The 56,462-nt window shown below is 68.0% G+C and carries 58 protein-coding genes, 1 other RNA gene and 2 pseudogenes (1 of these 61 running past the window's edge); 26 read left to right on the top strand and 35 right to left on the bottom strand.

Annotated features, from left to right (window positions below):
* The 8 genes from L1066_RS19130 to L1066_RS19095 form a co-directional block, all read right to left on the bottom strand.
* Positions 1-127, bottom strand: the beginning of a protein-coding gene (locus L1066_RS19130; RefSeq protein ID WP_235737791.1) for a carbohydrate binding domain-containing protein. Its footprint begins 935 nt before the window's first position; 127 of the gene's 1,062 nt are visible here — the first part of the coding sequence; the start codon lies at positions 125-127; its stop codon lies off the left edge, out of view.
* Positions 128-367: 240 nt separating this feature from the next.
* Entirely contained in the window at positions 368-655 is a 288-nt protein-coding gene (locus L1066_RS19125; RefSeq protein WP_235737790.1) for a hypothetical protein, read from the bottom strand.
* 128 nt (positions 656-783) lie between these two features.
* Entirely contained in the window at positions 784-1,263 is a 480-nt protein-coding gene (locus L1066_RS19120; RefSeq protein WP_235737789.1) for a glycosyltransferase family 2 protein, read from the bottom strand.
* Positions 1,256-1,783, bottom strand: a complete 528-nt coding sequence (locus L1066_RS19115; RefSeq protein WP_312008265.1) for a CDP-alcohol phosphatidyltransferase family protein — start codon at positions 1,781-1,783, stop codon at positions 1,256-1,258. Before L1066_RS19115 ends, L1066_RS19120 begins: the two co-directional genes overlap by 8 nt.
* Complete coding sequence (locus tag L1066_RS19110) at positions 1,684-2,007, bottom strand: hypothetical protein (protein WP_235737803.1); 324 nt, start codon at positions 2,005-2,007, stop codon at positions 1,684-1,686. The genes L1066_RS19115 and L1066_RS19110 overlap by 100 nt, the downstream gene beginning before the upstream one ends.
* Positions 2,004-2,246: a hypothetical protein gene (locus L1066_RS19105; RefSeq protein WP_235737802.1), complete on the bottom strand. Its 243-nt coding sequence runs from the start codon at positions 2,244-2,246 to the stop codon at positions 2,004-2,006. Before L1066_RS19105 ends, L1066_RS19110 begins: the two co-directional genes overlap by 4 nt.
* Positions 2,243-2,818 carry a hypothetical protein gene (locus tag L1066_RS19100; protein WP_235737788.1) on the bottom strand — a complete coding sequence of 192 codons (576 nt, stop codon included), beginning with the start codon at positions 2,816-2,818 and terminating at the stop codon, positions 2,243-2,245. Before L1066_RS19100 ends, L1066_RS19105 begins: the two co-directional genes overlap by 4 nt.
* Positions 2,787-4,238, bottom strand: a complete 1,452-nt coding sequence (locus L1066_RS19095; protein ID WP_235737787.1) for a hypothetical protein — start codon at positions 4,236-4,238, stop codon at positions 2,787-2,789. The genes L1066_RS19100 and L1066_RS19095 overlap by 32 nt, the downstream gene beginning before the upstream one ends.
* Here L1066_RS19095 and L1066_RS19090 point away from each other — a divergent pair.
* The 6 genes from L1066_RS19090 to L1066_RS19065 all read left to right on the top strand — a co-directional run bounded on the left by L1066_RS19090 (position 4,237) and on the right by L1066_RS19065 (position 11,346).
* Complete coding sequence (locus tag L1066_RS19090) at positions 4,237-4,689, top strand: hypothetical protein (RefSeq protein WP_235737786.1); 453 nt, start codon at positions 4,237-4,239, stop codon at positions 4,687-4,689. The genes L1066_RS19095 and L1066_RS19090 overlap by 2 nt on opposite strands.
* The gene (locus L1066_RS19085) at positions 4,638-5,462 is read left to right on the top strand and encodes a hypothetical protein (RefSeq protein ID WP_235737785.1); all 825 of its coding nucleotides are present in this window, start codon (positions 4,638-4,640) and stop codon (positions 5,460-5,462) included. The genes L1066_RS19090 and L1066_RS19085 overlap by 52 nt, the downstream gene beginning before the upstream one ends.
* Positions 5,390-6,766: a hypothetical protein gene (locus L1066_RS19080; RefSeq protein ID WP_235737784.1), complete on the top strand. Its 1,377-nt coding sequence runs from the start codon at positions 5,390-5,392 to the stop codon at positions 6,764-6,766. Before L1066_RS19085 ends, L1066_RS19080 begins: the two co-directional genes overlap by 73 nt.
* A 145-nt stretch (positions 6,767-6,911) precedes the next feature.
* Positions 6,912-9,737: a PKD domain-containing protein gene (locus L1066_RS19075; RefSeq protein ID WP_235737783.1), complete on the top strand. Its 2,826-nt coding sequence runs from the start codon at positions 6,912-6,914 to the stop codon at positions 9,735-9,737.
* Between the two features lie 13 nt (positions 9,738-9,750).
* Complete coding sequence (locus L1066_RS19070; RefSeq protein ID WP_235737782.1) at positions 9,751-10,593, top strand: hypothetical protein; 843 nt, start codon at positions 9,751-9,753, stop codon at positions 10,591-10,593.
* Positions 10,594-10,623: 30 nt separating this feature from the next.
* Entirely contained in the window at positions 10,624-11,346 is a 723-nt protein-coding gene (locus tag L1066_RS19065) for a helix-turn-helix transcriptional regulator (RefSeq protein ID WP_235737781.1), read from the top strand.
* Here L1066_RS19065 and L1066_RS19060 read toward each other — a convergent pair.
* Positions 11,254-12,036, bottom strand: coding sequence for a TetR family transcriptional regulator (locus L1066_RS19060; protein ID WP_235737780.1), 783 nt, complete (start codon positions 12,034-12,036; stop codon positions 11,254-11,256). The genes L1066_RS19065 and L1066_RS19060 overlap by 93 nt on opposite strands.
* A 154-nt stretch (positions 12,037-12,190) precedes the next feature.
* On the opposite strand from L1066_RS19060, the gene L1066_RS19055 reads away from it, so the two are divergent.
* The 5 genes from L1066_RS19055 to L1066_RS19035 all read left to right on the top strand — a co-directional run bounded on the left by L1066_RS19055 (position 12,191) and on the right by L1066_RS19035 (position 16,752).
* Positions 12,191-13,288: a flavin reductase family protein gene (locus L1066_RS19055; RefSeq protein ID WP_235737779.1), complete on the top strand. Its 1,098-nt coding sequence runs from the start codon at positions 12,191-12,193 to the stop codon at positions 13,286-13,288.
* Between the two features lie 94 nt (positions 13,289-13,382).
* Complete coding sequence (locus L1066_RS19050) at positions 13,383-14,546, top strand: fatty acid desaturase family protein (protein ID WP_235737778.1); 1,164 nt, start codon at positions 13,383-13,385, stop codon at positions 14,544-14,546.
* Positions 14,547-14,593: 47 nt separating this feature from the next.
* The gene (locus L1066_RS19045; protein WP_235737777.1) at positions 14,594-14,809 is read left to right on the top strand and encodes a hypothetical protein; all 216 of its coding nucleotides are present in this window, start codon (positions 14,594-14,596) and stop codon (positions 14,807-14,809) included.
* A 122-nt stretch (positions 14,810-14,931) separates the two neighbouring features.
* A complete protein-coding gene (locus L1066_RS19040; RefSeq protein ID WP_235737776.1) occupies positions 14,932-16,239 on the top strand; it encodes an RCC1 domain-containing protein in 1,308 nt (435 codons plus the stop codon).
* 54 nt (positions 16,240-16,293) lie between these two features.
* Positions 16,294-16,752, top strand: coding sequence for a hypothetical protein (locus L1066_RS19035; protein WP_235737775.1), 459 nt, complete (start codon positions 16,294-16,296; stop codon positions 16,750-16,752).
* 30 nt (positions 16,753-16,782) lie between these two features.
* On the opposite strand, the gene L1066_RS19030 is transcribed toward L1066_RS19035, so the two are convergent.
* From L1066_RS19030 to L1066_RS19020, 3 genes are all read right to left on the bottom strand, one after another.
* Positions 16,783-17,325 carry a TIGR00645 family protein gene (locus tag L1066_RS19030; RefSeq protein WP_235737774.1) on the bottom strand — a complete coding sequence of 181 codons (543 nt, stop codon included), beginning with the start codon at positions 17,323-17,325 and terminating at the stop codon, positions 16,783-16,785.
* 61 nt (positions 17,326-17,386) lie between these two features.
* The gene (locus tag L1066_RS19025) at positions 17,387-17,875 is read right to left on the bottom strand and encodes a hypothetical protein (RefSeq protein WP_235737773.1); all 489 of its coding nucleotides are present in this window, start codon (positions 17,873-17,875) and stop codon (positions 17,387-17,389) included.
* Complete coding sequence (locus L1066_RS19020) at positions 17,851-18,459, bottom strand: MFS transporter (protein ID WP_235737772.1); 609 nt, start codon at positions 18,457-18,459, stop codon at positions 17,851-17,853. The genes L1066_RS19025 and L1066_RS19020 overlap by 25 nt, the downstream gene beginning before the upstream one ends.
* Before the next feature lie 68 nt (positions 18,460-18,527).
* Between L1066_RS19020 and L1066_RS19015 the strand changes: the two genes are divergently transcribed.
* Positions 18,528-18,683 (top strand): hypothetical protein, encoded by a 156-nt coding sequence (locus tag L1066_RS19015; protein ID WP_235737771.1) that lies wholly within the window; start codon positions 18,528-18,530, stop codon positions 18,681-18,683.
* A gap of 43 nt (positions 18,684-18,726) precedes the next feature.
* On the opposite strand, the gene L1066_RS19010 is transcribed toward L1066_RS19015, so the two are convergent.
* Positions 18,727-19,683, bottom strand: a complete 957-nt coding sequence (locus L1066_RS19010; RefSeq protein WP_235737770.1) for a zinc-binding dehydrogenase — start codon at positions 19,681-19,683, stop codon at positions 18,727-18,729.
* Between the two features lie 103 nt (positions 19,684-19,786).
* Here L1066_RS19010 and soxR point away from each other — a divergent pair, with 103 nt between their 5' ends.
* Complete coding sequence (soxR, locus tag L1066_RS19005; RefSeq protein WP_235737769.1) at positions 19,787-20,269, top strand: redox-sensitive transcriptional activator SoxR; 483 nt, start codon at positions 19,787-19,789, stop codon at positions 20,267-20,269.
* Between the two features lie 35 nt (positions 20,270-20,304).
* On the opposite strand, the gene L1066_RS19000 is transcribed toward soxR, so the two are convergent.
* The 7 genes from L1066_RS19000 to L1066_RS18970 all read right to left on the bottom strand — a co-directional run bounded on the left by L1066_RS19000 (position 20,305) and on the right by L1066_RS18970 (position 24,343).
* Positions 20,305-21,825, bottom strand: coding sequence for a fatty acyl-CoA synthetase (locus L1066_RS19000; protein WP_235737768.1), 1,521 nt, complete (start codon positions 21,823-21,825; stop codon positions 20,305-20,307).
* Between the two features lie 56 nt (positions 21,826-21,881).
* On the bottom strand, positions 21,882-22,574 hold the full coding sequence (locus tag L1066_RS18995) for a hypothetical protein (protein ID WP_235737767.1): 693 nt from the start codon (positions 22,572-22,574) through the stop codon (positions 21,882-21,884).
* Entirely contained in the window at positions 22,574-22,909 is a 336-nt protein-coding gene (locus L1066_RS18990) for a hypothetical protein (protein ID WP_235737766.1), read from the bottom strand. The genes L1066_RS18995 and L1066_RS18990 overlap by 1 nt, the downstream gene beginning before the upstream one ends.
* 23 nt (positions 22,910-22,932) lie before the next feature.
* Entirely contained in the window at positions 22,933-23,358 is a 426-nt protein-coding gene (locus L1066_RS18985) for a pilus assembly protein TadG-related protein (RefSeq protein ID WP_235737765.1), read from the bottom strand.
* Positions 23,359-23,446: 88 nt separating this feature from the next.
* Positions 23,447-23,785, bottom strand: coding sequence for a hypothetical protein (locus L1066_RS18980; protein ID WP_235737764.1), 339 nt, complete (start codon positions 23,783-23,785; stop codon positions 23,447-23,449).
* Positions 23,782-24,114, bottom strand: a complete 333-nt coding sequence (locus tag L1066_RS18975) for a TadE/TadG family type IV pilus assembly protein (protein ID WP_235737763.1) — start codon at positions 24,112-24,114, stop codon at positions 23,782-23,784. Before L1066_RS18975 ends, L1066_RS18980 begins: the two co-directional genes overlap by 4 nt.
* Positions 24,115-24,154: 40 nt before the next feature.
* Positions 24,155-24,343 carry a hypothetical protein gene (locus L1066_RS18970; protein WP_235737762.1) on the bottom strand — a complete coding sequence of 63 codons (189 nt, stop codon included), beginning with the start codon at positions 24,341-24,343 and terminating at the stop codon, positions 24,155-24,157.
* Positions 24,344-24,620: 277 nt separating this feature from the next.
* Between L1066_RS18970 and L1066_RS18965 the strand changes: the two genes are divergently transcribed.
* The gene (locus tag L1066_RS18965; RefSeq protein WP_235734917.1) at positions 24,621-25,730 is read left to right on the top strand and encodes an IS110 family RNA-guided transposase; all 1,110 of its coding nucleotides are present in this window, start codon (positions 24,621-24,623) and stop codon (positions 25,728-25,730) included.
* Here L1066_RS18965 and L1066_RS18960 read toward each other — a convergent pair.
* From L1066_RS18960 to L1066_RS27025, 4 genes and pseudogenes are all read right to left on the bottom strand, one after another.
* Positions 25,615-26,652 carry a type II secretion system F family protein gene (locus L1066_RS18960; protein WP_235737761.1) on the bottom strand — a complete coding sequence of 346 codons (1,038 nt, stop codon included), beginning with the start codon at positions 26,650-26,652 and terminating at the stop codon, positions 25,615-25,617. The genes L1066_RS18965 and L1066_RS18960 overlap by 116 nt on opposite strands.
* A complete protein-coding gene (locus L1066_RS18955) occupies positions 26,649-27,332 on the bottom strand; it encodes a type II secretion system F family protein (protein ID WP_235737760.1) in 684 nt (227 codons plus the stop codon). Before L1066_RS18955 ends, L1066_RS18960 begins: the two co-directional genes overlap by 4 nt.
* Positions 27,333-27,498: 166 nt before the next feature.
* Entirely contained in the window at positions 27,499-28,749 is a 1,251-nt protein-coding gene (locus tag L1066_RS18950) for a TadA family conjugal transfer-associated ATPase (protein WP_235737759.1), read from the bottom strand.
* A 637-nt stretch (positions 28,750-29,386) separates the two neighbouring features.
* Positions 29,387-29,515, bottom strand: a pseudogene (locus tag L1066_RS27025) (helix-turn-helix domain-containing protein); the annotation flags it as partial.
* A gap of 90 nt (positions 29,516-29,605) precedes the next feature.
* Here L1066_RS27025 and L1066_RS18940 point away from each other — a divergent pair.
* Positions 29,606-30,490, top strand: coding sequence for an oxygenase MpaB family protein (locus tag L1066_RS18940; protein ID WP_235737758.1), 885 nt, complete (start codon positions 29,606-29,608; stop codon positions 30,488-30,490).
* 27 nt (positions 30,491-30,517) lie between these two features.
* Here the strand turns inward: L1066_RS18940 and L1066_RS18935 are convergent, their stop codons facing one another.
* Positions 30,518-31,294, bottom strand: a complete 777-nt coding sequence (locus L1066_RS18935) for a siderophore-interacting protein (protein WP_235737757.1) — start codon at positions 31,292-31,294, stop codon at positions 30,518-30,520.
* A 69-nt stretch (positions 31,295-31,363) separates the two neighbouring features.
* Here L1066_RS18935 and prfB point away from each other — a divergent pair, with 69 nt between their 5' ends.
* Positions 31,364-32,482, top strand: a complete 1,119-nt coding sequence (gene prfB, locus L1066_RS18930) for a peptide chain release factor 2 (RefSeq protein ID WP_235737756.1) — start codon at positions 31,364-31,366, stop codon at positions 32,480-32,482.
* Between the two features lie 17 nt (positions 32,483-32,499).
* Here the strand turns inward: prfB and L1066_RS18925 are convergent, their stop codons facing one another.
* Complete coding sequence (locus L1066_RS18925; RefSeq protein ID WP_235737755.1) at positions 32,500-33,081, bottom strand: hypothetical protein; 582 nt, start codon at positions 33,079-33,081, stop codon at positions 32,500-32,502.
* Positions 33,082-33,173: 92 nt separating this feature from the next.
* On the opposite strand from L1066_RS18925, the pseudogene ftsE reads away from it, so the two are divergent.
* The 5 genes and pseudogenes from ftsE (at position 33,174) to L1066_RS18900 (ending at position 37,510) form a co-directional block, all read left to right on the top strand.
* A pseudogene (gene ftsE / locus L1066_RS18920) lies at positions 33,174-33,862 on the top strand (cell division ATP-binding protein FtsE).
* A 5-nt stretch (positions 33,863-33,867) separates the two neighbouring features.
* Positions 33,868-34,764, top strand: coding sequence for a permease-like cell division protein FtsX (ftsX, locus tag L1066_RS18915; protein WP_235737754.1), 897 nt, complete (start codon positions 33,868-33,870; stop codon positions 34,762-34,764).
* A 54-nt stretch (positions 34,765-34,818) separates the two neighbouring features.
* Positions 34,819-36,090, top strand: a complete 1,272-nt coding sequence (locus L1066_RS27995) for a M23 family metallopeptidase (RefSeq protein WP_235737753.1) — start codon at positions 34,819-34,821, stop codon at positions 36,088-36,090.
* 56 nt (positions 36,091-36,146) lie between these two features.
* Complete coding sequence (gene smpB / locus L1066_RS18905) at positions 36,147-36,623, top strand: SsrA-binding protein SmpB (protein ID WP_235737752.1); 477 nt, start codon at positions 36,147-36,149, stop codon at positions 36,621-36,623.
* Positions 36,620-37,510, top strand: a complete 891-nt coding sequence (locus L1066_RS18900; RefSeq protein ID WP_235737751.1) for an amidohydrolase family protein — start codon at positions 36,620-36,622, stop codon at positions 37,508-37,510. The genes smpB and L1066_RS18900 overlap by 4 nt, the downstream gene beginning before the upstream one ends.
* Positions 37,511-37,533: 23 nt before the next feature.
* Here L1066_RS18900 and L1066_RS18895 read toward each other — a convergent pair whose 3' ends face one another.
* Genes L1066_RS18895 through L1066_RS18885 form a run of 3 tightly spaced genes read right to left on the bottom strand, consistent with a single transcriptional unit; the run spans position 37,534 to position 40,785 of the window.
* Entirely contained in the window at positions 37,534-38,304 is a 771-nt protein-coding gene (locus L1066_RS18895) for a crotonase/enoyl-CoA hydratase family protein (RefSeq protein WP_235737750.1), read from the bottom strand.
* A gap of 59 nt (positions 38,305-38,363) precedes the next feature.
* Positions 38,364-39,167: an enoyl-CoA hydratase gene (locus L1066_RS18890; protein ID WP_235737749.1), complete on the bottom strand. Its 804-nt coding sequence runs from the start codon at positions 39,165-39,167 to the stop codon at positions 38,364-38,366.
* A 16-nt stretch (positions 39,168-39,183) separates the two neighbouring features.
* Positions 39,184-40,785, bottom strand: a complete 1,602-nt coding sequence (locus L1066_RS18885; protein ID WP_235737748.1) for an acyl-CoA synthetase — start codon at positions 40,783-40,785, stop codon at positions 39,184-39,186.
* A gap of 204 nt (positions 40,786-40,989) precedes the next feature.
* Between L1066_RS18885 and L1066_RS18880 the strand changes: the two genes are divergently transcribed.
* Complete coding sequence (locus L1066_RS18880; protein WP_235737747.1) at positions 40,990-41,397, top strand: hypothetical protein; 408 nt, start codon at positions 40,990-40,992, stop codon at positions 41,395-41,397.
* A 98-nt stretch (positions 41,398-41,495) separates the two neighbouring features.
* Positions 41,496-41,867: a transfer-messenger RNA gene (gene ssrA / locus L1066_RS18875) on the top strand.
* 140 nt (positions 41,868-42,007) lie between these two features.
* Here ssrA and L1066_RS18870 read toward each other — a convergent pair.
* Together L1066_RS18870 and L1066_RS18865 are read right to left on the bottom strand one after the other, a co-directional pair.
* Complete coding sequence (locus tag L1066_RS18870) at positions 42,008-43,939, bottom strand: transposase (protein WP_235737746.1); 1,932 nt, start codon at positions 43,937-43,939, stop codon at positions 42,008-42,010.
* Positions 43,940-44,030: 91 nt separating this feature from the next.
* Positions 44,031-46,091: a hypothetical protein gene (locus L1066_RS18865; RefSeq protein ID WP_235737745.1), complete on the bottom strand. Its 2,061-nt coding sequence runs from the start codon at positions 46,089-46,091 to the stop codon at positions 44,031-44,033.
* A gap of 198 nt (positions 46,092-46,289) precedes the next feature.
* Here L1066_RS18865 and L1066_RS18860 point away from each other — a divergent pair, with 198 nt between their 5' ends.
* Entirely contained in the window at positions 46,290-46,697 is a 408-nt protein-coding gene (locus L1066_RS18860) for a hypothetical protein (protein ID WP_235737744.1), read from the top strand.
* A gap of 408 nt (positions 46,698-47,105) precedes the next feature.
* Here L1066_RS18860 and L1066_RS18855 read toward each other — a convergent pair whose 3' ends face one another.
* The 3 genes from L1066_RS18855 to L1066_RS18845 all read right to left on the bottom strand — a co-directional run bounded on the left by L1066_RS18855 (position 47,106) and on the right by L1066_RS18845 (position 53,506).
* Positions 47,106-47,681: a hypothetical protein gene (locus tag L1066_RS18855; RefSeq protein ID WP_235737743.1), complete on the bottom strand. Its 576-nt coding sequence runs from the start codon at positions 47,679-47,681 to the stop codon at positions 47,106-47,108.
* Positions 47,682-47,903: 222 nt separating this feature from the next.
* Positions 47,904-48,686, bottom strand: a complete 783-nt coding sequence (locus L1066_RS18850; RefSeq protein ID WP_235737742.1) for a GIY-YIG nuclease family protein — start codon at positions 48,684-48,686, stop codon at positions 47,904-47,906.
* Positions 48,686-53,506 carry a DEAD/DEAH box helicase gene (locus tag L1066_RS18845; RefSeq protein ID WP_235737741.1) on the bottom strand — a complete coding sequence of 1,607 codons (4,821 nt, stop codon included), beginning with the start codon at positions 53,504-53,506 and terminating at the stop codon, positions 48,686-48,688. The genes L1066_RS18850 and L1066_RS18845 overlap by 1 nt, the downstream gene beginning before the upstream one ends.
* Before the next feature lie 62 nt (positions 53,507-53,568).
* Between L1066_RS18845 and L1066_RS18840 the strand changes: the two genes are divergently transcribed.
* Together L1066_RS18840 and L1066_RS18835 are read left to right on the top strand one after the other, a co-directional pair.
* On the top strand, positions 53,569-54,333 hold the full coding sequence (locus L1066_RS18840) for a hypothetical protein (protein WP_235737740.1): 765 nt from the start codon (positions 53,569-53,571) through the stop codon (positions 54,331-54,333).
* Positions 54,334-54,708: 375 nt separating this feature from the next.
* Positions 54,709-55,149: a hypothetical protein gene (locus L1066_RS18835; protein WP_235737739.1), complete on the top strand. Its 441-nt coding sequence runs from the start codon at positions 54,709-54,711 to the stop codon at positions 55,147-55,149.
* 19 nt (positions 55,150-55,168) lie between these two features.
* On the opposite strand, the gene L1066_RS18830 is transcribed toward L1066_RS18835, so the two are convergent.
* A protein-coding gene (locus tag L1066_RS18830) for an IS3 family transposase (RefSeq protein ID WP_235734405.1) occupies positions 55,169-56,424 on the bottom strand; the annotation gives its coding sequence in 2 pieces (ribosomal slippage) (positions 55,169-56,139 and positions 56,139-56,424; 1,257 coding nt in all).
* Positions 56,425-56,462 lie beyond the last annotated feature (38 nt).

Below are 56,462 nucleotides of genomic sequence, written 5' to 3'. Positions count from 1 at the left end.
CGTTGGCGACGTTCGTCACGGGTGCTGCCGCCGCCAGCGGGGTGGCCGACGTGAAGGAGAACAGGAGGGCCGGTGCGAGGACCGCTCCGACCAGGGCAGGGGACAGAAGAGCATGTCGCGGTGCCACGAAAGAATCACAACCTCGGTTGGGGCGTGACCGAATCGATGGGCCACGCCGTTTGCTCCCCAGCGGAAGCGAGGCTACGGATCTTCCGGCGAGACATCACCGCATGGTACTCAAAATGGGGGATGCTGTGAGAGTGCTCACAGCATCCTCACCCTGAAATATTGGGTATTTGTGGGTCCCGGCCAAGACACCGGGCCGGAACTGTGCTTGCCCCCAAGGTCCGCCGGCCGGAGAGCGGCGTCAGATGCCGTGGCCCCGGCGGTGGGCCAGGTGCATCAACCGCTCGGCGGAGACGAGGCGCAGTGCCACCGCTGCCGCGAGATAGCTCCGGGGCTCCGCCGGGCGAGTGCGCATCGCGTGGCCGGCGGAGCGGAGGGCCCCGCGGCGGTGAAGTGCCGCGAGGGCGAAGGCCCGCCGTCCCAGCAACCGGGCGTGTGCGGCGGGGTCCTCCCGGAAGACCTGGTGCTTGTCCAACCCGTAGTCGATGGCGCGCACGATGAGGTCCCAGTCCTGGGAGAACTGGGACATGCCCCAACGCACCCTCACCAGGGGCGCGGCGACGACCCCCAGGGGGCCGTGCTGTGCGGCGCGGATGATCCAGTCGAAGTCCTCCCCGTAGCTGCCGGGGATCTCCTCGTCGACCAGGCCGATGTCGCTCAGTGCGCTGCGTCGTACGACGACGGTGGAGGGTGCGCCTCCATCACCCGGCGACGTACGAGCGTGGCGAGCTCGAGGTCCTCGGATCGGGGAATCCGCACCACCTCGTGGTCCGCGTAGACCACGGTGATGCCACTGACCACGGTGTCGTGGCCGCGGACCAGTTCCGGGACCTGCCGGCTGAGCTTGTCGGGGCGCCAGAGGTCGTCGTCGTCGCAGAAGGCGACGTAGGGCGCGGAGCCGGCTTCGATGCCTGTGTTGCGCCCGCCCGCGAGCCCCGGCGTGCGCAGGTTGGTCAGGACCCGCACCGGGCGCATCGGATCGCTGTCGGCCACCGAGTGGTCTGCGGCGCAGCCGTCGAAGACCACGTGGGTGGTGACCACTCCGGCATGGTCCTGGGCACGGATCGCGGCCAGGGCCTCGCGGAGCAGCTCGGGACGGTTGCGGGTCGTGACGACGACGTCGACGGGTTCAGGCATGGTTCCTCCTCGAGGTGTCGATCTCGGTAGCGATGCCACGGATCCGGATCAGCGAGACCACAGCCACCACCGCCCAGCCGAGGCAGCCGAACCACACGGTCCAGTGCAGGAGGTCGCGAGGCAGCAGCGTTGGGCCTAGGCCCAGCACGACGATCTCGACCTCGAGCGCCCACGGGAAGGCGACCATGTTCATCCGCTCCGTGAACCGCAGCCAGGTCCGCAGCCCGCGCGGTCGGTGGCGCCAGCGGTGGTCGAAGCCTCCGCCGCCGAGGCCGGCCCGACCCGCCAGACCCTTGCGGTGGGCCAGTGACCAGTTGTGGATGCCGAGGACGGCGAGCAGCAGCACGGCGGCGGCCACGGGGAGGTCGCCGTCGGCGGCCAGCCGTCCGACGAGCGCGGCGGCGGCGAGGTGGGTGCCGATCACGTCGACGGAGATGTCGAATGCCGCCCCGCGTGCGGAGGAGGTGCCCCGGGATCGGGCGACCATGCCGTCCAGACAGTCGCAGAAGAAGCGGGCCAGGAAGAGCGCCCCGCCCCAGCGCAGCTGGCCCGTGGCGAAGCAGGCGGCTGCCCCAGTGCCAACACGAAGGCCAGGCCGGTGATCCGGTTGGCGGTGACCCAGTCGAGCTTCACGAGCTGCCGGCTCAGCGGCACCGCGAGCGGGTCCACCGTCAACCGGCCCCAGATGGTCCTGGGCTCCGGCGGCTTCTCCGCCGTGGGAGACGGCACGTGCTTCGTGGTCATCGTGAACTCCTCCGGGTGCCGCCGGCAGGTGCCCGGCGGTGTCGGTGCTTGTCTTCGGGCAGGCGACGCCTGGCCGCGCTGAGGCCGAGGCCCGCGAGCATGCCGAGGGCGCCGCCACTGGCGGCGTTGATCGCCAGGCGACTCGGCACCGGCCGCGGTTCCTCGACCTCGACCACGCGACCCACCTCGTCGGGGGCGGCACGGAGACGGGCGTCGGCGGTGGTGAGTCGGCTGATCAAGACCTGACTGGCCTGGTCGCGGGGAGTACCTCGCGCAGGTCCTCACGCAACCGGGTGAGCAGGTCGGTACGGCGTTCGGCGACGTAGGCCTGACGCGCCTCGAGGTAGGCGTGCACCACGGAGAGTGCCTGTTCTCGCGACTCCTCGGCACCCGGAGCCTGCACGGTGACCAGCAGGATCTGCGTGTGGGGCGGCGCGGTCAGGCTGATCCCCGTGGGGTGGGTCCCGGCATGCTGCAGCGTCTGGTCGGAGAGCAGGAGAGCGGCCTCGGTGTCGAGGGTGACTCGCAGCTCCCGGCGGGTCAACTGGCTCTCGTTCACCAACGTGGTGACCGCCGGCACGGAGTAGGGGTCCGGCGGGAGTGTGAGGGCCACGTGTACCTCGGTGGTGTGCTCTGCCGGCGCGAACTGGTGGGAGAGCAGAGCCGCGGAGGCGCCGCCGACCAGCAGCAGCGCCAAGGTGATCGGCGCGGCCACGACCACCCGTTCGCCGAGCTGCCCACCCGTGCGCACCGCTCCCAGCGGCTTCTCCTCGCGCTGCTCACGGGCAACCAGGCCGACTGCGATCGCCACCAGCATCAGGGGAGCCCGAGGGTGTCATAGACGAAGAGCTGCACGATGAACGCGGCCAGCACGAAGGTGGCCAAGGTCTCGTTGGGGGTGCGGCAGCGCCAGCTGCGGGCGAGGGCGCAGGCCAAGGTGCTGAGGAAGAGTGCCAGGCCGAGCCAGCCCTGGGAGAAGAGCACCAGCCACAGGTGTCCCTGGGTGCCCAGCGGGGTACCCCGCACGCCGGGCAGTCGGGGGTGGAGCCGCCAGCGATCGAGGAGAAGCTGCCCTGCACGTCGCGGGTGCTGCCGAAGCCGAGCACCGGGGAACCGGTGGTCACCGAGTCGACGGTCGCCGAGGCGAGGCTGCCGCGCCGGTCGTTGCTGTGCTGGTTCTCGAAGCGTTGCCCGACCACGGAGAGCAAAGGCCCCAGCAGCACGGCACCGACCAGTCCGGCGGCGAGTCCGCCCACCAGTACGGCGCGTCCGTGGCCCCGGAGCACCGCCAGCAGGGTGCCACCGACGGCCGTCAACAGGAGGCAGGCCCACAGCCCACGGTTGAGGGAGTGCACGGCAGGCACCAAGGCGGCCAGGACCAGCATCGTGACCGCCACCCGTGCCCACAGCCGTCGTGCTCCGATCAGGGCCCAGGCGACGGCGTACACCAGGGAGAGGGCGAGCACGCTGCCCCAGGTGTTGGTGAAGGCGAACGGGGCCTTGGGACGTGCCTCCGCGGTGCCCAGCACCGACTGCACGTCGGCCACCTCCGGGTGCACGAGGGTGGTGACGAAACCATTGGACCGTAGAGCGCCGGGCAGCACCCACTCGATCGGCGCGGTGAACTCCAACGCCGGCCACATCATGCCGACCAGGCCACCGCAGACGGTGATCAGGCAGAGTGCGGCGATCCAGCCGTGCACGCGGCGGTCCGGCAGTCGTTCCCGGGAGCTGTTGACCAGCCACACCGCCACGACGGTGCACGTCAGGTACCAACCCAGCCGGTAGCCGAAGACCATGAGCCTGCCCGAGCCGAAGCCGCCCGCGACAGCGCCCGGAGCGTCGCTGGCGAGCAGGAACACTCCGGCGACGACGCAGCACAGGAAGAGCAACCACGGCACGGCCCCGGCCGGGAGGTGGAGTGGCCCGCGTCGGCGCACCAGGTCGCGCACCAGCACGGCGGCGACCAGCAGCGGTAGCAGTGCCGCCACACCGAGGGCCCACCACAGCGGATAGCCGAGCAGCAGCACGGCCAGCGACCGGCCCGTTGCCGGCGCAGGCTGGGCTGGGGCGACACGTCCGGGCTGCACGGCTCCAGCCAACGCGTTCCGCAGGAACGCGACGTCACCAAAATGGGTGATCTGTCTGCGTCGGCCGAGCCCCGCGACGAATCGGGCACCTAGGTTGGGCGCCTGCTGGAGGGGGACCGCCAGCATGGAGGTGTGTGTCATGGGGATCCGCGTTGTCGTGCTCGCAGTCACGATGGTGCTGGCCACGCTCAGTCCGGCGACGGCTGAACCGGAGCCGGCCATCGACGAGCTCTACGGGGAGGTGGCCGTCAAGGACACCCCGGACGTGCTCGACGGGCGGGTGAACTCGGTGACCGTGGTCGACGGCACCGTCGTGCTCGGCGGTGAGTTCACCAAGGTGCGTGACAACACGACGGGCACGGTGCTCACCCGCCGCAACCTGGTGGCCTTCGATGCGGTCACGGGTCGGGTGGTGCGGGGCTTCGCGACGTCCGCCGACGGCCCGGTGAACTCCGTGCTCGATGCCGGCGACGGCACCACGGTCTTCGTCGCCGGCCACTTCGACAAGGTTGCGGGGGAACACGGCGCAACGTCGCTCGCGTGCGGGTCGCCGACGGGTCGCTGGTGGCGGGCTTCAACGCCGGCAAGGTGACCGGCGAGGTCCGCGACCTGGCCCTGGTCCGCAACAGGCTCTGGATCGCCGGTGCCTTCACCCACGTGGGCTCCCGCGCCCAGAAGGCGCTGGCGACGATCGACCCCGCGACGGGCGCACCCACGCGACACATGGCGCTCCCGCTCGCCGGTCAGCACCACGGCGGCACGACCCAGGTGCTCGCGATCGATGCCACGGCCGCCGGTGATCGGCTCGCGCTGGTCGGCAACTTCCGCACGGTGGGCGGCGCGGCGCGCCGTCAACTGGCGGTGCTCGACATCGGTGCGAGCACCGCAAAGGTCGCGACCTTCCGCACGAACTTCTATGCCGACACCTGCTCGGGCAAGAACACCACCTATCTGCGCGACGTCGCGTTCGAACCCGGTGGATCCTGGTTCGTGGCGGTCACGACCGGTGGGGTCGGGGGCCCGGGCCGGCCGTGTGACACCGCAGCTCGGTTCGAGACCCAGGCCGGCGCCACCGTGCCCACGTGGCTCGCTCGGACCGGCGGCGACACGATGACCGCGGTCACCGTCGCCCGGGGCGCGGTCTACGTGGGAGGCCACTTCCGGTGGCTGAACAACCCGTACGGTGCCAATCGTCCGGCTCCCGGGGCGGTGCCCCGGTCGGGGATTGCCGCGCTCGACCCCTTCAACGGCCTGCCCCTGCCATGGGACCCGGGCCGCACCCGAGGGTGGGGGTGTTCGACCTGCTGGCCACCGACGAGGGCCTGTGGGTCGGCTCCGACACCGATCGGATCAACTGGCAGCTGAAGGGCAGGATCGCGCGGATGCGACCTGTCGGACGGGTCCTCGCCACGTCGTCGGGAGCACCGTTGCCCGGCACCCTCATCGGGACTGGCCTGCGCCGGGAAGCCGCGACCGGGGCACTCGGTGAGACCGGACCAGGACCAGCGCTGGACGGGATCAGGGCTGCCTTCTCCCTCGATGGGGAGCTCTTCCACGTCGCGGCCGACCCGGTCCTGCTGCGCAGCAGCTTCGACGGTGACACGCTCGGCCCGGCCCAGGCGGCCAATGCGTCGGACGCCCTGGTGCCCCTGGCGCAGTGGCGTGACGAACTCCGACGGATCACCGGACTGGTCTACGACCGCGGCCGGGTCTACTACACGCTCACAGGCGACAACCGCCTGTGGTCACGGGGGTTCTCGCCGGCGGGCGGGGTGGTGGGTGCCGAACGGGTGGCCGTCGACACGGGCGGCGCCGGGGCGCCGTACGCCTCGATGCGGGGCATGTATCTGGCCGGCGACCGCCTCCACTGGCTGACTGCCGACGGCACGACCCGCAGTGCTCCCTGGGTGCGCCACCCGCGGTGGAGCAGCCCCAACCTGGCGCAGTCCGTCGCCGTCGCGGGGAGCAAGGTGCCGACCGGCCGGGGCGCGGTGCAGTTCGTCCTCCAGGAGGGTGACGGTGCCGGCCCCTGGCCGGACGCCAGTGGGGTCTCCGCCTACACCGTGCAGCAGGTGGGGAGCACCGTCAGCAAGCGGCGCAGCGGGCGCAAGGTGGCGGTTCAGGCTCCAGCCAGCGTGCGCTCCGGTGACCTGCTGCTCGTGCACGCGGCGGGGGAGCGCAAGCCCAAGCTGGCAAAGGGTTCCGGGTGGCGCCAGGTGCAACGGGTCAACAAGTCGGGGTTGCGCGTGGCGGTCTGGAGCCGGACCCTGCGCGCCGGGGAGAAACCGCCCAAGGTGCGGGTCAGGACCCCGGGCAAGGGCCAGGTCCGAGTGACCCTGATCGCCTACCGCTCGCCCGACACGACCCTGGCGGCGCTGACGGCCAAGGCCTCCAGCTCCGGAAGGGCTCGCGGCACCAAGCCACCGCGCCCGGTCGCACGCTACGGCAGTTGGGTGGTGCGGTTCGTTGCCTCGGTCGGCAAGGCGAAGGTGCGCTGGAAGAGCACGCCGCGCTCGACCGTCCGGCGCCTCGCGGCCAGTCCCGGGCCTGCGGTGCAGGTGGTCGACAGCAACGGTCCCGTGCCGGTCGGCGCGATGAAGACGAGCAAGGCAGAGGTGCGAGGTGCGTCCCGCACGGTCGACTCGGCCGTCGTCATCGGACGCCGATAGGGGTCGTCGAGCCGGCCGCGAGGCGCCGGTCGCTCATCGAAATGAGGGATGTTCGGCTGCACCCGCTGCGGTCACCGCACCGGCCTCCTACGTTGTCGAACGTAGGGACTCGGGCCAATGCGACGGTGAAAGGAAAACCCCTGTCATGCGCAAGATCCCCGTGTTGGTAGGAGCGCTGTGTGCCCTCCTGGTGCCAGCGCTCGCAGCCGTGCCGGCTGGCGCGGATTCATCTCCGGCGGGACAGCTGGTGAGCCAAGTGGCCGCCAGCGGCACGCCACATGTCCTCGACGGCCGGGTGTTCTCGGTGACGAAGGTCGGCAACACGATGCTCCTCGGGGGCACGTTCTCGAAGGCACGCAACGACGGCTCGACGACGGAGCTCACCCGCTCCAACCTGCTTGCCTTCGACGCCGACACGGGACAGATCCGCACGGGCTTCACCCCGAACCCCAACGGGGTCGTGCAGAAGGTCGTGGACGCGGGGGACGGCGAGACGGTCTATGTCGCCGGCAACTTCACCAGCATCTCCGGAGTGGCCCGCAACCGCATCGCCCGGATCCGGATCTCCGACGGTTCGGTCGTCTCGACCTTCGACGCCGGAGCCGTCACGGGACAGATCCGCGACGCTGGCCTGGCCGACGGGCGGCTGTGGATCGGGGGTGCCTTCACCCACGTGGGAGGGAAGGCGCAGCGTGCCCTAGCGACCCTCGACCCCACCACGGGCGCCCGGACCACGTTCATGGGGATGACGCTCGCGGGCAACCACAACGACGGCAACACCCAGGTGCTCAAGTTCGACATCTCACCGGACGGTGACCGCCTGGTGGCGGTGGGCAACTTCCACACCGTCGACGGCGTCGTCAACCACCAGCTGACCGTGCTCGACACCAGTGGTGGTGCCGCTGCTCCGGCAAGCCTCGTCACCAACTTCTACACGCAGGCGTGTTCCCAGTCCTTCGACTCCTACATGCGTGACGTCGACTTCGCGCCCAGTGGCGAGTTCTTCGTCGTCTCCACCACCGGGGCCTACGGAGGCAGCAACGGACCGTGTGACACGACCGCTCGCTTCGAGACCGACGCGAGCGGCTCCGCCGTCCAGCCCTCATGGGTCAACTACACCGGCGGCGACACGACGTACGGCGTCGAGGTCACCGATGCGGTCGTCTACGTGGGCGGTCACTTCCGGTGGCAGAACAACGCGTTCGCCGGTGACCGGGCCGGCCAGGGCGCCGTTGCTCGTGAGGGGATCGCGGCGCTCGACCCGATCAACGGCCTCCCGTACTCGTGGAACCCCGGCCGTACCAAGGGGGTGGGGGTCTTCGACTTCCTCGACACCCCACAGGGCCTGTGGGTCGCATCCGACACCGACCGGATCGGCGCTTGGCAGCTGAAGAGCCGGATCGCGCGGATGCGTCCCGACGGCGTCAGCTTCCCGGCCGTGCGGACCCCGCAGCTGCCCAACGACCTCTACGCCGTCACGAGCGGTGCGCTGTCGCGGGTGCCGATCACCACCTCGACCGTGGGGGCGGCGCAGAGCGTGCCCACCAGCGGCATCAACTGGGGCAACGTGCGCGGTGCCTTCATGCTCAACGGGTGGCTCTACCTGGCCCAGTCCGACAGCACGTTCGTCCGCCGGAGCTTCGACGGCACCACGCTCGGGGCTGCCGAAGCTGTCAATGCGAGTGAACAGGTCGTGACCTTCACGGACTGGCGTTCCGACCTCTCCCGGATGACAGGCCTCTTCTACGACTCCGGTCGGGTCTACTTCACGCTCAACAACAGCAATCAGCTCTTCTACCGCTACTTCACCGCGGAGAGCGGCGTCGTGGGAGCCAAGCGTCTGGTGGCATCCAACAACGTCTCCGGCATCGACTTCGCCCAGGTGCGGAGCATGTTCGGGACCGGCAGCGAGCTCTACTGGACCACTCCCGACGGCAACCTGCGTCGGATGACCTGGGCCCAGGGCGACCAGTCCGGCCGGCCGGTGGCGGGCACCGCGACGATCCGCTCGGGACCCGGGGTGGACGGCATCACCTGGGCGGGCAACGCACGTTTCCTCTTCCAGAACGCCAGTGGCCAGGGATCTGGGCCCAACCAGGCACCGCAGGCGTCCTTCACTGCTGACTGCACCTACCTGTCGTGCACGTTCGACTCCTCGGCGAGCACCGACCCCGACGGGCAGATCGTCAACCGCCAGTGGAACTTCGGTGACGGCACGACCGCGAACGGAGCGGTGGTCAGCCACACCTACGCCGGGGCCGGACAACGCACGGTGACCCTGACCGTGACCGACGACGACTCGGCAACCGGTGCGAGCAGCCAGACGGTCACGCTCACCGAGGCGCCCGAGCCGGCGCTCTCGTTCGTCGGAGCCAACTCCGACAACCGCAACGCCACCGCGCAGCGGGTCACCATCCCCGGTAGCGTCCAGGCGGGCGACACCCTGCTGCTCGAACTGGTGGCGAACACGACCGGTCCCAGCATCTCCGACCCCGCTGGTTGGACCCAGCTGGAGTCGTACTCGGCCAACAACGTGCAGGGCCGGCTGTGGACTCGTCAGGCGACCGCCGCCGACGCGGGTGCCCAGGTGAACGTGAATCTGTCCGCCATCGCGAAGGCGGACCTCAGCGTCACGGCCTACCGGGGTGACGGGGGCACGAGCGCCGTCGTCGACAGCGCCATTGGGGTGACCCTGGCCAACGCCACCAGCCACACCGCACCCACCGTCTCGGCGCCCGCCGGCACGTGGCTGCACACCTACTGGGCGGCGAAGTCGTCGAGCGACAGCAGCTGGACGGCACCCGCAGGCAGCGCCGTCCGGACGAGTTCGAGCGGCAGTGGTGGCGGCGGCATCTATGCACTTGCCGTCGACAGCAACGGTCAGGCGGCCAGCCAGGGCGGCGCGGTCGCGGTGATCGATCCGGCGACGAGTCGTGTCGTGATGTTCAGCGTCGTGCTGGGCCTGGGCTGAAGGTGCACGCGGGATGGAGAAGACGATGATGCCGCCGCCGATCCTCCTTCCCGTGCTCCTGGTGCTGTCGGGATGCGGGTTCCTCCAGGGGCCCGCATCCTCCACACCCGCACCGGACCCGGCCACGAGCGCAACGGTGACCTCGACGCCGGGTGCCACGACCCAACTCCTGATCGACTTCGATCGGGTGACGGCGGAGTTCGGCACCCTCCTTCCCGAGGCAGTCAATGCCGGTTCCACTCCCGTGCGCACGGAGATCTCCACCGTGCACGCCGGACGCATCCGCCTGGCACCGGGACCCAGCGGTGACGGCGCGGCCCGCTTCCCGGCGTACGACGGCACCGCCAGCGCTCCGGCCGCCGCGCTCCTGGTCTGGGACGAGACGGAGGGAGACCTGTCGCCCGGGAAACGTGACTTCACCTTCGGGGTCACCTTCATGCTCGATGCCGTGTCTGACGGCGAGGACTCCGACAATGGCGACAACCTGGTGCAACGAGGGCTCTTCGCCGACGAGCAGCAGCTCAAGATCCAGGTCGACCACGGGGTGCCCTCGTGCCGGATCGCCGGCACCGACGGCGAGGTGGTCGCGAAGTGGACCGGGCCGGTCCGTCGGGACACCTGGGTGTCGGTGCGGTGCAGCCGGGTCGGCAAGGAGGTGACCCTGGAGATGCTGGACGCGACGACGGGTGAGTCACGGGGCACCGTCACCGAGACCGGGAGCACCGGGGCTCTCGACTTCCCGCTGACCACGCCGTTCGGCATCGGCGCCAAGGTGCTCGCCGACGGCACGGTGCCGACGTCTTCCAGCGACCAGTTCAACGGGGTGCTCGACGAGGTGCACTTCGATGTCCGGTGATGCGCAACCACCGGTGCGGGGGTGGTGGTGATGGGGCGTCTCAGTCGTGGCTGGGTCCCGGTGCCGCGGGGGTTGCCGACCCGGGTGGCGATCATCGGTGACCAGCTGCTCACGGCGCAGGCGGTGAGTGCGGCCCTGGCCACCCGGGGCTACCTCACCGGGGCGTTCGAGTTGCCCCGCCAGCTCGAGGACCCGCGAAAGATGATCCGCGGCTGGGGGCCCGGGGTGAGTGTCGCCCTGCTCATCCACGAGCGGATCGACCGGACCCACACCGGGCGGGCGCTGCGTCTGCTTGCCGCGCTGCCGGGGCTGCCGTGGCTGGTGCTCACCGGGGTGCGTGAGGGCCCGCACTGGGGCGCGGTGCTGCAGGCGGGAGCTCGCGGGGTGAAGCCGGTGACGGTGAGCCTCGACGAGTTGGAGACCGCCATCGAGTGGATCACCTCCGGCAAGTCGTTGCACAGCGCGGGGGAACGGGAGCGACTCGTGTCGGGGTGGCAGGAGTGGTCGACCGAGCATGAACTGGTGTTGGCCAGGCTGGAGCTCCTCAGCCCACGTGAGAGTCAGGTGCTCGAGGAACTGCGCCAAGGTGCGTCCGTCACGGAGGTCGCCGAGCGGAGTGGGGTCTCGGTCGACACGGTGCGCAGTCAGGTGCGGGCGGTGTTACGCAAGCTCGAGGTGCCTTCGCAGCTGGCCGCGGTGGCGATCCTGCAGCAGTCGCTCGACCTGACCCCGAGCAACCACCACCAGGACTGACCGGGAGAGGAATTCTGTGTCCGCCCCGCGAGGTCGCTCGTCCCTGAGCCGCTGATCACTCGCTGAGGGGGTCCACCCTGCGGCGCCGACGACCGCCATGCGGGCCTGGTGTCGCAGGGTCTCGCTGATCCGGGCGCGGGCGCGAGGGTCGTCGCTGCTCACGAACTCGCCGGCGGCCGACACCATGAGGTTGACGAAGAGCCCGGCCAGCAGTGCCAGGTCCCGGGCACCCCACGGAGCCAGGTCCGGCATCCGGGCAAGGTCGCGGGCGAGCTCTCGCTCGAAGAGCTGCAGTTCGTGGCGGATCGCCTCGCTCACGGCGGCCACTCCGCCGTAGCGCTCGCGGCACAGGAAGCGGAAGTGCCGCACGTCGGCCGCCAGATGGTCGGTGAGCACACCGACCGAGACGTCGATGAGCGTGTCGGGGGAGAGCTCCTCACGTCGTACGTCGGACAGCACCGTCCGCAGGCTGACGAACGACTCATCGACCAGGGCGAGGCCGAGCTCGTCGAGCGTGGTGAAGTGACGGTAGAAGGCGGTCGGCACGATGCCGACGGCCTTGGTCAGTTGCCGCAGCGAGAGTGCGCCGAACGAGCTGTCGGCGAGCAGGTCGAGCGCGGTGTCGAGGATGGAACGCCGGGTGCGGTCCTTCTTCTCCTGTCGGCTCTCGGCGGCGGGGGTCGGGGTCACGGTCAGCAGTCTAGGCGGCGCCGTCGTTCTGTTTTCAGTGCACGACTGTGCACCGTGTTGGAGGTCACGCACCGATCCGGTTGACGGGACGCGGTGACCCTTGGGAGATTTTCGGTGTACAGATGTTCACTGAATTCCGAGAGGGTGTGTCGCCATGAGCATCGCCCAGACCCTGATCCGTTCTCGCGTGGTCGAAGCGCTCGCCTCCCCGCACGGAGTGGATCGCTACCTGGAGCTGGTCAACCCGATGTGGGCGGCGCGTGAGGTACGGGCCCGCGTCGTCGAGGTACGTCGCGAGGTCGAGGTGCCGGGGCATCCGCCGGTCGCGACGCTCACGCTGCAACCCACCTCCACCTGGCGGGGGCACCGCGCCGGCCAGCATGTGCAGGTCGGCGTCGACCTGCCGGGCGCCCGGCGCGCCACTCGGGTCTTCTCGCTCTCCAGTGCCGAGTCCGGGGCTGGCGACCGTTTCACGATCACGGTCCGGGCGAACCCCGACGGTCAGGTCTCGAAGCACCTGGTCAGTGCCGAGCCCGGCCTGGTGGTGCACCTGTCGCAGGCGCAGGGCGGGTTCGTGCTGCCCGATCGGCTTCCCGACCACCTGCTCCTGATCTCCGGTGGCTCCGGCATCACGCCGGTGATGTCGATGCTGCGCACCCTGCAGCGACGCACCCACCGGGGCCGGGTCACCTTCCTCCACTACGCGCAGTCGCCGGCGCACCAGATCTTCGCCGACGAGCTGGCCGAGATCGCGCGGGCCGGCTACGGCATCGACCTGCACCTGCTGCACCCCGAGCTCGGCGACCCCGCGCTCAGCCCCGCGTGGCTCGGCCGGGTGGTCCCCGGCTACCGCGACGTGCCGACGTGGGTGTGCGGGCCGCAGCCCTTGGTGGATGCGGTGCGCGCCGCCTATGTCGATCCTGCCGACCCCGATGGCGCGCCATCCCCACAACTCAACGTCGAGTGGTTCAAGCCGCCGCGGGCCTCCGCCGGAGACGTTGGCGGAGAAGTGAGCTTCACCCGCAGCGGCAAGGCCGCCGTCAACACCGGGGCGAACCTGCTCGAGCAGGCCGAGGCCCTCGGCCTCCGTCCCGAGTTCGGCTGCCGGATGGGCATCTGCTTCTCCTGCACCGCCATCAAGACCGAAGGGACGGTGCGCAACGTCCTCACCGGAGAGACCTCCTCCCTTCCCGACGAGCAGATCCGCATCTGCGTCTCCGCCCCCGACGGCGACTGCTCCGTCGTCCTTTGACCTCCCACACGAGTGGATCGTCCCTAACATTTTTGTAGATTCTCGGTCGAAAACTACAAATCTGTTAGGGACGATCCGGAAATGGATCATTGAAATGAGCAAATTAATCGGAAAGTCTGAAACGACGAAGACGTCCGAGAAGACGGATGGATCGGGAAAGTTCCTGCTGAGTGCTGAGCAGTTGGAGGCGTTCGGCGCTGAGATGGACGCGATCCGGCAACGGGTCATCGCCGATCTCGGTGAGGAGGACGCCAGCTACATCCGCAACGTCGTCAAGACCCAGCGCGGTCTCGAGATCGCCGGCCGGGCGCTCTTCTACCTGCCGCCGGCCTGGCCGCTCGCGGTCGCGACCCTCAGCGTGGCGAAGATCCTCGACAACATGGAGATCGGCCACAACGTGATGCACGGGCAGTACGACTGGATGGGCGACCCCGGTCTGAGCTCGCGCATGTTCGAGTGGGACAACGTCTGCCCGAGCGACCAGTGGAAGTACTCCCACAACTACATCCACCACACCTACACCAACATCCTCGACATGGACCGCGACATTGGTTACGGCATCTTGCGGATGGATCCCGAGCAGGAGTGGAAGCCCTACTACCTCGGCAACCCCGTCTATGCACTTGCACTCATGGTGCTCTTCGAGTGGGGCGTTGCCTTGCACGACCTCGAGGTCGACCGGATCTTCGCCGGTGAGAAGAGCTGGGCGGAGACCAAGCACCTGCACGCTGGCCTGATCCGCAAGATCCGCAATCAGGCGCTCAAGGACTACGTCGTCTTCCCAGCCCTCACCGGGCCGTTCTTCCTGTCCACGCTGGCGGGCAACGCGACGGCCAACCTGATCCGCAACCTGTGGGCCTTCAACATCATCTTCTGTGGCCACTTCCCGGCGGGTGTCTCCACCTTCACCATCGAGGAGACCCAGGAGGAGACCCGCGGCGGGTGGTACTACCGGCAGCTGCTCGGATCGGCCAACATCACCGGAAGCAGGCTGTTCCACGTGATGAGCGGCAACCTCAGTCACCAGATCGAGCACCATCTCTTCCCGGACATCCCAGCGCGCCGCTACCCGGAGATCGCGGCCGAGGTGCAGGAGATCTGCGAGCGCTACGGGCTGCCCTACAACACCGGGCCGCTGCACAAGCAGCTCGGTAGCGTGGCCCGCAAGATCGTTCGGCTCGCCCTGCCGGACCGGCTTCCGTGGCGCAAGCAGCCCCGTACGTCGCCTGCTCCGGCCCAGATGCCGGCTGCTGCCTGAGGACGGGCTTGTCGCAGCGCCCTGCCGTGGCCGACACTGGAGGCACCATGAGCAATGAACGTGACCGCATCAGCAGCGCCGAGATCCGCAAGGACGCCGTGCAGGACTCCGTCGAGGCCACGATCAACGCGGTCTCCCAGGTCGGTGGCGTCGTCGTGGGCGCAGCACGTGACGTCGCCCGCACCGTCGGTGGTCTGGCGACCGAGCTCTTCGAGATCCAGGATGCCGCGCGCAGGGCGCGCCACGAGCACCGCGAGGACTGAACCCGACCCGCCGAAGCGGGCGGTCCCGGTTTTCCCCACAATGCGCGAAGCGGTGCCTGTCGTTGCGCTCTACGCTCGACTGGCCCCCTCGGGATGACTGGATTCGAGCGCGGAGGTGCTCCATGCAGGTGTTCGCCAAGGCGCTCGGCGCCGCACTCCTGTCGGTGGGGTTCCTGGCGGTCGTCGCGCCGACCGCGGGCGGCGCGGCCGCGCCGCCGGGCGCAGCGTGGACGTGGGGAGCGAATTCCTACGGGGAGCTCGGCACCGGCGGGACCGCCTCTCGGCCGGCGCCCGCTGAGGTCGATCTCGACGACGTCGTCGACCTGCACGGTGGGCGTGAGCACGTGGTCGCGCTGCGGGCCGACGGCACGGTCTGGACCTGGGGAAGCAACCAGCACGGACAGCTGGGCATCGGCGGAAGTGCCAACCGCAGTACCCCCGTTCAGGTTGCCGGGCTGAGCGGGATCGTCGCCGTGGAGACCGGTCACAACCATTCGATGGCGCTGGGTGCCGACGGCTCGGTCTGGAGCTGGGGCTTCAACTCGGACGGGCAGCTCGGCGACGGTACGACGACGCTGCGGCGGACCCCGGTCAAGGTGTCCGGCCTCACGAATGCCGTCGACATCGCGGGTGGCCGGGACATGGCCTATGCGATCCGGGCCGACGGCACCGTGGTCGGTTGGGGCCGCAACGACGAGGGTCAACTGGGGGACGGCACCACCGTCCGCCGGCTGACGCCGGTGCGGGTCGGCGCGCTGACCGAGGTGGTCGACGTGGCGGGTGGCCGCGACCATGGACTTGCGGTGCGCAGTGACGGGAGCGTGTGGTCGTGGGGCTCCAATGACTACGCCCAGCTGGGGCTCGGCGATGCCGGTGCCGCCACGGACCGGCTCGCCCCGCAACAGGTGGTCGCGACCGGCATGGTCGAGGTGATCGCCGGGGCCCACCACTCCTACGCTCGGGACGCCGACGGCCAGGTGTGGTCATGGGGGCGCAACTACCGTGCCAACCTGGGCGACGGCACGACCACACAGCGCACCCGTCCGGTGCGGGTCACGGGGGTCTCCGATGCTGTCTCGATCGCCTCCGGCCGCGACCACGGAATCGCGGTGCTGGCTGATGGGAGGGTCAGGGCTTGGGGCGAGAACGGTGCCGGACAGCTCGGGGACGGCACGACGACGGATCGGACGCAAGCAGTCGTCGTACCCGGAGTGAGCGGAGCCAGCAAGGCAGGAGGCGGGGAGCCGCCTACTCGGTGGTGCTCGTGGGTGGCGCGGATCCCGATCCAGACCCCGACCCCGACCCGGATCCGGATCCGGATGCGAGCGCGGAGGTGGCGTACGTCGGCGCCGCGAGTCAGAACGCCAACACCCAACGGCCGACGGTCACGGTGCCAGCGGCTGTGCAGCCGGGGGACCGGTTGGTGCTGACCGTCACCACCAACAGGGCTGCCTCTCCTCACCGCGCCGGCCGGTTGGGCCAGCGTGGGTGAGGTATCCGCAGGCACCCAGATGCGGTCGTGGGTGCTCACGCGCGAGGCGACCGCGAGCTCCGCGGGAAGCACGGTGCAGGTGGTACTGGACGACTACTCCAAGACCGCCACGCACCTCGTGGCCCACCGGGGCGCCGGCGTCCCGATGGCCGTGGGGCGGGCGGAGACGGCGACGACGGCCCAGCACGTGGCGCCTGCTTCGACCGTGGCGACGGCCGGGAGCGCCCTGCTCTGGGTGTGGGTCGACAAGGTCTCCGCACCGCACGGCTGGAGCCTGCCCTCCGGAGTGACCGAGCGCGCCGCCACGCAGGGCAGTGGCGGCGGCCTGGTGACCTCGGTGGCAGGTGGGCGACTCACGATGCCATCGGGACCGGTCGCTGCCGTCTCGGCGACGGCGGGAGCCCCGAGCAGCAAGGCGATCAGCTGGACGGTCGTGCTGCCGCCCAGCTGATTCGACCCGGGGCACGTGCCGAAGCGTCGGTCAGTGCTCGGGGTTGTTGGGGCTGAGCTTGTCGATCCACGCGAGTCCGATCGCGGAGGCGATGAAGGCCATGTGGATGATCGTCTGCCACTTCATGACCTCGGGGTCGATGTGGCTGGCCTCGATGAAGGTCTTCAGGAGATGGATCGAGGAGATCCCGATGATCGACATCGCCAGCTTCACCTTGAGCACGTTGGGGTTCACGTGCGAGAGCCACTCGGGCTCGTCGGGGTGGCCGCGCATGTTGATCCGGGAGACGAAGGTCTCGTAGCCGCCGATGATCACCATGATCAGCAGGTTGGCGATCATCACCACGTCGACCAGGCCGAGGACGATCAGCATGATGTCCTCCTCGCCGAGATGGTTGAAGTCCTGGATGAGGTGGACCAGGTCCTTCCAGAAGAGTGCGACGTAGACGCCCTGGGCGACGATCAGGCCGAGGTAGAGCGGAGCCTGCAGCCAACGACTCACGAAGATCGTGGAGCCGATGACTTTGGCAAGGGGGTTGGACTGCGGGTCGACAGCCTTGGTTTCGCTGGTCATGAAGGTGCCTTCGGACGTTACGGGCGATTGGGGCTCGCACATTCTGCCGGGTGCCTCCTCGTCACTCGCCGCCCAGTCGGCTCGCCGGCACCAGTGCCAGTGCGCCGACCGTGGCAGCAGTCAGCACCAGACCGGTGGCAGCAGCCGCGGGGGCGGAGTCGGCGAAGGCCGCGAAGACGACGCCGCTGAGGGCGATGGCAGCCCCCATGGCGAGTTGGTCGTTGAGCTGGAGGGCCGACGACGTGCGCCCCTCCGCCCCCGGCTCAGCCGTGGCGAGGGCCAGGACCGACAGGGTGGAGAAGGCCATGCCGATGCCCAGGCCGGCGACACCCCATGCAGCCACGGGGAGGACGAGCGGTACGTCGGCGATCGCCACGGTCGAGAACCCGCCGACCCCGGTGGCCACGAGCACGGCGCCGATCCTGACCCGACCTGCCTCGTCGGCGAGCAGGGGCCATCGGGCTGCGAGGACGGCTCCCGCGCACCAGGTCACGGCACCGACGGTCAACACCCAGCCGGCTTGGGTCAGGGTGAGCCCGCGTTCGAGCACCAGCAGCAGCGGAACGTAGACCTCGGCTGCGGCGATGGCCGTGCCGATGGCTGCCCGGGACCCGAGGACGGCGGGAAGGCCGGGGCCCAGGCGCCACGAACCGACGGGCAGGAGTCGCTGGCCGGCCACCAGGATGGCGACCACGCCGACAGGCACGAGGGCCGGCCACCACGGGACCACCTGCTGGCCGGCCAGGCTGATGCAGAGTGCGCCTCCGGCGGCGACGAGCGCCACTGCAGGCGCCCGCGCTGCGCCTCGGCCTTCCCCGGCCGTGACGGTGCGTCGGCGACGAGGAGCCACGAGGCCACCGCCAGCACCGGCACCCCGAGGAAGACCCAGCGCCAACCGAAGGCGTCGGCCACCTGTGCGGCGAAGAGTGGCCCGACGAGTGCGGGCAGCACCCAGGCCATGGTGAGGATGGCGAAGAGACGCGGTCGCATCGCCTCGGGGTAGGCCTGCGCGATCACCACGTAGAGCGCGACCCCGAGCACGCCTCCGCCGTAGCCGTGGACCAGGCGGCCTGCGACGAAGAGCGGCATCGAGGGGGCGAGTCCGGCGAGTACGACGCCCGCGCAGAAGATCACCAGGCCGCGCCGCGAGCACCGGCCCTGGCCCGAGTCGGTCCGCGGCAGGGCCAGCCGTGGTCAAGGCGATGACCGACGCGGCGAGCGGGCCGGCGAAGGCGACGGCGTACCAGCGGAGGCCATCGAGTTCGCGGGCGATCTCCGGCATCACGGTGGAGACGGCCAGGGCCTCGAATGCGAAGAGGAAGGAGAGGGAGAAGACGCCGACGGTGGTGCGCCCATGACGGCCACGCCACGGTGAGGGCACCGCGGCATCGAGCAGGGCGGTCACCGCTCGACCACCAGCACGACCTTGCCGACCGACGCGCTCGTCTCCAGGGCGCGGTGGGCGGCGGCTGCGTCCGCGAGCGGGACGGTGGTGCCGACGTACGGCACCCGCGACCCGTCGGCGGCGGCGGCGAGTGCCGCACGTTCGAACTCGGCGAGGCGCGCCATGATGGGCGGCCCGAGGACATCGACCACCGGCCGGTCGGGATCGTCGTAGTCGTTCGGTTCGCCGGACGACCAGCCGAAGCGGATCAGGCGCCCGCCGGGCGCGAGACTCCGGTAGAGGGCCAGTCCGATGGGGCCGGCGACGCCGTCCAGGACGACGGTGGGGTCACCCAGCTCGTGGAGACGCTGTCGCCACTCCTGCGAACGGTGGTCGAGGGCGAGGGTGGCGCCGAAGCGGTGCGCGAGCTGCACCTTGTCGGGGCCGCCGGCCAGCGCCACGGTCCGAGCGCCGACGGCGGCAGCGCCCTGCAGGAAGAGCAGGCCCATGCCGCCGGCTGCGGAGGTGACCAGGACGACGTCGTCGGACGTGAGCTTGGCGAACTCCAGGATGGCCGTGGCGGTGCGCCCGGTGCCGATCGCGGCCACGGCGGTCGGTGCGTCCAGGCCGTCCGGTACGACGTGGGCCCGACTCGCGTCGACGACCGCCTGGTCGGCGTACCCGCCACTGGCGAATCCGAGGTGGGCGACCACGCGGCGTCCGAGCCACGACGCATCGACGTCGTTGCCGATCTCGTCGACGACGCCGGCGACTTCGCGGCCGGGGATCATCGGGAGTTCGGGCGCCGTGCCGGCGCCGAAGGACTCTCCTGCGCGGATCGAGGTGTCGAGCAGGTGCACTCCGGCCGCCTCGACGGCGATGCGGAGCTGGCCGGGAGCAGGGGAGAGGTCAGGCAGGGTCTCGAGGTGGAGGACGTCGGCGGGGCCGAATTCACTGTGTCTGATTGCGTGCATGACCCCATCCGACAACCTCAACTTAAGTTGAGGTCAATGCCTCGTCCCATTTTCTTCCGGCACTGGCCTCGTGATGGCAGAAACCTCACCTAATGTTGTGGTCATGGTCGACGCGAATCGAGAGCTGCGCTCGCACGACATGACCCCGGGTGAGGTCGCCGAGCGTTCCGGTGTCGCGGTGTCGGCCCTGCACTTCTACGAGCGCGAAGGTCTGATCACGAGCACGAGGACGGCAGGCAACCAGCGTCGCTACCACCGTGACGTGCTGCGCCGGATCTCCTTCGTCCGGGTCTCACAAGGTGTCGGCATCCCGCTCGCCGAGATCCGTGCTGCGTTGGCCACCTTGCCCGAAGGACGCAGCCCCAACAAGGCCGACTGGTCGAGGCTGTCGCGGGCGTGGCGAGCCCAGCTCAACGCCCGGATCACCCAGCTGGAGAAGTTGCGCGACACGCTCGATGACTGCATCGGATGCGGTTGCCTCTCGATGCGGTCCTGTGCCCTCGCCAATCCGGGCGACCGGCTGGCCGAGGTCGGCGACGGTCCCGTCCGCCTGCTCGGCAGGACCACTGACCGCTTCACGAAGTAGCACTCGTTGCGCGGCGAGCTCGCGGTTGTTGGGCGTCAGTTGAACTGGTCGCGCAGCTCTCGCTTGAGCAGCTTGCCGCTCTGGTTGCGCGGCAACTCGTCGACGACGTGGACCTTCTTGGGCAGCTTGTACGCAGCCAGTGTGCTGCGAAGGTGCGCGATGAGCGCGGCCTCCTCCACGACGTACCCCTCCTTGACCACGACGACCGCGGTGACGGCCTCGATCCATTTCTCGTCGGGAGTGGCGATCACCGCGACCTCGGCGACACCGTCGTAGGTGTAGATCGCGTCCTCGACCTCACGGGAGGCAACGAGGACACCGCCGGTGTTGATGACGTCCTTGATGCGGTCGACCACGGTGATGTAGCCCTCCTCATCGCGAGTGACCATGTCTCCGGAGTGGAACCAGCCGCCCTTGAACGCCTTCTCTGTCTCCTCGGGCTTGTTCCAGTAGCCGACACACAGTTGCGGCGACCGATAGAGCACTTCGCCGGGCTCGCCGGCTGCGACGTCGGTGCCGGCCTCGTCGACGACGCGGGTCTCCACGAAGGTGATTGCGCGGCCGCAGGACTCGGGGCGTTGCTCGTGCTCCTCGGGTCGCAGCACCGTGGCGAGCGGGCCGATCTCCGACTGCCCGAAGCAGTTGTAGAAGCCGAGCTCGGGCAGCCGCTCCGAGAGTCGCTGGCGCACCGGCACCGGCATGATCGAGGCGCCGTAGTAGGCCTTGCGGAGCGAGCTCAGGTCGGTCGTCTCGAAGTCGGGATGGTTGGCCAGCGGTACCCAGACGGTGGGAGCGAGGAAGAGCGAGCGGTGCCGGTTCTCCGCGGTACGACGGAGCAGTTCGGCGACGTCGGGACGTGGCAGGAGATGGCTCGTGGCGCCGACCATGAGGTGTGGGAGGAGGAAGACATGCATCTGTGCCGAGTGATAGAGCGGCATGCAGTGCAGCGGATCGTCATCTGCGGAGAGGTCAAGGGCAATGACCGACGAGACGTATTCGTGCATGAGGGCGCGGTGGGTCATCATCGCGCCCTTGGGCGCGGAGGTGGTGCCTGAGGTGTAGAGCAACTGCACCAGGTCGGTGTCCTCGTGGTCGGTCTCGACCACGGGCACATCACCGGAGCGCCACGCATCCAGGGCGCTGCCGTCCTCACCGTGCAAGGTGATGATCTGCTCGAGCGCGGTCTCATCGCGGATGCTCTCGACGCCGGCGCGGAGGTCGGGATCGACGAGTGCGATGCGGGCGCCGGAGTCGCCGATCAGGTAGCTGAGCTCGCGCCCGGTCAACGCATAGTTCACCGGCACGTGCACCAGTCCGGCGCGGGCGCACCCGAGGAAGGCCAGCACGTAGGCATCGGAGTTGGCACCGACCGTCGCGACCCGGTCGCCCTTGGTGAGCCCGAGCGAGCGCAGGTACGCCGCAGCTCGGGTGATCCCCGCGTCCAGCTCCGCATAGCTCCAGCGCCGCTCGCCGAAGATCAGCGCTGCGCGATCCGGGTGTCGACCTGCGCTGCGGCGGACGATGGTGTCAACAGTGTTGTCACGGGGGTTCGTCATGCCCGGAGGGTAACCGGAGTCACACCACAGGTCACGCTTCCTGCTTCGTTCCGGGGCTACGTGCTGCGGATCCGCTCGGCTTCGGTGTTGAGCGCAGCCGTCATGAGTTCGCCGATCGCCCAGAGCGCAGCCTCGTGCTGCTCGGCGATCGGCACGGTCGACGGGTCCGTGCCGGGCACCGTTCGTGGCTCCAGCTCTGCGAGGTCACCGACGACGGCAACGTCCAGGGCCTCAAGCCTCGAGCGAGTCGTTGCGGCGCGGTCGTGCAGCCACGGGGGCGGGACGAAACCGAGCGGAGTCTCGCGGTCACGGTGTCGGGCGAGCACCTGCTTGGCGAGCTTGCGCTTGATGGTCCCGCGCAGCTCCCAGTCCGCACCTGAGGCTCGGACTCGTTCGTTGGCTTCGCGGAGCACCAGGCACGATGCCGCGCCGAGGGACTGGTTGGCAGCCGGCAAGGGCTCCACGTCCGGCAGGTCGAGCGCGGTGGCGGTGCGGAAGCGGTCCCACAGCACCGACGCCGGCGTTCCTGCCGCGGGCACCGTCACCACGGTGACATGACCGGGGCCGAAGACACGCGCCCAGTTGCGGGCGATGCGTGCGGCCGCCTGTTGCCGCCAGAAGAGGCGGCCGGGTTTTCCCTTGTTCTGCTCGACGGACGTCAGGTAGTCGGCCCAGTGGCTGCTGCCCCCGCTCTTCAGGTTCTCCTGCCACATCGCCGGCACGCCACGACCGAGGTCACGCACGGTCATCACCACGTCGACGCGTGGGTCGCCGGTGGCGGCGAGGTCGTCCGCAAGGCGCTGGATGTCCCGGGTGCTGCTGCGGCGAGGAACTCCATGCTCAGCAGCACGGAGCCCTGGTGCTTGGTGATGTCGGCGGCCAGTTTCTCCCATCCGGCAGCCGGCGCGAGCCCGATCCGGTCGCGTCCGATCAGTTGCTTGACGGCCGAGACCTGGCGTTGCCACGGGGTGGGATAGAAGATGCCGCGCCCGGCCAGCTGCTCATGGTTGGCGAGCAGGCGGGCCTGCAGATAGGACGTGCCGGACTTCATCAGTCCGATGTGCAGGACGACGCGACTGGCCACGGGGCGATGCTGTCACATGCGGATCACCGTCCGACCTGCACCACGGCGGCTCCCCGGGATCCGACGCGCCCTGAGGTCAGGTCGCCGACCTTGATCGGCAGGTCGAGGGGAGCCGTGAGGGAGACGACGATCGTGCGGTTCCGGACCGTCACTGCCACCTGCAGGCCGCGATGCGTGTGCAAGGCCCCGGTGTCTCGAAGGTAGTCGTGGACCGCGGACCTGGCGAGATCGGTGGCCAACGGCGCCAGGTCCCCGTCGAGACCTTGGCTGAAGACTGCCGACCCACGGACCTCGTTGGCGCCGCTGAGCGCTGCGCCGTCGGCGAGGTTGTCCAAGGACTGCCGTTGCAGATAGGCGGCCGAGGCGTCGATGACGACGCCGACCAGCAGCACCAGAACAGTTGCGAATCCGATCACGAGAGGTGTGATCGAGCCGCGCTCACTGGTCATCGGTGAGCCTCGACGTACGTGCCCCGTGGGACGCGGTGCACGGACTCGACCTTGAAGCTGGGCTTGCCGTCGCCCAGGGCGGTGGGCATCAGCGGCAGCGTGACCTGCGTGCTGATCCGCACCGTGGTGACCGAACCGGGGAGAGGCACGGCTCCGGCGCGCACTCGATGTGCAGCGAGAAGGGCTCGTCGAGTCCCTGATCGGCCAGGGCCACGCGCGCTGCTTCGCGTGCACGCCGTTCGGCCTCGCCCACGCTGTCGGCGAGGGTGTAGGCACGCCCGGCAGCTCGGGCGGCGGCACTCACCCCGAACGCGCCGCGCTGCACGTCGAACACGGCGATGAGGATGTAGACCAACGGGACCATCAGCAAGATGCCGAGCCAGATGAACTCGACGACGGCATTGCCGGCCTCGTCGTGCGGCTTCACGGCTGCTCCCGGATCGCGTGCCCGGAGACGGTGAGCTCCACGCCGGGCCCCCACAACCCCAGTGGCGGCACCTCCGCTCTGATGGTGATCTCGACTGCCGGTGCGCCGCGCAGGCTCGTGGTCCGCTGCGTGATGTCGTGGGCGAACCGGCCCGACAGGGCACCCGTCACGTGGTCGCGCGCATATCGTTGGCCCGCGCCGGGCTCCGCGTCGGCCACGGCGGCGTGGCGTGCCGCTTCGGACGCGGCGGCGACAAGCGTGTTGCGGACGTGCAGCACCAGCGCCAGGTGGACGATGCCGAGCACCAGCGGCACGAGGATCACGGTCACGAGGACGAAGTCGACGACTGCCGCTCCGTCTTCGCGTCGGCTAGCCGCCGACCTTCGACAGCGCATTGCCGAGCATCGAACTGAGCCGCCCGTCGGCGAACTCCCACAAGCCGCCCACCAGGCCCGCCGTCATGACCGTCACGAGGACCCAACCGGGTACGTCGCCACGCTCGTCATCGTCCGGTGGAGCGACGAATCGCATCCCCAGCAACCAATATCTGTTCTTCACCCGAGATTCCTTTCTGGTGCTCCTGACTCAGTTCGTCACGAACGACTGCGAGTATGAATGTGTCGCCACCGGCCGGGTCTGACCCATCTAACGACCGGCCCCCGGGTGCCTTTGGGTTGATCTGTCGACCCGGCTGGTGGGGACGACCAAACCACCGGTCTGGCGGGCAGTGACCTCATAGGAGCATGGCTTTACTGAGCCTCGTCGCAGTCGTGTCCGCCCGCCCGACCGGCGGTGACCCATACCCGCCTGCCAGCGAGAGAAGGCCATCACCAGCATGCCTGCTACCACCACTGACGTCACCACCACGCCCGCCAACACCGTCACGATCGGGGTCGACACCCACAAGGACTCGCACGTCGCCGTAGCGCTGAATGCGCTGGGCCGCTGGGTGGCCGAACTGGCCACCCCGGCCACCGCTGCCGGCTATGAGCAACTACGCCGATGGGCCTACGACCTGGGACAGGTCGAAGCGTTCGGAATCGAAGGCACCGGCTCCTACGGAGCGGGGCTCGCCCGCTACCTGCGTCGCTGCGGCGAGCGTGTCGTCGAGGTCAATCGGCCTGACCGCAGCACCCGTCACCGCAAGGGCAAGTCCGACCCCATCGACGCCGAGTCCGCCGCGAGGGCCGTGCTGGCCGGTACCGCGACCGGCACCCCCAAGAACGGTGATGACCAAGTCGAGGTCATCCGCATGCTCAAGATGACCCGCGACTCCGCGGTCAAAGCGCAGACACAGGCGGTCAACCAGCTCAAGGCCGTCCTGGTCACCGCCCCAGACGAACTGCGCGAATCACTTACCGATCTGGGTCTGGCCAGATTGTTGGAGCGGTGCGCCGCACTGCGACCAGGCGACCTCACCACACCCCTGTCGGCCGCCAAACACGCTCTACGGCTGCTGGCTCGTCGCGCCCTCACACTGCGAGCCGAGGCCAAGGAGCTCCGCGAGCATCTGGATCGCCTCACAGCCGCTGTCGCGCCCACGCTCGTCGAGCTCACCGGCGTCGGCCCAGACACGGCCGCAGCACTGCTGCTCGCCGCGGGGGACAACCCCGACCGGCTGCGCAGCGAGGCCGCGTTCGCGGCCCTGTGCGGTACGAACCCCGTGCCCGCCTCGTCGGGAAAGACGACGCGTTACCGGCTCAACCGCGGCGGTGACCGCCGAGCCAACGCAGCCCTGCACCGGGCCGTCGTCACGCGGATGCATTGGCACGAGCCGACCAAGATCTACGTTGCGCGACGCACCGCCGAGGGCAAGACCAAGCCCGAGATCATGCGCTGCCTGAAGCGATACCTCGCCCGACAGGTCTACCGCTGCCTACTGCCCACAATCGCTGAGACCAGCAGCAGAAAACCACCTCAAGAAGACCTCTGCGACGCGGCTTGACAAGACATAGGAGCATCAACCCCACGACCCCCGGCCAGAAGGCGACGAGGACGGTCGCCGGAAGGACCAGGAACACGACCGGCACCATCATCGCGACCTCCTTGCGTGCACCCGTCTCGATCAGTTCGCGCCGTCTGGCCTCGCGCACGTCTCCCGCCTGCGCGTGGAGTACGTCGGCAAGCGGTGTGCCGCGCTCCACGGCGGTCGCGATCGACTCGGCGAACCTGCGGACTTCGGGCACGCCGGTGGCGCTGGCGAGGTCGTCGAATGCCTGCGCCACCGGCATGCCGGTGCGCACCTCGGCCAACACGCCTGCCAGGTCGGCTGACAGCGCGCCGGTGCTGCGGCGTACGACCCGGTCCAGCGCGGCCGCCGGCCCTTCTCCGGCCGCCAGGCTCAGCGCCAGCAGTTCGGAGATGGCCGGCAGCTCCTCGAGCACCCGGCGCTCTCGCTTGCGCACCCGGGCGGTCAGCCGGTTGTCGCGCAGCAGGACTCCGAAGGCAAAGGCGGTCAGGCAGAGCAGGGCAGAACCGAGGACGGTCCCGTCTCCGGACGACGCCCGCACGATCGACAGCAATGCCATGGTCGTGAAGGACGTCAGCCCCCACGCGACCTGCTCGATGCGGAAGTCATGGACCGTTTGGTCGCTGCCCGATCGAGCCAGGCGTCGACGTACGGATGGAGCGCCCCCGACCACCGCGTCGACCCGGTCCGCCGCCCAACGCATGACCCGCGCCATGGGAGGCGACGGTGAGTGGGGATCGACCGCCAACCGCTGCGCCACGCCCGGGAGGTCCCGCAGGTAGGGCCAGATCCGGGTGCCGGGATCGATCCGTCTGGTCAGGGTCAGCACCCGCAGCACCACGAGGGCTCCCACGGAGGCCATGCCGCCGGCCAGCCCGCCCAACGCTGCCGAGCTCATGCGAGCACCCGTCGCTCCGCCGGGAGGCGTCCGATCCGCATCATCACCGCATAGGCCACGACGCAACAGGCGGCCGCGACCAGGAGCACGACCACGCCCCCTGGGGTGCCGAACGCGTCCACCGCGTCGGTCTGCGTGCTCATCATCAGCAACACCGCCCAAGGCGCCGCCACTGCCAGCCGGGCTGCATTCACGGCCCACGACTGCCGCGACTCGAGTTCGGATCGCACCCGTTCGTCGTCACGCAGGTGGCTGGAGAGGTTGCGAAGCAGCCGACCGAGATCGCCGCCGCCGACTGCCCGGGCCACCCGCAGGCCCTCCACCACCCGATCTCCGACCGGGTCGGCCAGGTCGTCCTTGAGTACGTCCAGGGCCACCTCGAACCGACCCAGCACCTGGTAGTTCCGGGCGAAGTGCGAGAACGTCGGCCGCAGCGTCTCGGGCCCACGGCTGGCCAGCGCCGACACGGCTTCCGGCAGCGACAGGCCAGCGCGTACGCCGGAAGCCAGGTTGTCGACGACCTCCGGCCAGATCCGTGCGAGCTCACGTTGGCGGCGGCGAGCCCGGCCGGAGACCCAGGCGAGGGGAGCCAGCCGGCGATTGCGGCGAAGACCACCGCGATCGGCGGGGTTCCGGTGAGGGCCTGCATGGCGACGAACACGATGATCGCGGCGATGCAACAGGCCGCGACCAGGTCCCGTGGCCGGCTGCCGGTGAGCCCGGCACGAGCGAGCAGCTCGGAGAGGCGGGACCGCCGTGCGGTCCCGGCGCCCGCACGCGGCACGCTGCAGGCAAGCCAGATCAGCAGGATCCCGACGCCTGCCACGAGTCCGACCGCCGCGCCCATCAGAGCGTTCCGTTGAGCAGGGTGTGGACGTCGATCCCGATGCGGTCGAAGCGTTCCGGCCGTGGCGGCATCCCACTTCGGCGTACGAGTGTGTCGTGCGCCCGCTCGAAGACCACCTCGGTCTCGATCACCCCCTGCTCGGACCTCCCCGGGACCGCGACGATCTCGGCCACCTTGCGGGAACCGTCGCGATCGAGCGTGAGGTGGACGACCAGGTCGACGGTCGAGGCGACCGTGGGCTGCACGAAGGTGGAGCTGATGTTCTCTCCGGCCAGGAGCGGGAGGGCGCACATCTTGACCAGCGCCTCCCGTGCGGAGTTGGCATGCAGCGTGCACATGCCGGGCAGGCCGGCGTTCAGGGCAAGCAGCAGGTCCAGGCACTCCTCTGCCCGCACCTCGCCGACGATGATGCGGTTGGGGCGCATCCTCAGGCTCTCCTTGACGAGGTCGCGCAGCCGGACCTCGCCAGTGCCTTCGAGCCCGGCCTGCCTGGTCTGCAGGGCGACCCAGTCGGGGTGGGCGAACCGCAGCTCGAAGACTTCTTCAGCGGAGATCACCCGCTCGCCGCCGGGGATGGCTTCGGCCAGGCAGTTCAGCATGGTTGTCTTCCCGCTCTGGGTTGAGCCGGTGACGAGCAGGTTGAGCCCAGCGCGCACCGATGCCCTGAGGAAGGCCGCGGCGCCGTCAGTGAGCGTGCCCAGCTCCACCAACGTGTCCAGGTTGGCGGCCCGCATCGTGTGCTTGCGGATGTTGACGGCGGTGAAGCCGCGCGCGATCCCGGCCAGGGCGACGTGGAGGCGATGGCCGTCGGGCAGCAGCGCGTCGACGAAGGGCTGCGAGACGTCGACGCGCCGGCCGCTGCTCTTCAACATGCGCTCGACGAGCTCGTCCACCTCCTCCGGTGTCAGGACGGTGTTGGTGAGCTCGTGCTTGCCGTCGCGGGCGACGAAGACCCTGCTGGGCTCGTTCACCCACACCTCTTCGATCGTTGGATCCTCGAGGTAGGCCTGCAGCGGTCCGAATCCCGCGACGCGGGCCACCAGCTCGGTGACCACGGCAGCCGGATCAGCGAGCGTGGTGACCTGCCCGGTGAGGCTCAGCCGATCGTGCTCGCCGACGACCTGCTCCGCGATGGCGCGCACCGATTCGGCTTGCGCCTGGGGGTCGAGACCCGCGCGTCGTACCCGGTCGCGCAGGCGCGCGTCCAGCACCGCCACCACGCCCTTGGGCGCGTCGCCAACAACCGACATTGCACCGATCCTCCCGAGAAATCGGATCTTGCCGAGACAGTGTGGTTCGACCGATGTGTGTTTGTCCATGGTCTGCAGCAGGCCTGTGGACAGCGCCTGCGGTCGTTCGCGACGTACGACGGCACTTGCCGGGTCGCGCAACGAGAGCGACTTCGTGGCGCAACGAGAGCGACTTCGTGGCGCAATGAGAGCGACGTCGCGGGTCAGTGAGCGGCGATGGCGAGGACGGCTCGGGCGACGGCCGAGGCGAGCTCACCGTCATCGAGCGGGGTGGGGAGACCCGGTCGTCGTCGAGCAGGGCACGAGCCGCGCCGAGGGAGAAGAGCACCCGCCAGGTGGCCTCGGCCGCGGTCTCGCTCGCTCCGAGGTGCTCGCGCAACCAGGCAGTGACCCGGACCGCGAGGGCGTGCAGGAAGACGTCGTTGGGCTCCTCGAAGACCGATTGTCCGATGGCGTCGACGAGGAAGGCGCGCAGGGACCCGTGGTGGGTGCGGAAGATCGACAGGGCGGCGGCAGCGAGGGCGCCGGCGACCTCCTCGCGGGTGACCCCGCCGGCCAGCGCCCGGTCGGCGAGGGCGAACGCCTCGGCGGTCTCGGCGGTGATCTCGTCGAACCCGCGCTGCTGCGCCGCCAGCAGCAGGCCGGTCCGGTCACCGAAGCGGTGATAGAGCGACCCGTTCGACGTACCCGCACGTGAGGCGACCGCGTTGATGGTCACCGCCGCCATCCCGCCCTCCTCGAGGAGCGCGCGAGTGGCCTCGAGCATGCGGTCGGCCGAGGCGGCGCTGCGGCTCTGCGAAGGGGTGCGCACGGGGACACTTTACAAACTGGAGTGTCCACTCTAATCTCGGTGGGCATGAAGCGAGATCACTGGCGCAAGGTCAATGAGCGTCTCGACGCGGACCGCGACTTCGTCGAGATCTATCGCAACCTGTCGGTCATGGAGTTCCAGTGGGACATGCTCCAGGCGCTCAGCTTTGCGCTCTTCCGCACCTATGCGGTGCCGGGGATCGGTGCGCTCCTCGACGAGACGCGTGCCTTCGGTGACGAGACCCAGAAGCGCTATGACGACACGGTTCTGCTGCTGGAACCGCCCAGCCTGCTCGGCTTCGACCACCCCGAGGCCCGCGCCGCGATCCGTCGGATCAACCAGATGCACCGCAGCTACGACATCCCCGACCACGAGATGCGCTACGTTCTCTCGACCTTCGTGGTGGTGCCGAAGAGATGGATGGACGACTACGCCAAGCGCCCCCTGAGCAGTCAGGAGCTCCGCGCCAGCGTCAACTACTACCGCGAGCTCGGCACCCACATGGGCATCCGCAACATCCCGGAGACCTACGAGGGCTTCGCCGACCTCATGGACTCCTACGAGGCCGAGCACTTCGGGTACGACGCGGGCGGTCGTCGCGTCGCCGACGCGACCCTCGCCCTGATGCTGACCTTCTATCCGCGGCCGCTGCGTCGGCTGGTCGAGCTCTTCAGCCGAGCGCTCATGGACGAGCCGCTGCTCGAGGCGTTCGGCTACGCACGCCCGCCGTCGTGGTTCGTGCGACTGAGCCGGGCCGGTCTCGCCCTGCGTGGCCGGTTCGCCGGCCTGCTCCCCGCCCGTCGCCGGCAGCGGACCGCACTCGACCACCCACGCATCCGCAGCTATCCCGACGGCTACCGGATCGAGGAGCTGGGCACCTTTCCGGGTGGCGGATGTCCGATGCCGCACGCGCAGCGGCAGACCGGTTGACGTGGGTCGGTCGACCGAACCCGTTGCTCAGTCGGGGATCTGGCCGATCGGCTCCTTCTTCTCCGCCTGGAAACGGTCCTCGGTACGTCCGTGGGCCCAGTAGCCCGACAGTGAGAGGTCCTCGCGGGCGACGTCGCGTTCCTTGAGTACGGCGCGGATCGCCTTCATCGACTCCCGCTCGCCGTGGGCGAACACCTGGACCCGCCCCTGGGGCCACGGTGCGGCGGCGATCGCCTCGGCGAGCACGTCGGGGTTGCTCCCGGCCGGGGAGTGGAAGTGCCAACGTAGCTCCACGCCAACGGGCGCGGCCAGCTCCAGGACCTCGGACTCGTCCTCGACCACCAGGTGGGCGACTCCGCGCGCGTCGGCGGGCAGTGCCTCCAGTGCAGCTCCGATCGCGGGGAGTGCGGAGGCGTCGCCCGCAAACAGGTGTACGTCGGCAGTCGGGTCCGGCACGAAGGCGCCGCCGGGGCCGACGAAGGTGATCGGGTCGCCGGGCTTCGCGTTGGCTGCCCACGGCCCGGCGATGCCCTCGTCGCCGTGCACGACGAAGTCGAGGGTGATCGTGCGAGCCACGCCGTCGACGTGCCGCACGGTGTAGGTGCGCGTCACGTCGTGCTCGGGGAAACGGATCTTCACGTACTTGTCGGTCTTGCCGTTGTCGACGAAGGCAGAGAAGCCGGGGCCGCCTGCGACCAGGCGCACCAGGTGCGGGGAGAGCTGCTCGGTGCTCTGGACGGTCAGTTCGATGACGGGACGGGGCGGGCGCTGGGGGCGCCCGGCGCCACTGGAAGGAGTGCTCACAAGGGCGAGTCAACCAGCGCGGGCAAACCTGTGGCGTGCTCCCAGCCACCAGCCGGTAGCCTTGCGTCTGTGGCTGGCCCAGACTTCGACCAAGAGATCAAGCAACTCCGCGCAACGATGAAGACGATCGAGCAGGTGCTCGACGTCGACGCCATGCGCGTCGAGATCGATGACCTCGAGGACCAGGTTGGTGCCCCAGACCTCTGGGACAACCAGGAGAACGCACAACGCGTCACCGGCCGTCTCTCCACCCTCAACGGGGAGCTCGAGCGCTTCACCTCGCTGGAGGAGCGCATCGAAGACCTCGGCATCCTCGTCGAGCTCGGCCAGGAGGAGGGCGACGCCGACTCCTTGGAGGAGGCCGAGGCGGAGCTGGCACGTATCCGCAAGTCCGTCGAGGCGCTGGAGGTCCGCACCCTCCTGTCGGGTGAGTACGACGCCCGCGAGGCGCTCGTGACCATTCGTTCCGGTGCGGGTGGCGTCGATGCTGCCGACTTCGCCGAGATGCTCATGCGCATGTATGTGCGCTGGGCAGAGCAGCACGACTACCCCGTCGAGGTCTACGACACCTCCTACGCAGAGGAGGCCGGCATCAAGTCGGCGACCTTCGCTGTGAAGGCCCCCTACGCCTACGGCACCCTCTCGGTGGAGGCCGGCACCCACCGCCTCGTGCGGATCAGCCCCTTCGACAACCAGGGCCGTCGCCAGACCAGCTTCGCGGCCGTGGAGGTCGTGCCCGTGCTCGAGCAGACCGATGAGATCGACGTGCCCGACGAGGAGATCCGCGTCGATGTCTACCGCTCGGGTGGCCCGGGCGGCCAGTCGGTCAACACCACCGACTCGGCGGTCCGCCTGACCCACATCCCGACCGGGACGGTGGTCAGCTGCCAGAACGAGAAGAGCCAGCTGCAGAACAAGGCCAGCGCCATGGTCGTCCTCAAGGCCAAGCTGCTCGCGCTCAAGAAGGCCGAGGAGAAGGCCCACCTCGACGAGATGCGCGGGGACGTGCAGGCCAGCTGGGGTGACCAGATGCGCAACTACGTGCTCAACCCCTACCAGGTCGTCAAGGACCTGCGCACCGGCTTCGAGTCCGGCAACCCGCAGTCGGTCTTCGACGGTGACCTCGGTGACTTCCTCGAGGCCGGCATCCGGTGGCGTCGTGGCGCCGACAAGGCCGAGGCCAACTGATCCCTCGCGGGTGACGCTCAGTCGGCTGTCGCTGCTGCCTGTACGGCGGCCGCGCACCACCGCTCCAGCCGTTCCGTCGTGGTGGTGGTCGGCTCCTGCTCGGTGAGCGAGCAGCCGAACCAGGTGTCGGTGTAGAGGCCCGCAAGCGTCGTCGTGGTGCCGTGCTTCGTCGTACACGTCGCGGCGAATCCGGGCTCGCCGAGTCCGACACCTGCGTCGGTGCACTTCCTGCCGGGCGCGATCTTCGCGGCCTGTGCTGCCGTCACCGGGGGGACAGCCACCCAGGCGCGGGCCTGGCTGCCCGTGGTCGAGGTGAAGACGCAGCCGAACTCGTGGGCGACGTCGGTGACGCCGGGGGCGATCTCGGCCTTCTCGCCGTTGCCGTAGTGGGCGCTCTCCGGCTCCTCCCCGACGACGGCCTCGACGGCACGCTCGTCGATCCGTTCGCAGAAGTCACCCGGGCGCACCGGGAGTTCGGCATTGCGGGCCGACTCGATCGTGGGCAGCGGTGTCTCGGAGTCGGGCTCGTCGGATCCGGAGCACGCGCCGAGGGTGAGGGCGAGCGCGGCGGCGATGAGCAGGGGGAGTGGCCGGGACACGAACAGCAGCCTACGGGGACCGGTCGGCGGCAGGCACCACGCGCACGGCCTGCCTCCCCGCGCCCTTGGCCGCGACCACTAAACTCCGTCCAGTGATCCGCTTCGAAAAGGTTGTCAAGACCTACCCGGGACAGACCCGAGCCGCCCTTGAGGAGGTGTCGGTCGACATCGAGAAGGGGAGTTCGTCTTCCTCGTCGGCCAGTCGGGCTCCGGCAAGTCGACCTTCCTGCGGCTCATCCTCCGCGAGTACCGCCCGACCTCGGGCAAGGTGCACGTCGCCGGCAAGGAGATCAATCGCCTCGCCTCGTGGAAGGTGCCGCGGCTGCGCCGCCAGATCGGCACCGTCTTCCAGGACTTCCGGCTGCTGCAGAACAAGACCGTTGCCGAGAACGTCGGCTTCGCCCTGCAGGTGATCGGCAAGTCGCGTTCGCAGATCGACAAGCTCGTTCCCGAGACGCTGGAGCTGGTCGGCCTCGAGGGCAAGGCCGACCGCCTGCCCGACGAGCTCTCCGGCGGAGAACAGCAACGAGTCGCCCTTGCTCGGGCCTTCGTCAATCGTCCCAAGATCCTCATCGCCGACGAGCCCACCGGAAACCTCGACCCGACCTCCTCGATCGGGATCATGAAGCTGCTGGACCGGATCAACCGGACCGGCACCACCGTGCTCATGGCCACCCACGACGCGAGCATCGTCGACCAGATGCGCAAGCGGGTCATCGAGCTCGAGGACGGCCACGTCGTGCGCGACGAGTCCAGTGGCATCTACGGCAACCAGAACTGAGAGACATGCAGCTTCGACACGTCTTTTCCGAGCTCCGCCAGGGGTTGCGCCGCAACCTCACGATGCACATCGCGGTGGTGCTGACCCTCTTCGTCTCCCTGACCCTCGTCGGGCTCGGCATCCTGCTCAACTCGCAGGCGCAGAAGACCGAGGACTACTTCGGTTCCAAGCTCCAGGCGACGATCTATCTCTGCAACGGTGCCCGCGGCGAGGTCGGTTGTGTCGGTGCAGTCTCCGACGCCGAGAAGGCCGCGATCGTGGACGCGATCGAGGACAACGGTCACGTCAAGAGCTGGTACGAGGAGTCGCAGCAGGTTGCCTTCGACCGCTCCAAGGAGCTCATGGGCGACAACTTCCGGATCTCTTCGCCCGACGCGATGCACTCCTCGATCTGGGTGACCCTCAAGGACCCGCGCGACTACGACAGCGTGGTCAGCTCCGTCCAGACGCTTCCCGGTGTGCATTCGGTCTTCACCGCCAAGAAGATCCTCGACCCGATCTATTCGACGATCAACGCGTTCAAGTACGGCTCCCTCGCGATCGGCGGGTTCCTGATCCTGGCGGCGCTGCTGTTGGTGGCCAACACGATCCGCCTGGCGGCCTTCGCCCGCCGGCGGGAGATCGGCATCATGCGGCTGGTCGGTGCCTCGAGCCTCTACATCTCGCTGCCCTTCCTGCTGGAGGCACTGGTGACTGCGGTGATCGGAGTCGCGCTCGCCGCCGGTGCCCTGGGAGCGTTCATGAGGTTCGGTGTGCATGATCGGCTCTCCGACAGCCTGCGCTTCATGCCATGGGTCGATTCGGCCGACTACCTGGGCGCAGTCGGCTGGCTCGCGATCATCGGTCCGCTGCTCACGGTGCTTCCGACACTCGTACTGACGAGGAAATACCTCAAAGTCTGACCGTCGTGGTCTAACGTCAAGGCGTTCACTTCCCCGGACACAAAGGTCTCACCCGTGGCTCGCCTCTTCCCCAGCGAGCGTCGGCACCGGACGGTGGCCCTTTTCGCGGCCATCCTGACGGTCCTCGGCGTCGCCCTCGCCCCGCTCGCGTTCGCCGACGACCTCAAGGACAAGCAGCGCGAGGTCAAGAAGGAGCTCGAGCACGCTCACGACGACCTCGAGCACTCCAGCGCCGCGCTGCGTCGCGCCACCAAGCACCTGGAGCGTTCGCAGGCGCAGCTCGCCGCGGCGCGGAGCAAGCTGGCCAGTACCCGCGGCAAGCTCGACACCGCCCGGGTGCTCGACCAGAAGATGCAGGCGGAGCTGGTCCAGGCCGAGGCCGACCTCACGCAGGCCGTTGCCGACCTGAAGTCCGGTCGTCAGGACGTGCGTGACCAGCAGGGCAACGTCGATCGCATGTTCGCCGACGCCTACGAAGCTGGCGATCCCACGATGGAGGGCTTCGCGGCGCTCCTCAACGCCGAGGACCTCGGCGACGTGGCCAGGGTCCAGGCAGCAACCCGGGACTCGCTCCAGGAGCAGGACACCCAGCTGGCCGAACTGGAGGCTGCCGAGGTGCTGCTCGGCGTACGACGCGACGAGGTCAAGGAGCAGCGTGACGACGTGAAGGTGCGTCGCCAGGAAGCTGCAGCCAATCTCGAGCTCATGAAGAAGCTCGAGGCGCAGGCTGCGGCAGAGAAGGCCTCCGTCGCCGAGCTCGTGTCCGACAGTCGCGATGCGACGCGCAGGGCTGAGAAGGTCAGGGCCCGCGACGCCAAGACGTTGCGAGCACTCGAGGCGGACCAGAAGCGGATCGAGCGGATGCTGCGTGAGCGTGCCAGGAAGCAGAACGGCAACACGTCCCGCACCACCGCGAACAACTCGGGCGGATTCCTCAGCTACCCGGTCAAGGGCGGCTACGTCACCTCGTCGTACGGCATGCGGACGCACCCGATCTATGGCTATCGCAGCCTCCACGACGGCACCGACTTCGGCACCGGCGGCTGCGGAGCGCCGCTCCTCGCCACCGCCGACGGCACCGTGATCTCCGAGTACTTCCAGACCGCCTGGGGCAACCGCCTGATCCTCGACCACGGCAACGTCAAGGGCGTCGGTCTGGCCTCGATCTACAACCACGCGTCGAACTACACCGTCAGCGTCGGCCAGAAGGTCAAGCGTGGTCAGGTCATCGGCTACGTCGGCACCACCGGCTGGTCGACCGGCTGCCACCTCCACTTCACGGTGATGGTCAACGGCTCCCCGGTCAACCCGATGAACTGGCTCTGAACTTCGCGCCCGAGCCTCCGGTGAATTCCGGTTGCCACACCTGAGAGACTTGGCCCATGGTCAGGGAGCAGGGCACGAAGGTGATCGCCCAGAACAAGAAGGCGCGCCACGACTACCACATCGACGACACCTGGGAGGCCGGGCTCGTCCTGGTCGGCACCGAGGTGAAGTCGTTGCGGGCTGGTCGCGCCAACCTGGTCGACGGGTTCGGTGAGATCGATGGCGGCGAGGCCTGGCTGCACAACGTGCACATCCCCGAATACAGCCAGGGCACGTGGACCAACCACATGTCGCGACGCAAGAGGAAGCTGCTCCTCAACCGAGTCGAGATCAACAAGATCGAGAAGAAGCTGGTGGAGAAGGGCTACACGCTCATCCCGCTCTCGCTCTACTTCAAGGACGGCCGGGCCAAGGTCGAGATCGCGCTGGCCCGAGGCAAGAAGCAGTGGGACAAGCGGCACACGATCGCCGAGCGGCAGGCCAACCGCGAGAAGGAGCAGGAGATCGGTCGCCGCCTCAAGGGCATGCGATGACGGAGCCCGCTCCGGTGCGTGAGCTCGTCGAGACCCTCGGCATCCCCGGTGTCTTCGACGTGCACACGCACTTCTACCCGGAGCCGATGGGCACCAAGGTGCGTGCGGTCTTCGAGACCGCCGGGCCGTTGATCGGGCGCCCCTGGCCGATCAAGTACCGCGGCACCGACGACGAGCTCGTCGCCACCCTGGAGGGATTCGGCGTCAAGCGCTTCTCGCAGCTCACCTATGCCCACAAGCCCGGCATGGCGGACTTCCTCAACGAGTGGTCCGTCGGATTCGCGCAGCGGTTTCCCGCTGCCCTGCGGTGCGGCACCTTCTATCCCGAGCCCGAGGCGGCGGAGTACGTCGCCACGCGGCTCGCAGAGGGCGTGCAGCTCTGGAAGGTGCATGTCCAGGTCGGTGCCTTCCATGTCACCGACCCACTGCTCGACAAGGCATGGGGACTGATCGCCGACGCCGGCACCCCGGTGATCCTCCACGCCGGGTCCGGACCGGTGGGCACGGAGTTCACCGGACCGCAACCGGTGGCGGAGCTGCTGCACCGGCACCCGACGCTGCCGCTGGTGATCGCGCATCTCGGGGCGCCGGAGTACGAAGACTTCCTGACGATGGCCGAACGCCACGAGCATGTACGGCTCGACACCACGATGGCGTTCACGAGCTTCTTCAACGAGATGGGCGGTGAGTTCCCGGGCGACCTGTTGCCGCGGCTGGCGGCCCTGCGCGACAAGGTGCTGCTGGGTTCCGACTTCCCCAACATCCCCTACGCCTGGTCCGAGCAGATCGACGTGCTGACTGCGCTGACCGACCGGCACCAGGGCATCGACGACGCCTGGCTGCGAGCAGTGCTGTGGGGCAACGCCGCAGCACTCTTCGGCGATTGAGCAGGCAGGTGGGCTGACTCGAGTCAGCGTCCGGTCAGCCGAGCCATGAACTCCGGGGAGCGCAGCAGCGCCTCCTGCTCGACCGATTCGGCCACCAGCAGTGGTTCCACCGCCACCGCCTCGTCGATCGCCAGGCCCAGTAGGCGCTTGGCGGCACGCACCCCGGCAACACTCCGCTCGGCGATGTCATGGGCGAGCTCGAGCGCGGCAGCATGAGGGTCGGCCGCCGTACGCGTGGCCAGGCCCAGCGCGACGGCGTCCGTGCCGCTGACCTCCCGTCCGGTGTAGACCAGCTCGCGCAGCACGTCGGGGCGCACCACGCCGCGCAGCAGCGGGAAGCCGGCCATGTCGGGCACCAAACCCCATCGTGCCTCCATGACCGCGAGTCGGGCGTCCGGCGCCGCGATCCGGATGTCTGCGCCCGCCGCGACCTGCATACCGCCGCCGAAACAGACACCGTCGATCGCCGCGATCACCGGCACCGGCAGCTCGCGCCAGCCCCAGCACACGTGTTGGAAGTAGTTGGCGATGCCGTGGGTACGAGGCGCCAGGTCGAGTGCCTCCGTGTTGCTTCCGAGGAAGGCGAGGTCGATGCCGGCGCAGAACGTGCCTCCGGCGCCGCGGAGCACCACCACGCGCACGTCGTCGCGTTGCCTGAGTTCGGCGATGGTCGACTCGATCCCGTCGAACATCACTCGGTCGAGGGCGTTCTTCTTGGCGGGCCGGTCCAGCGTCACCGACGCGATTCCGTCCTCGGCAACCTCCAGCCGGATCCCGTGCTCCGTCGTGCTCACAGTCAGCTCCTCGTCAGCATGTCGCCCCGAGCGGGCGACCCTGTGCCCAGCCTGCCGGGTCAGCGGTCGTCGCGGAAGACCGGCTTGCGTCCCTCGTTGCGGGCCAAGGTGGCCTCCTCGAAGTTGTCGGTGAGCAGCCGCAGGTAGAGCTGCCCCAAACCTTCGCTGGGCATGTAGTTCTCCAACGAGGTGGCGGCGACACCGGCCTGCAGGGAGCGCTTGGTGAGCTCGATGCCCGGCAGCGACAGTTCCGCCATCCGCTCACCCATCGCGACCGCCTCGTCGACCACCGGATCGACAAGGCGGGAGACGAGCCCGATCCGCAGGGCCTCCTCGGCCGGCACGTCCCGCCCGGTCAGCATGATGTCGGCGGCGTGGCTCAGGCCCACGGTGCGGGGGAGCAGGTAGCTCAGGCCCAGCTCACTCGCGGTCAGTCCGTTGTTGATGCCGGCTGCCCGGAAGTAGGCGGCGTCGGAGGCGATCCGGACGTCGCAGGCGAGCGCCAGACAGAGGCCGCCCCCGATGGCGGCGCCGTTGACGGCTGCGATCACGGGCTGGTGCAGTCGACGCAGCGTGAGGATGACGTCCTCGAGCACTTCCAGGCTGCGCAGGGCGTACGTCGGCCGCGTGAGTCCCTCGGTGTGCGGCGGCCTGCCCGCGGACTTCTGGTCGGCCCCGGCGCTGAACCCGTCCCCCGCGCCGGTCAGCACCACGGCTCTGATGCTGTTGTCGTTGCCGATCTCGCGCAACGTGTCGCGCACCGGCACCATCACGTCGAACGCCATGGCATTCATCCGCTCCGGCCGATTCATGGTGACGACGGCGACGGAGGGCACGGGCCGGTCGATCAGGACGAAGTCCATCGCTACCCACCCGCTCTCAGGCCGGGACCTGCGGCGCCGCGAGATCCTGCGCCGTTCGGTAGTCGGCCTTGCCGGTGACATGGCGGGGGACCCTGTCCACGGAGAGCATCGTGCGGGGGATCTTGTAGCCGGAGATGTGACCGCGCAGGTGGGCGCGCACCTCCTCCAGGTCGAGTTCGACGCCGGGGCGCGGCTCGACGACGGCGGCGACCTGCTGACCGAAACGCGGGTCGGGGAGGGCGAACACCAAGGCGTCATAGACCCCGGGGTGCGCCTTGAGGGCCACCTCGACCTCCTCGGGATATACCTTCTCGCCGCCCGTGTTGATGCATCCGGACCCGCGGCCCAGCAGGGTGAGGTGGCGCCCTGGTTCGATGCGCACCCAGTCGCCGGGGACGGCGTACCTGGTGCCGTCGATCTCGAGGAAGGTGCGGGCAGTCTTCTCCGGGTCGCCCAGGTAGCCGATGGGGATGCTGCCGCTGCGGGCCATCAGGCCGACGGCGCCGATGTCGGTGTCGGGGTCGAGCAGGCGATGCTGTTCGTCGACGACCGCGGTCTCGGGGCCGATCTTGACGAGGGTGCCACGGTCGGTGCCGTCGGGGGAGACCGTCCCGTTGCCGGTGAAGCCGGTCTCGGAGGCGCCGATGATGTCGATCAGGGTGAGGTCCGGGAAGGAGCGGAGCCAACGTTGCTTCACCTCCGTCGAGAGGATGGCTGCCGCGCTGGTGACGACGGCCAGAGTGCGCGCGTCGTACTCACCGCGGTCGTGCTCCTCGATGAGCGGGCGGGCCATGGCATCACCGATCATCGAGATCGTCTGCACCCGCTCGCGCTCGAGTGTCTGCCAGATCTCCGCCGGGTCGAAGCGGGGGAGCAGCACGTTGGTGTGGCCGCCGAAGAGCCGCAGCAGCAGGCCCCACTGGCCGTTGGCGTGCATGATCGGTCCGAGGTGCATGCAGGTCAGCGGGTGCGCGGTCGCAGCAGCCAGTTGTGACTGGCTGTGCTCGTGCAGCCGCTCGCCGGTGGCGAAGTCGATGCCGCCTCCGAGGGTGCGCCACACGTCCTCGTGTCGCCACATCACTCCCTTCGGATAGCCGGTGGTGCCGCCCGTGTAGACGATGTAGATGTCGTCGGCGGAGCGCTCCTCGAAGTCGCGATCGGTGGACTGGCCCGCCATTGCTTCCGCCCACGCGGTCGTGGGGTACGTCGGCACGTGGGTCGTGTCGTCCTCGATCACCGTCACGGCACGCAAGGTGCGCTCTCCGAGGGCTTCGGTGAGCACGGGCGTGTACTGCCGTTCGTGGATGAGCGCGACCATGCCGGAGTTGTCGAGGAGGTAGGAGAGTTCTGCCGGCACGTAGCGGTAGTTGATGTTGATCGGCACAGCGCGGATCTTGAAGATCGCGAGCATCGCGACGACGTGGTCGGTGACGTTGCGGGCCATGAGGCCGACGTGGTCGCCGGTGCGGATGTCCTGCTCGAGCAAGTGGTGGGCGAAGGCGTTGCTGCGGGCCTCGAGCTCGGCGTACGTGAGCCGCTCGTCCCCGATGATGAGCGCGGTGCGGTCGGGGCACACGTCCACGACGTGCTCGAAGAGGTCGGCGATGGTCAGCGCCACAAGGGTCTCCAGGTGTGAGTCAGGACACGTCTTTGGTTGTATTCCGCCATCAACTTGCACCCAAACCCAGGGGAATGCCACTGGCCGGGAGCCCAGCCGGTCCCGGGTGAGAGGGTTCTCATCCGGTTGTCACGGTCGTCTCACGGCGACGGCCGAAGGTGGTGCACATCCCGAAACGGACACCACAACTCGGAGGAGACCGAAATGTCCCGCATTCGCAAGACCGCAACCGCCCTCGTTGCCGCTGGCGCCCTGACCGCCGGTGCCTTGGGCATGCTCTCGGCCCCGGCCCACGCGGACGGCCCTGAGAAGGAGCGCAACTTCCGGGTGGCCAGTGCTGACGTCGACTTCAGCGTGGACCTGGACGATGGCCGCTACGACATCGACGTGGACGTCGACGACGCCAAGCCGGGCACCAGGTGGAAGGTGGTGCTGAAGCACAACGGCAAGAAGATCGCCAAGGGCACCTGGCGCGCCGACCGCGATGACGACGGCGACGTCGTCGACATCGACCGCACCCGTCCCAACACCGCGGGCAAGGACAAGTTCAAGTTGACCGTCAAGCAGGTCGGCAAGAAGGCGAAGAAGAGCCGCACCATCACGATGCGCTGATCCTTCAGCTCCGCACGGCGGGCGTGGCCGGAATACCGGTCGCGCCCGCTGTGTTGCACCCCGTAGACTGCGAGAGCAGTTTGTTTGACAACTCAAGAGGGGCTGATCGGTTTCGACTGGGGACGTACGTCCCAGGGGAAGCGGGTCGAGAAGCCAGCGTCATCTCGTAAACGATCGCTGGAAACCAATAGTTGCCAACGCTAAGCGCAACGACTTCGCTCTCGCCGCCTGATTGCGGTGATCGAAGGGTCTGACCGGGCATCCGTCTCCGTCCCGGACCCAGGCCTCATTTAGGAGACTTGCTGATCACTCCGTGTCACGGAGGGTGATCGGGACTTTTCCGTGACTGAGTCTGTCGGCGACGTGTCTGTGCGAGCGCCGGGACTGAGAAGACGACATCGCAGACTGCACCCGGAGAAGACCTGGCACTGCGCTTTAGGACGCGGGTTCGATTCCCGCCAGCTCCACGCCGAGGGCTTTCCCAAAATGGGCCCGAACAGTTTCCCGAATTAGGGACTGCTCGGGAGACCTCCAACAGTCCCAGCAGAACAACGAGAGGGCCCCAACCACGGTCGTGGTTGGGGCCCTCTCGTTGTCGGGTCAAGAGTCCTCAGGCGGCCGTCTGCTCGAGTCGCTCGACGTGCTCGAAGACCTCGTCCCCGCGGAGGATCAGGCTTTCGATGACCTCCCCGTCGAGGGGGTGGTTCATCAGCGCGCTGTTGATCCGTTCGCCGGACTCGCGGCTGTGCTTCTCGAGGATGCGGATGTTGTAGCAGGCGGCTGCCGCAGCGACCGCCAGCGTGACGAGCGGCAGGCCGACGACCTGGACGAACCCGCGCCGTACGTCCTCAGTGCCGCGGTTCTTGATGTTGCCGAAGACCGCCTCGACGGCCGAACGCAGGGCGTAGGCGAGCTCCCACTGCTCGCTGCCCCAGTAGTCCTCTTGCAGGTACTTCATCGGCGTACCGGCCTCGATCTGGATCGTCTGCTGGGTGCAGCAGGCAGGCAGTTGCTCCCGGGCCTCTGCCTGCGGAGGGTTGGGAACCACGGGAGCTCCGACCTGTCGCGCCAAAACCACGGTGCCCTGACGCAGGGGGCAGCCCACGGTGCCGGCGACCGCAGGGCACTGCCAGCGGGTGACACCCACTTTGGGGTCGTCCTCACCCGCAGCCGTCGTCGTGGGTGATGCCAGGGGGCCCTTGACCATGCGCAGGGCGAACTTCTCCCGGTAGGCAATCTGGTTCCGGAATTCAGCCTGCTCCGTGGGGTCGTCTGAGGGAGTCAACGCCTCGAGGTGGGGCGCCATGCCGGGGCAGTGCGGGCGGCCGTCGAGCACCTTCGAGCCGTACTGGTCCATGGCCCCGGGCTTGTCGACGCGCAGGTCGAGGACCTGGTGGACCCGGCGCCGCCAGAGCTCCATGGCCCACCGGTCGTAGCGCTTGTAGCCGTAGTGACGGTCACCGATGAGACGGACGAACGGGGCCCGCTCCCGGATCTGGTCCACGAGCCGCAGAGACACCTCGACGATGTCGGCGTTTGCGGGAGTGAGCTCGAGCGCCTGGATGAGGACGGGCAGCGGGACCTTGCGAGCGGGGTCGTTGGTGTTCACGACGACGTGGGCCTTGTAACCGTAGATCCCGATCTGCGCCCCGCTCTTGGCGGTCTTCCCACCCCAGGCGGCGTCAGGACAGAGCCACGAAGCTGGATTGCGTCGCTCGGCCTCTTCGCCAGCCGCCGCGAGGATGTCCGGTGCCACCTGGACGTACGGCTCCTGGATGGAGGCGTCGCGCGGGAGCGCCTGGGTGTTGTCCTCGTCGGTGAGGGGACGGTCCTGGCCGCCCTCTTGGTGTCGAGAGCCGCGTGGGGCCTTGGACCAGGCCCAGATGCTGGTGTCGTCGATGGCGTAGGTGCCGTGCCCGACGTCGATGAGATGCGTTCCCGTCAACAGCCGGGTGACGATGTCGTTCACCACCGCGTGCCGCTCGGCCTGCCGCTCTCGAAGCAGCGCCTTCTGGTCCTCCTCTTGGAGGCTTCGCCGCTCCGTGTCGGTGAGGCAGTCGGTGGTGTAGGAGAGGTTCTTCCCGAGGCCCTCGGTCATCGTGTACAGCTGCTTGCGGGTGAGCTCGCGGACCTTCTTCTTGTTCTCGTAGACCACGATCTTGAACTTCACCCGGGTATCGAGGGGCAGGGAGTGCGCGATGACGTACATCTGCTCGACAGTGGCCTGCCCGGTGGTGAAGACCGCGGTCAGCTGGAGGGCGTAGTAGAGGGCGCCGTCCAGTCCCTGCTTCTTGCGGCCGCGGTTCGAGCTACGGCAGTGGCGGTCCAGGAGCTCGCCGACGCCGGTGGACTTCACGAGCCAGTGGTGGCGGAGGAAGGCAGCGTCGAGCTGCGCAAGCAGGTTGGGGTGGAGACGAATCTTGGCGGAGATCGTGGCGGAGATCTTGGCCTCCTTGGTGTCGTGCGTCGCGATGAGCGGCGCGAGGGTGGGGTTGATTCCCTCTGCGAAGTTCGAGTCGTCGGTAGGGGTCGGGCTGGACATGGGTTCTGTTCCTGTCGTCTTGGTTGAAGGACGACCGGGACCGTGAGGACCGGTGATGTGGATGCCAATCGCCGCACCCGCCAGCCAGCCGTCAGCGGAGAACGGCTGCGTCCGCGCTCTTCGGCAGGTGTTCCAGGAGGTCGACGAGGGTCCGGGCTGTCGTCAGTCCGGCTGCCTGCAGCAGGACGTTGAGGGGAGTGGTGCGCTGCAGGTGGGTGGCCAGCCACGTGGAACGCAGACGCGCCTGCGCGAGCTCCGGCACCTCCTTGCTCAGCACGGCACGCGCGAAGACGCTGGCGGCCACGTTGGCGCGTTCCGCGTCCCGGCCGAGCAGGAGATGTCCTCGTTTGGCTCCCTCGAGTCCGATGCGGACCATGTCCTCGTACTCGCGCAGGACCCACACGGTGCGCTGATTGCGCTTCTCGGTGTTGTCCTTGCTGCGGCGGAGGTTGGTGACGTGGACCTCGATGCCCGTGTCCGGGCCGTGGTCTGTCACGTCGCTCTCCCGTAGACGCTTGATGTCGGTGGAGTCGATGCCTGCGCCTGCGCCGAGGCCGACCAGCAAGCACATCTGACGCACCAGCTGCCTCGTGGGCTGCACCTGCGCCACCCGTCGGATGACCGCCATCTCCGACAGGCTGTACGGCGGGGCGACGCTGCGGTGAGCCAGGGGCGGCCCCTTGACCGGTGCATCTTCGGGGTGGATCTGATCGGCCATCGCCATCAAGCGGGAACGCCGTGTCTGGCGCGTCGAACCGCCAGCGTCGACCAGCACTTCGCTGTCGTAACGGCCGACGTTAGTGCGGGTGAGGGTCGAGGGCTCCAGCGGGAGTGCGACAGTGCGTGCCCAGTGAAAGAAGTAGGCCAGGTGGGTCACGTGCTTGCGCATGCTGTCTTCCCCACGCACCGACGAGGCAGCCAAGGTGGCCTCGACAGCACCCTTGAGCTGGGCCCAGTGCGGGCGGACGTCCGCTTCGAGAGAGATGTAATTCTCGCGGATGTAGGTCCGCATGGACTCCGGCAGCGACGCTGCCCTGGTCTCACGCTCGGCGTTGGCCGCGGCTACGGCCAAGCGCATCTGGCGGGCCGAGGGCTTTCGGCGGCGGCGTGCCGGAGCGGCCGGCTGGGTTCCGTTTTCAGGGTGGGATTTCTCAGGTGACGCGTGGTGCGGGTTAGTGGACACGGTGGACGAACCTCCGGGTGCGGGGTGGACGGGTGCCTCGATCTCGGTCGTGCCGAGGTGGTCCTCACTGTGCTGCCGTGACGTCCTGGTGCAGTCGCCGCGGAGAGCTGCATCGTCTTTGCTCGTTCCGGCCGCGGGGGCTGTCCCTTCGCGCAAGATCTCGCGGTAGACCGCCTGGTCGACCGTCGGCAGCAGGAGGGCTGCTTCGGTGGCGGTGCGGCGAGTCGCTCCGAGCCCGTGCAGCGCCGCCGACAGAGGGGCGGCCATCGGGTGGCTGAGCGCGTGCACGTGCTGGGTTCGCCGCACCTGCGCCTTGGTCAGGTCGACCCCCAGTTCCTTGGCGACCGCTCGTGCGTGTGTCCACGCAGTGGTGCTCAGGCCGACCGGGCTCTGGAGGGACGCAGCAAGGACTGCGTCGTCCTCCGCGGCCGTCGTCAGCAGGGACCAGACCTCCGCGGTGTAGACGGGCGGGAGCGGGCGGGTGGACGCGGACTCGTCAGCCGTGCTCGGCCGACGGTTCGTGGTCTCCGATGCCTTGCTGTTCTCGGCCTCGTGCGTGGAGTGTCCGGCGTCGAGCGCGGCGCGGGCCTTCAGGACGCGGCGTACGCGACCGCGGATGTTGCCAAGGGCGCCATCTCCGAGACTGGTGGGGTTTGCCCGCACGAACCGCTGGAGGGAGTCCTCGGACATCGCCTCATCGAGGTCGTTGACGAGCGGCAGTGACCACGCCAGGAGTTCCAGGACGGCGCTGGCGATGCGTCGCGCTTCGGTGACACCGGCGGCCGGCGCGGCCGAGATCCAGGGCGCGAGGTGGTCTCGGTGCGTCGTCCAGACGGCCGCGGCGCGCTCGCTGCTGGGGTTGTATCCCTCCGCCCAGGTGCTGAGGTCGCCCGTGGCGCGGTCGTGCCAAGCCTTCGCGGTGGGGCGGGTCGAGGGGACCGTGTTCTGGGTCTGCTTCTGCTTGCTCACGCGACGGACGGTCCCGAGTGGCTCGGGCAGCGCCAATCACTGCCACCCCTCCGTGCAATGCGCACCGATGCCGGTTCGACCTTCCTCTTGTGGGGCCACGAACAGCACCGACTGTCGGGGTCGGGTCACAAACGATTCAGACCCCCGCAGACGTCGGGGCACCCGGCCCCGGTGCTGCGGTGAGCCAGCTGGAGCCACATGATGAAGAACCAGCCGTCACAGCCCGTCGCCTCGGGTGTGACCTACACCGCCCCCGTCGGGCGCACGGTCCGGTCGTTCGCCGCGGAGGTGGTGCTCATCCGCAACTGGGTGGAGCTCATCCGCCAATGCGCGATGGCCACTGCCCACGGCACGCTCGGAGGCAATCTGCCCGAGTGCGAAGAGCTCCTGGAACTGCTCGAAGCCACCGAGACAGCCATCCTCACCGGTGTCCACGAGGGGGCTGCCCTCCTCGACCGAATGGCCGCATGGGAGGCGTCCCTGCTGCACATCGCTCCACATGTGCCGCCGACGCACTGCCTGATGTGCCAACGCGCCAAGTCGATCCCCGACGCGCTGCCCACCGAGTACGCGTGGGCGATGCGGGTGATCGCCGAGGCGTCGTGAACTAGGCACGAGGGGTCGGAGAGCCATGGGCTCTCCGACTCCTCCGCGCGTGCGTGCCGGCCGTGATGGCAGGGATTGCGCTCCGGATCACCTCGCCGGACGTTGATGCTCATCGCCGGGCATCCGCACGAACCAGATCCCGGTTCGGCAGGCATCTTGACAACTCAACAGAACACGCAGCCCCGTGAAGTAACGAAGCGAGTCGGGCAGGCGACAAGAAGGAGGTGATACGCAGTCGCCCGCCCCGCCTCGTCTCGGGTTCACCTGCAAGCACCGCGGGGCATGGGCCAACATGCTGGTGAAACAGCAAGCCGAGGTCTGAACCGCCCCGGGATGTCCGGAGATCGCGAGGAGCGGCGTCAAGCGAGGCGGCACAACGTTGAACGTGCCTCCACCGGCCACATTTGATCAGTCGTGACACGGTGCCTTGAGGCTACTGAAGAGGACCGCTGAACCGAGGTCAGGATCCCGACCCTCATCCACGACAAACCCCAGCAGGTGCCCGCATCGCCCACACCCCGCCCGGAGGAACTCACCTTCAAACAGGCGAGTGCTCGCGAACTGGAGACGACCACCGTCGCTTCGTCGATGATCCTGCAGACGCTCCGCGAAGTGGTCGAGCAACGGGCTCAACCCCGCGACTGGAATCCGCCGATTGCGTAGATGGAAACCTTTGACGAAGTTCGGGAACACCTGGCCCTCGCGAGCCACGCTGAAAAAGGTGCTCTTGGGACCTCTCAACAACTCAAGCACTGGACGTTCGATCGCCGGCGCGGCCACCCACGGCACTGGGGTGCCATACGACGTTGGGACGCCCTCCTGCAAGACCGGCAGCTCTACCTCGGGCGCCAAGCACCGATACAGAATCAGGTCGCGCGCCTCGGCAAGGTCGACCGAATCCGCCTGGAACCTCAGCCGCTGCTCGGCTTGGCGGTAGTTCCAATCCACCAGCATCGGCACCAAGTCATCGCCAGAGACATCCACCCTGACATCGTGCCGGACTCGGGAACCGCCGGAGCACTTCTTGTCGAAGTTCCCCAGCAGGATTTGGGCCGGTGCTGAACAGGCGCTCCGCAGCTCCTAGCCAGAGCTAGGGAACGAGGAGCACCAACGCGTGGGGCACAGTGCACCCCGCAGGGGCGTAGCTTGCGGCGGGCGGGATGGCACAACTCTCGAGGTGTGAGCAGGCGACTGGAGGAGGCCCGCTCACTCCAAGAATCCGTCGAGCTCGTTCACCACCTGCACCTCAAGGTCCATCACCCTCGCAACCCGGTCCAGAAACTTCGTCGAGGTCACGAACCACTCGCGCCCAGCGCGCGTCGAACGCGGCCTCTGGTGATCGGCGTCCTCCAGCCACGCATGGAACCGCCGCTCCACAACCAACGACTGCGCACACGGGTAGACCCGCAACAACACCGGATCCTCCGGCAACGCGGTGAACCGTGATTGCGCGCCGGCACGGTGAACTGCATCCACCGCGGAGTGCCCCACCTTCAGCAAGGTCCGGCCGGTGTCCGGTTCGTATGGATGACGCAGGTAGTGCGGCAACGTGTAGACGTAGATCCCGGGGACGTTGGCGCTCTCGGCTTCCACCGTCGAACGGTGTGCTTCCTCATCCTCGCTCGCCTGGGCCACCCGGTCCTCAGCAACCGCGGCCAGCACCCGCTCCTGCTTCGTGAACTCCTCACGCAACTGCTCACTCAGCGGCTTGCTGCGCAACCACGCCCGCAGCCGTCCCGCAGCTCCGCGCGCCACCGACGGCTTCGTGGTGACCTCACCATCGCGAACTACCGAGAGCAGGAAGGCATAGTTGCTCGTCCAACCCGTCGTCTCGATGGCCTCACGCTCAGCCATCTGTTCCTTGGGCAGGTCCTCCTGGAGATAGCCCCAGTAGCGGCCCAACAGCGTGGTGTCCTCTCTCAGCAGGGCCTCGACCTCCGCGCGCCGATCGAACACCGCCAACTCCCCACCGTCCAACGGGGCGCTCATCAGGCACCTTCAATGATGTCCAACGGCGGCAGACCGTCGACGATCTTCAGCGTCTCCACACTCACCGTCACAATCCGGGCCAACAGGTCCACGATGTAGCGAGGATCGCCCACCTCACGCGACCAGTCGTTCGGATCGTTCACGATCCCGGACTTCTTGTCGGTCTTCACGTAATACCGGTCGATGATCCACTCGATCGCCGACCTGCTGCCCAGCATGTAGCGGTACGCGTCGTCGGGAATCCCTGACAGCGTGATCCGGTCGTTGTAGTAAATCACCGTGCGGTCATGCCGCTCGCCCGCCGCCTTCTGCTCCGCAGTGGGCTTTGCGAACCTCATCTTCTTGTCGCCCACCGCGAAGAAGTCATACGGGTCACCAGTCGGCTCCACGTCGAGGCCCTCGAGGGGATACGGCCCAACGGCCTCGTAGCCCACATGCAGATCGGACAGGCGCCGCCCCGCTTCAGCGAAGCGCGCGAAGTCACGGACCATCGGGATGCGCGGCAGCATCTTCCTCAGGTCGGCTGCGTAGGTCTCGCGGTACTCCGTTGAGTGCAGCAGCCCGTAGACGTAGAAGAAGATGTCGTCCTTGGAGATCGCTTGGCCGGGGTACGCGGCCTGGAATCGGGCGAGCGCGTCATCTGTGATGTTGTCGATCCGTCGGTAGCCGTCGATGACTTCCTCGCTGTCTCCGAGATCCAACATTCCGGAGTCGTCGACGCGTTCGTAGCTGTAGCGCGTGCACCATTGACCAGAGTTCGAGCCGAACAAGGCGACATCTGGGACGATCTCGGTCATGACTAGGCTGAATGGTTTCGCCGCCCCGGGGTTCAGTACGTAGTAGCCGGGGTTGCGGACCTCCGGCACTGGCGCCAACCGGGGTGTGACTCCCCGCCGATGGATCAGAAGACCGTCGTAGTACAGGAACTGCCGGAAGAACGGCCGATAGAGCGCCACGCGTACTTGGCTCGGATCCAAGGCTGGACTCCGTCGCTGGCCCCAGGCCTTCTCGAGGGACTCAGACCAACTCATGCGCCGCGAATCCATGACGCGTTGCTCCGTGGCGACCGACTCATGAAATGCTTTGAGAAATGCCTTGACGTTGGATAGCAAGTCGGCTTCGGAAGACTGATACACCCACGAATCTCTGGACGTCAGCACTCCGTATGCCGTGGTGCCGAAGACCGCAGACAAAGTCGGGAAATTGCCGAAGTCTTCACGCCGCTGGTTGATCCAATCCCCGTGTTCGTTCGGCTCAATCTCAAGCGTCGCCAGCCTCGTGACGTCGATGCTATCTGCGACCTGGCCCAGCTTTTCCTCACGGGTGAGATAGTCGCCCACCTCGCTGTAGTGGACTTTGGTTGGGCCGGTCGCGCCAGGGTCTTTGACGAGCACCGTGATCGCCACCGTGGCCCGGCTGCCTGCCCCGAAGACCTTGCCGCCTTCCTTGCGGGACTGTTCGCCGGCGGTGCGTTGGTTGCCGCGCAGGTTGTAGATGTGGATGGCGCTGAACTCGTCCGCCAAGGTCTTTCGCATGCCGTCGGCAGTGTTGGAGTCGAGGAAGCCGCCGTTGGTGACGAACGCGATGACCCCGCGGTCCTTGATCCGCAGCGTGGCCCACTTGATGGCGCGGATGTAGGAGTCGTAGAGCGAGTTCTTGTTGGTGGCCGTGGAGAGTTTCGCGTACGTGTCGCGGATCTCTGCATCCAAAGCGGGGTAGGACTCGTTGGCGTTGTTGTCGTTGGCGGAGTCTTGTCCGGATGAGTAGGGCGGGTTGCCGACGATGACGGTGATGTCGAGGTTCTTGAGCCGCTGTAGGCGGGCGTTGTTCTCGACGAAGAGTTCGTCATCTGTTCTGTCATGGGGTTCCCAGGACTGGAACGTGTCGGTGAGGATCAGGCCGTTGAACGGCTCCGCTGCCTGCGTCGGGTCAATGGCGGCGATCTGCTCGGCGTAGGTCTGCTCGATGTTGACGCAGGCGATGTAGTAGGCCAGTAGCAGGATCTCGGAGGCGTACATCTCGGTTGCGTACTTGCGCGCCAGGTCGTGCGGCTCGATTAGCCCGGACTGGAGGAGTCGGACGAGGAAGGTGCCGGTGCCGGTGAAGGGGTCGAGAATCGTCACGCCCTCATCGGTCAGGCCCTGGCCAAACTCCTGGCGCAGCACTGCGTCAGCGGAGCGCAGGATGAAGTCGACGATCTCGATGGGGGTGTAGACGATGCCGAGTTTGTCGACGGTTTTCTTGAACGCGACGGCGAAGAACTTGTCGTAGAGCTCGACGAGGATGCGTTGCTTGCCTTCGGCGTTGTCGACGCCGGCGACCCTGCGGCGCACAGAGTCGTAGAACCCCTCGAGGGTCTGGTTCTCTGCGCCGAGGGGATGCTCGTCGAGGCTGGCGAGCATCAGTTCCATGATCTTGGCGACGGGGTTGGTGGTCGCAAAGTCGTAGCCGTCGAACAGCGCTTCGAAGATCGGCCGGGTGACCATGTGCTGGGCCAACATGTCGACCGCCTCAGCGCGGGAGATGTTGTCGTTCAAGTTGGCGCGTAGGCCGGCGAGGAACACTTCGAACTCGGCTGACTGGGGCGAGTTCACGTCGGCGAGGAGACCGTTGATACGAGTGACGTGAGCGGCTGCAATGTCGGCGACGTCCTTGGCCCAGGTCTCCCAGTAGCGGCGTTCGCCGACCTTCTTGACGATACGGGCGTACATGGCGTCGCGGAATGCCTCGGTGGCGAACTCCATGAACGCTTGGGTGGTGTCGCCTTGGGCGTACTCCTTGCCCTCCTGCGGGGTGGCCCCGTCGCGGTCTCCGTCGCCTACGGGCGTGGTGATGGAGATGATTTCGAGCTTGTCGGTCGGCTTTGCCTTGTTCAGTTCGATCTTGTTGACCAGGGCGTGGAAACGCTCGTCGTGGGAGCGCAGGGCTTGGAGGACTTGCCACACGACCTTGTAACGCTCGTTGTCTGCCAAAGCAACCTCGGGTGCGACTCCAGAGGGGACCACGACGGGCAAGATGATGTAGCCGAGCTCCTTGCCGGGCGCCTTGCGCATCACCCGCCCAACGGACTGCACGACGTCGACCTGTGAGCCGCGTGGGGTGAGGAACAGCACCGCGTCGAGAGCGGGCACGTCGACGCCTTCGGAGAGGCACTTGGCGTTGGTGAGAATGCGGCACGTCGTGTCGGAGGGATTGGACTTGAGCCAGGCGAGATGGGCGTTGCGTTCGCTGATCCGCATGGTGCCGTCGACGTGGCGTGCCTCGACCTTCAGCGGGGTCCGGGCGTCGGGGAGGTCGATGATTGCGCGGTCGACCAGCGGTGGGAAGGCTGCGGTGGCGGCCTTGGAGGAGCGGATGTCCTTGGCGAAGGCGACCGCGGTGCGCATCGGTGCGCGGTTGACGGTGCCGGTGTCGTGGCCGAGGGCGTCGGTGGGGCCGAAGTTTTTCGCCAGCCCGTTCCAGCAGCCGATCAGTTTTGCGGCGTCGTCCAGTTTGATCTCGCCCGACTCAGCCATGGCCTGTTGGAAGTTGTCCGCGACGTACTGCTCGTCGACGGCCAGCACCAGCACCTTGTAGTCGGTGAGCCGGCCGATCTCGACGGCGTCGCCGAACCCGAGACGATGGAACTCGGGGCCGTAGATGGTTTCGTCGCCCATGTCGGCCAGAACTGCGTCGGCGTCCTTGGCCCGTGCTTTGACTTCGTCACCGAACACCCTGGGAGTGGCGGTCATGTACAGCCGCTTTGCCGCGCGCAGCGCCTGAGCATCGTGGACCTTCACGAACGCGGAGTCGTCCTGGCCGGCCAAGGTGGCGCCGGTTGTGCGGTGTGCCTCGTCGCAGACGACCAGGTCGAAGGCGGCCAGCCCCTGCTTCTGGGCTTCGATGATGACGTCGATCGACTGATAGGTGGAGAAGACCACGGTCATTCGCGGCTGGGCGTACTTGCCGACGCTCATCCGGGCCAGCAGCGTGGTGGCGTCGGTGGTGGCCGGTTCGGTGAGGTCGATGGTTGACATGTCGGCGTCATCGCTGTTCTGGCGGCCCACCCGGACGTCGGAGCAGACCGCGAACGGGCGAATGCTGAGGGTTGTGTTCGCCATCCATTCGCGCAGCGACTGCGACAACAGTTGGATCGAGGGCACCAAGAACAGCACCGAACCTCCCTCGCCGACCAGGTCCTCGGCGATACGCAGGGAGGTGAAGGTCTTGCCGGTGCCGCAGGCCATGATCAGCTTGCCGCGGTTGTGGGCGTTGAACCCGGCACGGACGTTCTCCAGAGCGCGGGCTTGGTGCGGGAACAGTTCCTTTGCGCCGGTCGGGACAACTACTTCAGGGGTCTCCCACCGGAATTGGTCCCAGTCGATGGCTGCGTCGTCGAGGTAGCCGATGTCGACACGTTGGACGACCCCTTGTACTTCCTTCTCGACGTTGCCGGTCCACCCGGCGGAGGTGTCGAACACGTACCGCGTGGTGATCTGGAACTCCGGGCGCATCGTGGCCGCGAGGAAGGAGTCGATGTGGGCCTTGGAGACCTTCTGGCCCTCGTCGTAGAACTTGCACTGGATCGCGCTGAATGTGTCACTGTCGCGGTTGGCAGCGACCAGATCCACGCCGATGTCCGGCACCCCGGCGGGGCGTCCCTCCCAGTCCGACCACAGCCAGACGTCGGAGAACTTTGCCGTCCATTCCGGGTCGGTCAGCAGGTAGGAACGGACCAGCCTCTCGAACCGGTCACCCTTGTCCCGCTCGTCGAGGGCGGTGGAGCGCAACTGGTCAAGAAGGTCATGGATCGTGGTCGGCACCCCGGCATCTTCTCGCACGCGGTGTCCGGGTGTATCGGTTCGGGTGGGATTGGTCCGATCGGCGAGCGTGTGTCGGGGCCATGACCTACTTTGCTGCACATGAAACGGTTGCCAGCCCTCATCCTCGCGGCCCTCCTGGCGTACTCAGCCTGCGGAGGAAACAACGCGGATTCCGACCCCGATCGTGCCCGCGAGGGGGAAAGCTCTCTTCGCCGACTCTGAGGGCTGATGTCGAGCCGAACTTCGAAGACCAAAAGATCGCCGAGACCGCGCTCCTGCAGCTGTCCGACTTCCCCGCCGGTTGGGAGGCCCAACCGGCCAAGGACGAGGACGACGACGACGATGAGGGAAAGAAGGAGATTGCGACCTGCGTCGGCGTGCCCTACGACCAGCTGTATGACGACAGCAACGCGACTGCGAACTCTCCGGACTTCACCTCACCCGACGACGTCGAGATCTCAAACACGGTCGGCGTAGCCGGGGATGAAACTTGGCTCGCGGAGGCATTCGAGGTCACCAGTCGGCCGGAGTACCGAAACTGCATGGCGAAGTCGATGCAGAAGGTCATGGAGGATGGTGCCGAAGACGAGGATCTCGAGCTCGGCGAGGTCACCGTTAACGAGTTGTCCTTCGAACAGCACGGGGACGAGAGCGTTGCTTTCCGCGTCACGATGCCGATCGAGAGCAGTGGCTTCTCCTTCGAGTACGTGGGCGACTTCGTCATCGTGCGGATCGGGCGTGGCCAGGTTGTCACCACAGCCTTCTCTTTGGGTGGCACCGTTGACGCGGAAGACTTGAACGGCTACGTCCAACTCGGCGTGAGCCGACTGCAGGACGCACTCTGAGGGTGCGCATGGGACCAAGCGAATTGCTTCGACGGTCGTGGAGATCCGCCTACAAGCAGCGCATCCGTGTGTGACGAACCAGCAGACAACTGATGCTGTCAGGATGCATGCGTGGATCGATCTTCGATAACCTCCGTCGAAATATCCGCTGAGGATGTGCGGAAGGCTTGGATGGAAGTCCTGACTGCCGATAGCCCCGTTGATTGGCGAGAACAATCTGCTGATCAGGGCGAGCCCTTGCCTCGGGCTTTCGCGGCGTACGATGCCGCGCGACATCACGCTGGCACCTACGGCAGACCCTCGTTGCGGCGCCAGGTAGTCGGCAGACTTGGTGAGCATGCCGCCGAAGCGTGGTTTGTTCGCTGCGGAGACCGGGTGGATCCTCTCTACAAACTGCCTTACCAGCAGCGTGCCGCCGACTTGGTCGTGAACGCACGCCGCGAAATACCCGAACACCCCAGGTTCAAGGCTTACCTCGGAGAAAATGAGCGACTTCGGAAAGGTGCAGAGGTTGGCTGTGAAGTGCAACGGGAACTGGAACGGCGTATCCGTGCATTCGAACAATGGCCGGCTGCGATAGAGGCGTGGGAGGCGGAACACGGACATCGCGACACGGTTGTGGTGCTGAAGGACGTTCCGGGGCCGTTCATGCGGAATGGTCTGGAGGTGTGGCCATCTGACTCTGAGGTGGTCCTGGACCCCGAAGTTGGATACCGCCGGGTACGTCGGTTTCAGGTCCATCCGCCAAAGAAGCCGGCAAACCCTCGTGTGTGCGACTTGGCAGTGGAGGTGAAGACCTGGTCCGAAGCGAGTTGAATCGCACTGGGTTTCGTTCCTATGCGTTCCCTTGGACAGCGAGTGCTGGCCGGGATGATTCTTGGGCAGCGTAGTACGCGGCCTCGACCTCGAGCGGGGTGCGCATGTCGAGCTCCCCGTGAAGGCGTTGGTTGTTCCACCACCACACGTACTCCAGCGTCGCGAGCTCGACCTGCTCGATCGTGCGCCACGGCCCGCGCCGTCTGATGAGTTCGGTCTTGTAGAGCCCGTTGACGGCCTCGGCCAGCGCGTTATCGAAGGAGTCGCCGACGGTGCCCGTGGAGGGCTTCGCGCCGAGTTCGCCGATTCGGTCGGTGTAGACGATCGAGAGGTAGTTCGAGCCGTGGTCGGCGTGATGGACCAGCCCGGTCAGATCGACCGCGCCCTCGCGCTTTGCGTCCCACGCGGCCATGTCGAGCGCCTGCAAGGGGAGGATGTCGGCCTTCAACGTCGCGGCGACGTTCCACCCGACGATCCGGCGTGAGTAGACGTCGGTCACGAACGCCACGTAGGCGAACCCCGACCAGGTCGCGACGTAGGTGATGTCGGCAACCCATAGCCGCCGCGGCGCGGGCGCGTGGAAGCGCCGTTGGACCAAGTCGGCCGGCTTCACCGCCGCCGGATCCGGCTTCGTGGTGAACACCTTCTTCGACCGCTTCACCCCACGAACGTCGGCGAGTTTCATCAGCCGAGCGGTCTGATCGCGACCGATCTCCCAGCCCTGGCGTCGCATCAGGGCGTGCATCTTCCGGACCCCGTAGACGCCGTAGTTCTCGACGTGCAACCGGGCGATCTCCGGCACCAGCAACTCGTCCTTCAACGACCGCGCCGACGGGGCTCTGGTCTTCGCGGCCCGGTAGCCACGGGAGGTGATGAACCCACGAACTGCCGGACGCAGCACCCGGCAGATGGCCTCGACCCCGAACTGATCCTTGTGCTCGTCGATGTAGCGGATCATCTCGTCGTGGGGCGGTCGAGTTCCTTGGCGAAAAACACTGAGGCGGACTTCAAGATCTCGTTCGCCCTGCGGAGCTCGGCTACCTCACGCTTGAGGCGCTTGATCTCCTCCGCCTCATCCGTCGTGGTCCCGGGCCGCTTCCCGGCGTCGACCTCAGCACGGTGGACCCACAGCCGCAGGGTCTCGACGTTCATCCCCAGCAACCCCGCGACGTGCCGCAACGCTGCCGTCTCGTGCGGGTGCTCCGGGCGGACCTCAGCGACCATCCGCACTGCCCGCTCACGCATCTCGTTCGTATACCTGGCCATCGTTCCCATCCTGACTGATCAAGCGGAACGAAACCCAGTGCGATTCA

Origin of the sequence: Nocardioides alcanivorans (genome assembly GCF_021555175.1) — a bacterium.
Taxonomy (GTDB): domain Bacteria; phylum Actinomycetota; class Actinomycetes; order Propionibacteriales; family Nocardioidaceae; genus Nocardioides; species Nocardioides alcanivorans.
The sequence above is the reverse complement of the archived record's forward strand: the minus strand, read 5'-3'. Positions and strand labels throughout refer to the sequence as shown.

Coding starts and splice junctions, on each gene's coding strand:
- L1066_RS18840 (WP_235737740.1), top strand. CDS start 53,569: ATGACCTACTTTGCTGCACATGAAACGGTTGCCAGCCCTCATCCTCGC.
- L1066_RS18995 (WP_235737767.1), bottom strand. CDS start 22,574: ATGACCGTGCGTGACCTCGGTCGTGGCGTGCCGGCGATGTGGCAGGAG.
- L1066_RS18985 (WP_235737765.1), bottom strand. CDS start 23,358: ATGACCAGTGAGCGCGGCTCGATCACACCTCTCGTGATCGGATTCGCA.
- L1066_RS19125 (WP_235737790.1), bottom strand. CDS start 655: ATGTCCCAGTTCTCCCAGGACTGGGACCTCATCGTGCGCGCCATCGAC.
- L1066_RS19015 (WP_235737771.1), top strand. CDS start 18,528: ATGACCGACGCGGCGAGCGGGCCGGCGAAGGCGACGGCGTACCAGCGG.
- L1066_RS19040 (WP_235737776.1), top strand. CDS start 14,932: ATGCAGGTGTTCGCCAAGGCGCTCGGCGCCGCACTCCTGTCGGTGGGG.
- L1066_RS18870 (WP_235737746.1), bottom strand. CDS start 43,939: ATGTCCAGCCCGACCCCTACCGACGACTCGAACTTCGCAGAGGGAATC.
- L1066_RS18880 (WP_235737747.1), top strand. CDS start 40,990: ATGTCCCGCATTCGCAAGACCGCAACCGCCCTCGTTGCCGCTGGCGCC.
- L1066_RS18900 (WP_235737751.1), top strand. CDS start 36,620: ATGACGGAGCCCGCTCCGGTGCGTGAGCTCGTCGAGACCCTCGGCATC.
- L1066_RS19045 (WP_235737777.1), top strand. CDS start 14,594: ATGAGCAATGAACGTGACCGCATCAGCAGCGCCGAGATCCGCAAGGAC.
- smpB (WP_235737752.1), top strand. CDS start 36,147: ATGGTCAGGGAGCAGGGCACGAAGGTGATCGCCCAGAACAAGAAGGCG.
- L1066_RS19050 (WP_235737778.1), top strand. CDS start 13,383: ATGAGCAAATTAATCGGAAAGTCTGAAACGACGAAGACGTCCGAGAAG.
- L1066_RS19110 (WP_235737803.1), bottom strand. CDS start 2,007: ATGACCACGAAGCACGTGCCGTCTCCCACGGCGGAGAAGCCGCCGGAG.
- L1066_RS19090 (WP_235737786.1), top strand. CDS start 4,237: ATGGGGATCCGCGTTGTCGTGCTCGCAGTCACGATGGTGCTGGCCACG.
- ftsX (WP_235737754.1), top strand. CDS start 33,868: ATGCAGCTTCGACACGTCTTTTCCGAGCTCCGCCAGGGGTTGCGCCGC.
- L1066_RS18965 (WP_235734917.1), top strand. CDS start 24,621: ATGCCTGCTACCACCACTGACGTCACCACCACGCCCGCCAACACCGTC.
- L1066_RS19065 (WP_235737781.1), top strand. CDS start 10,624: ATGGGGCGTCTCAGTCGTGGCTGGGTCCCGGTGCCGCGGGGGTTGCCG.
- L1066_RS18850 (WP_235737742.1), bottom strand. CDS start 48,686: ATGAGCGCCCCGTTGGACGGTGGGGAGTTGGCGGTGTTCGATCGGCGC.
- L1066_RS19120 (WP_235737789.1), bottom strand. CDS start 1,263: ATGCCTGAACCCGTCGACGTCGTCGTCACGACCCGCAACCGTCCCGAG.
- L1066_RS19055 (WP_235737779.1), top strand. CDS start 12,191: ATGAGCATCGCCCAGACCCTGATCCGTTCTCGCGTGGTCGAAGCGCTC.
- L1066_RS18860 (WP_235737744.1), top strand. CDS start 46,290: ATGATGAAGAACCAGCCGTCACAGCCCGTCGCCTCGGGTGTGACCTAC.
- L1066_RS18940 (WP_235737758.1), top strand. CDS start 29,606: ATGAAGCGAGATCACTGGCGCAAGGTCAATGAGCGTCTCGACGCGGAC.
- L1066_RS19095 (WP_235737787.1), bottom strand. CDS start 4,238: ATGACACACACCTCCATGCTGGCGGTCCCCCTCCAGCAGGCGCCCAAC.
- L1066_RS19000 (WP_235737768.1), bottom strand. CDS start 21,825: ATGACGAACCCCCGTGACAACACTGTTGACACCATCGTCCGCCGCAGC.
- soxR (WP_235737769.1), top strand. CDS start 19,787: ATGGTCGACGCGAATCGAGAGCTGCGCTCGCACGACATGACCCCGGGT.
- L1066_RS18890 (WP_235737749.1), bottom strand. CDS start 39,167: ATGGACTTCGTCCTGATCGACCGGCCCGTGCCCTCCGTCGCCGTCGTC.
- L1066_RS19010 (WP_235737770.1), bottom strand. CDS start 19,683: ATGCACGCAATCAGACACAGTGAATTCGGCCCCGCCGACGTCCTCCAC.
- L1066_RS18960 (WP_235737761.1), bottom strand. CDS start 26,652: ATGAGCTCGGCAGCGTTGGGCGGGCTGGCCGGCGGCATGGCCTCCGTG.
- L1066_RS19070 (WP_235737782.1), top strand. CDS start 9,751: ATGGAGAAGACGATGATGCCGCCGCCGATCCTCCTTCCCGTGCTCCTG.
- L1066_RS19030 (WP_235737774.1), bottom strand. CDS start 17,325: ATGACCAGCGAAACCAAGGCTGTCGACCCGCAGTCCAACCCCCTTGCC.
- L1066_RS18950 (WP_235737759.1), bottom strand. CDS start 28,749: ATGTCGGTTGTTGGCGACGCGCCCAAGGGCGTGGTGGCGGTGCTGGAC.
- L1066_RS19075 (WP_235737783.1), top strand. CDS start 6,912: ATGCGCAAGATCCCCGTGTTGGTAGGAGCGCTGTGTGCCCTCCTGGTG.